The 57,671-nt window shown below is 65.3% G+C and carries 42 protein-coding genes and 7 pseudogenes (1 of these 49 running past the window's edge); 14 read left to right on the top strand and 35 right to left on the bottom strand.

Going from position 1 to position 57,671, the window contains the following annotated elements; all coding sequences use genetic code 11:
- The 6 genes from OR16_RS25140 to OR16_RS25115 all read right to left on the bottom strand — a co-directional run.
- Positions 1-105, bottom strand: partial view of a methionine ABC transporter permease gene (locus OR16_RS25140; protein WP_006161025.1) — the start only. The gene continues 552 nt to the left of window position 1, outside the view; only the first 105 of its 657 coding nucleotides appear in the window; it begins with the start codon at positions 103-105; the stop codon falls past the left edge of the window.
- Positions 86-979: a methionine ABC transporter ATP-binding protein gene (locus tag OR16_RS25135; RefSeq protein WP_006161023.1), complete on the bottom strand. Its 894-nt coding sequence runs from the start codon at positions 977-979 to the stop codon at positions 86-88. The genes OR16_RS25140 and OR16_RS25135 overlap by 20 nt, the downstream gene beginning before the upstream one ends.
- A 42-nt stretch (positions 980-1,021) precedes the next feature.
- A complete protein-coding gene (locus OR16_RS25130) occupies positions 1,022-1,819 on the bottom strand; it encodes a MetQ/NlpA family lipoprotein (RefSeq protein WP_043420996.1) in 798 nt (265 codons plus the stop codon).
- A 232-nt stretch (positions 1,820-2,051) separates the two neighbouring features.
- Positions 2,052-3,209 (bottom strand): ABC transporter substrate-binding protein, encoded by a 1,158-nt coding sequence (locus OR16_RS25125; protein ID WP_006161019.1) that lies wholly within the window; start codon positions 3,207-3,209, stop codon positions 2,052-2,054.
- Positions 3,210-3,295: 86 nt separating this feature from the next.
- A complete protein-coding gene (locus OR16_RS25120; RefSeq protein WP_006161018.1) occupies positions 3,296-4,261 on the bottom strand; it encodes a PDR/VanB family oxidoreductase in 966 nt (321 codons plus the stop codon).
- Between the two features lie 6 nt (positions 4,262-4,267).
- Positions 4,268-5,305 (bottom strand): aromatic ring-hydroxylating dioxygenase subunit alpha, encoded by a 1,038-nt coding sequence (locus OR16_RS25115; protein WP_006161016.1) that lies wholly within the window; start codon positions 5,303-5,305, stop codon positions 4,268-4,270.
- A 288-nt stretch (positions 5,306-5,593) separates the two neighbouring features.
- Here OR16_RS25115 and OR16_RS25110 point away from each other — a divergent pair, with 288 nt between their 5' ends.
- Complete coding sequence (locus OR16_RS25110) at positions 5,594-6,583, top strand: LysR family transcriptional regulator (RefSeq protein WP_006161015.1); 990 nt, start codon at positions 5,594-5,596, stop codon at positions 6,581-6,583.
- Positions 6,584-6,590: 7 nt separating this feature from the next.
- On the opposite strand, the pseudogene OR16_RS25105 reads toward OR16_RS25110, so the two are convergent.
- A pseudogene (locus OR16_RS25105) lies at positions 6,591-7,371 on the bottom strand (IclR family transcriptional regulator).
- Entirely contained in the window at positions 7,368-8,177 is an 810-nt protein-coding gene (locus tag OR16_RS25100; RefSeq protein WP_006161013.1) for an IclR family transcriptional regulator, read from the bottom strand. The pseudogene OR16_RS25105 and the gene OR16_RS25100 overlap by 4 nt, the downstream one beginning before the upstream one ends.
- Before the next feature lie 293 nt (positions 8,178-8,470).
- On the opposite strand from OR16_RS25100, the gene OR16_RS25095 reads away from it, so the two are divergent.
- The 5 genes from OR16_RS25095 (at position 8,471) to OR16_RS25075 (ending at position 15,170) form a co-directional block, all read left to right on the top strand.
- On the top strand, positions 8,471-9,430 hold the full coding sequence (locus tag OR16_RS25095; protein WP_006161011.1) for an MBL fold metallo-hydrolase: 960 nt from the start codon (positions 8,471-8,473) through the stop codon (positions 9,428-9,430).
- 55 nt (positions 9,431-9,485) lie between these two features.
- Complete coding sequence (locus OR16_RS25090; protein WP_006161009.1) at positions 9,486-11,219, top strand: FAD-dependent oxidoreductase; 1,734 nt, start codon at positions 9,486-9,488, stop codon at positions 11,217-11,219.
- Between the two features lie 35 nt (positions 11,220-11,254).
- Positions 11,255-11,470 (top strand): DUF2783 domain-containing protein, encoded by a 216-nt coding sequence (locus tag OR16_RS25085; RefSeq protein ID WP_006161008.1) that lies wholly within the window; start codon positions 11,255-11,257, stop codon positions 11,468-11,470.
- A gap of 101 nt (positions 11,471-11,571) precedes the next feature.
- Complete coding sequence (locus tag OR16_RS25080; protein WP_006161007.1) at positions 11,572-12,897, top strand: MFS transporter; 1,326 nt, start codon at positions 11,572-11,574, stop codon at positions 12,895-12,897.
- A gap of 188 nt (positions 12,898-13,085) precedes the next feature.
- Complete coding sequence (locus tag OR16_RS25075; RefSeq protein ID WP_006161006.1) at positions 13,086-15,170, top strand: putative bifunctional diguanylate cyclase/phosphodiesterase; 2,085 nt, start codon at positions 13,086-13,088, stop codon at positions 15,168-15,170.
- Positions 15,171-15,208: 38 nt separating this feature from the next.
- Here the strand turns inward: OR16_RS25075 and OR16_RS25070 are convergent, their stop codons facing one another.
- From OR16_RS25070 to OR16_RS25025, 10 genes and pseudogenes are all read right to left on the bottom strand, one after another.
- Positions 15,209-15,901 (bottom strand): MlaC/ttg2D family ABC transporter substrate-binding protein, encoded by a 693-nt coding sequence (locus tag OR16_RS25070; protein ID WP_081488881.1) that lies wholly within the window; start codon positions 15,899-15,901, stop codon positions 15,209-15,211.
- A 144-nt stretch (positions 15,902-16,045) separates the two neighbouring features.
- Positions 16,046-17,110, bottom strand: coding sequence for a 2-aminoethylphosphonate aminotransferase (locus tag OR16_RS25065; protein ID WP_006161004.1), 1,065 nt, complete (start codon positions 17,108-17,110; stop codon positions 16,046-16,048).
- A pseudogene (gene aepY / locus OR16_RS25060) lies at positions 17,111-18,212 on the bottom strand (phosphonopyruvate decarboxylase).
- Positions 18,209-19,783, bottom strand: a pseudogene (gene aepX, locus OR16_RS47410) (phosphoenolpyruvate mutase). Before aepX ends, aepY begins: the two co-directional pseudogenes overlap by 4 nt.
- Entirely contained in the window at positions 19,780-20,544 is a 765-nt protein-coding gene (locus OR16_RS25050; RefSeq protein WP_006160996.1) for an NTP transferase domain-containing protein, read from the bottom strand. Before OR16_RS25050 ends, aepX begins: the two are co-directional and overlap by 4 nt.
- A 32-nt stretch (positions 20,545-20,576) precedes the next feature.
- A complete protein-coding gene (locus OR16_RS25045) occupies positions 20,577-21,584 on the bottom strand; it encodes a flippase-like domain-containing protein (protein WP_006160995.1) in 1,008 nt (335 codons plus the stop codon).
- Complete coding sequence (locus OR16_RS25040) at positions 21,581-22,423, bottom strand: HalD/BesD family halogenase (RefSeq protein WP_006160993.1); 843 nt, start codon at positions 22,421-22,423, stop codon at positions 21,581-21,583. The genes OR16_RS25045 and OR16_RS25040 overlap by 4 nt, the downstream gene beginning before the upstream one ends.
- Positions 22,420-23,100 (bottom strand): CDP-alcohol phosphatidyltransferase family protein, encoded by a 681-nt coding sequence (locus tag OR16_RS25035; protein ID WP_006160991.1) that lies wholly within the window; start codon positions 23,098-23,100, stop codon positions 22,420-22,422. The genes OR16_RS25040 and OR16_RS25035 overlap by 4 nt, the downstream gene beginning before the upstream one ends.
- A 359-nt stretch (positions 23,101-23,459) precedes the next feature.
- A pseudogene (locus OR16_RS25030) lies at positions 23,460-24,873 on the bottom strand (amidase family protein).
- Between the two features lie 54 nt (positions 24,874-24,927).
- A complete protein-coding gene (locus OR16_RS25025; protein ID WP_237717214.1) occupies positions 24,928-25,797 on the bottom strand; it encodes a Bug family tripartite tricarboxylate transporter substrate binding protein in 870 nt (289 codons plus the stop codon).
- A 32-nt stretch (positions 25,798-25,829) separates the two neighbouring features.
- Here OR16_RS25025 and OR16_RS25020 point away from each other — a divergent pair, with 32 nt between their 5' ends.
- Positions 25,830-26,735 carry a LysR substrate-binding domain-containing protein gene (locus tag OR16_RS25020; protein WP_006160988.1) on the top strand — a complete coding sequence of 302 codons (906 nt, stop codon included), beginning with the start codon at positions 25,830-25,832 and terminating at the stop codon, positions 26,733-26,735.
- 54 nt (positions 26,736-26,789) lie between these two features.
- Here the strand turns inward: OR16_RS25020 and OR16_RS25015 are convergent, their stop codons facing one another.
- From OR16_RS25015 to OR16_RS24980, 9 genes and pseudogenes are all read right to left on the bottom strand, one after another.
- Positions 26,790-27,989 (bottom strand): ABC transporter permease, encoded by a 1,200-nt coding sequence (locus OR16_RS25015; RefSeq protein WP_006160987.1) that lies wholly within the window; start codon positions 27,987-27,989, stop codon positions 26,790-26,792.
- A 2-nt stretch (positions 27,990-27,991) separates the two neighbouring features.
- Positions 27,992-29,200 (bottom strand): ABC transporter permease, encoded by a 1,209-nt coding sequence (locus OR16_RS25010; protein ID WP_006160985.1) that lies wholly within the window; start codon positions 29,198-29,200, stop codon positions 27,992-27,994.
- 7 nt (positions 29,201-29,207) lie between these two features.
- Positions 29,208-29,429, bottom strand: coding sequence for a hypothetical protein (locus tag OR16_RS46330; protein ID WP_006160983.1), 222 nt, complete (start codon positions 29,427-29,429; stop codon positions 29,208-29,210).
- A complete protein-coding gene (locus OR16_RS25005) occupies positions 29,395-29,862 on the bottom strand; it encodes an ABC transporter ATP-binding protein (protein ID WP_006160982.1) in 468 nt (155 codons plus the stop codon). The genes OR16_RS46330 and OR16_RS25005 overlap by 35 nt, the downstream gene beginning before the upstream one ends.
- The gene (locus OR16_RS25000) at positions 29,859-30,992 is read right to left on the bottom strand and encodes an efflux RND transporter periplasmic adaptor subunit (RefSeq protein WP_006160980.1); all 1,134 of its coding nucleotides are present in this window, start codon (positions 30,990-30,992) and stop codon (positions 29,859-29,861) included. Before OR16_RS25000 ends, OR16_RS25005 begins: the two co-directional genes overlap by 4 nt.
- A 320-nt stretch (positions 30,993-31,312) precedes the next feature.
- Positions 31,313-32,512 (bottom strand): RNA-guided endonuclease InsQ/TnpB family protein, encoded by a 1,200-nt coding sequence (locus OR16_RS24995; protein ID WP_006160979.1) that lies wholly within the window; start codon positions 32,510-32,512, stop codon positions 31,313-31,315.
- A pseudogene (locus tag OR16_RS24990) lies at positions 32,506-33,136 on the bottom strand (IS607 family transposase). The gene OR16_RS24995 and the pseudogene OR16_RS24990 overlap by 7 nt, the downstream one beginning before the upstream one ends.
- 330 nt (positions 33,137-33,466) lie before the next feature.
- Positions 33,467-35,742 (bottom strand): annotated as a pseudogene (locus OR16_RS24985) (transglycosylase domain-containing protein).
- A gap of 125 nt (positions 35,743-35,867) precedes the next feature.
- Positions 35,868-37,121, bottom strand: coding sequence for a S1 family peptidase (locus OR16_RS24980; RefSeq protein WP_006160975.1), 1,254 nt, complete (start codon positions 37,119-37,121; stop codon positions 35,868-35,870).
- Positions 37,122-37,486: 365 nt separating this feature from the next.
- On the opposite strand from OR16_RS24980, the gene OR16_RS24975 reads away from it, so the two are divergent.
- Positions 37,487-38,020: an AAA family ATPase gene (locus OR16_RS24975; protein WP_006160973.1), complete on the top strand. Its 534-nt coding sequence runs from the start codon at positions 37,487-37,489 to the stop codon at positions 38,018-38,020.
- Between the two features lie 51 nt (positions 38,021-38,071).
- Positions 38,072-38,545 (top strand): hypothetical protein, encoded by a 474-nt coding sequence (locus OR16_RS24970; RefSeq protein ID WP_141639911.1) that lies wholly within the window; start codon positions 38,072-38,074, stop codon positions 38,543-38,545.
- A gap of 119 nt (positions 38,546-38,664) precedes the next feature.
- Here the strand turns inward: OR16_RS24970 and tssE are convergent, their stop codons facing one another.
- The 8 genes from tssE to tssB all read right to left on the bottom strand — a co-directional run bounded on the left by tssE (position 38,665) and on the right by tssB (position 48,306).
- Positions 38,665-39,099, bottom strand: a complete 435-nt coding sequence (gene tssE, locus OR16_RS24965; protein WP_043420989.1) for a type VI secretion system baseplate subunit TssE — start codon at positions 39,097-39,099, stop codon at positions 38,665-38,667.
- The gene (gene tssH / locus OR16_RS24960; protein ID WP_006160968.1) at positions 39,096-41,813 is read right to left on the bottom strand and encodes a type VI secretion system ATPase TssH; all 2,718 of its coding nucleotides are present in this window, start codon (positions 41,811-41,813) and stop codon (positions 39,096-39,098) included. Before tssH ends, tssE begins: the two co-directional genes overlap by 4 nt.
- A gap of 100 nt (positions 41,814-41,913) precedes the next feature.
- Positions 41,914-42,399 (bottom strand): Hcp family type VI secretion system effector, encoded by a 486-nt coding sequence (locus OR16_RS24955; protein ID WP_006160967.1) that lies wholly within the window; start codon positions 42,397-42,399, stop codon positions 41,914-41,916.
- 16 nt (positions 42,400-42,415) lie between these two features.
- The gene (locus OR16_RS24950) at positions 42,416-44,143 is read right to left on the bottom strand and encodes an OmpA family protein (protein WP_043421004.1); all 1,728 of its coding nucleotides are present in this window, start codon (positions 44,141-44,143) and stop codon (positions 42,416-42,418) included.
- A gap of 10 nt (positions 44,144-44,153) precedes the next feature.
- Positions 44,154-44,804, bottom strand: coding sequence for a DotU/TssL family secretion system protein (locus tag OR16_RS24945; RefSeq protein ID WP_006160961.1), 651 nt, complete (start codon positions 44,802-44,804; stop codon positions 44,154-44,156).
- The gene (tssK, locus tag OR16_RS24940; protein WP_081488880.1) at positions 44,801-46,147 is read right to left on the bottom strand and encodes a type VI secretion system baseplate subunit TssK; all 1,347 of its coding nucleotides are present in this window, start codon (positions 46,145-46,147) and stop codon (positions 44,801-44,803) included. Before tssK ends, OR16_RS24945 begins: the two co-directional genes overlap by 4 nt.
- Positions 46,148-46,216: 69 nt before the next feature.
- Positions 46,217-47,764 carry a type VI secretion system contractile sheath large subunit gene (gene tssC / locus OR16_RS24935; protein WP_006160958.1) on the bottom strand — a complete coding sequence of 516 codons (1,548 nt, stop codon included), beginning with the start codon at positions 47,762-47,764 and terminating at the stop codon, positions 46,217-46,219.
- 26 nt (positions 47,765-47,790) lie between these two features.
- Positions 47,791-48,306 carry a type VI secretion system contractile sheath small subunit gene (gene tssB, locus OR16_RS24930; RefSeq protein WP_006160956.1) on the bottom strand — a complete coding sequence of 172 codons (516 nt, stop codon included), beginning with the start codon at positions 48,304-48,306 and terminating at the stop codon, positions 47,791-47,793.
- Positions 48,307-48,543: 237 nt separating this feature from the next.
- Between tssB and OR16_RS24925 the strand changes: the two genes are divergently transcribed.
- From OR16_RS24925 to OR16_RS48400, 5 genes and pseudogenes are all read left to right on the top strand, one after another.
- Positions 48,544-50,883 carry a type VI secretion system Vgr family protein gene (locus OR16_RS24925; RefSeq protein WP_006160954.1) on the top strand — a complete coding sequence of 780 codons (2,340 nt, stop codon included), beginning with the start codon at positions 48,544-48,546 and terminating at the stop codon, positions 50,881-50,883.
- 7 nt (positions 50,884-50,890) lie between these two features.
- Positions 50,891-53,329 (top strand): glycoside hydrolase family 19 protein, encoded by a 2,439-nt coding sequence (locus OR16_RS24920; RefSeq protein ID WP_006160952.1) that lies wholly within the window; start codon positions 50,891-50,893, stop codon positions 53,327-53,329.
- Between the two features lie 657 nt (positions 53,330-53,986).
- A complete protein-coding gene (locus OR16_RS24915; protein ID WP_337459871.1) occupies positions 53,987-54,346 on the top strand; it encodes a PAAR domain-containing protein in 360 nt (119 codons plus the stop codon).
- Positions 54,347-55,276 (top strand): hypothetical protein, encoded by a 930-nt coding sequence (locus OR16_RS24910; RefSeq protein ID WP_006160950.1) that lies wholly within the window; start codon positions 54,347-54,349, stop codon positions 55,274-55,276.
- 853 nt (positions 55,277-56,129) lie between these two features.
- Positions 56,130-57,671, top strand: a pseudogene (locus OR16_RS48400) (ImcF-related family protein); the annotation flags it as partial.

The following is a 57,671-nucleotide window of genomic DNA, read 5'->3' as shown; positions in this document are numbered from 1 at the left end:
GGCCAGCGCCATGCCGCACACGAACACCACCAGGCAGGCGGCGCTCACCATCAGCAAGGTCTCGCCCAGCGCCTTCACGTACTTGTCAGCCATTGGCGGGAACATAAGCCTGTATCTCGATATTGGCGCGCGCACTCGCGTACGACGCATTGGCCGCATGGGCGCAATGAATGGCATTGGAAAACTCGCCGCCGGCCGGCACCGGCAGCTCCAGCCGCAGCGGGCGCAGCAGCGCCAGCGTGGCGGCGGCCTGCGGCTCGGCAAACACCTGCCACACCGTGCCCAGCTCCACCGCGCGGCCTTGGTCAAGCACCAGCACGCGGTCGCAAGCCTGGCGGATCACCGCCATGTCGTGCGTGATCAGCACCACGGTCAGTCCGAGCGTGCGGTTGATGTCGCGCAGCAGGGCCAGGATCGATTCGGTGGTCTCGGGGTCCAACGCCGAGGTGGCCTCGTCGCACAGCAGGATCTCCGGGCGGTGCACCAGCGCGCGCGCAATGCCCACACGCTGCTTCTGCCCGCCGGACAGCGTGGCCGGATAAACCTGCGCCTTGTCGGCCAGGCCCACCAGTTCCAGCAGCGCCATCACCCGCGGCACAATCTCCGCGCGCGGCACGCCCGCTACGCGCAGGGGCAAGGCCACGTTCTCGAACACGGTCTTGGCCGACAGCAAATTGAAATGCTGGAAGATCATGCCGATGCGCCGGCGCAGCGCCACCAGGCCATCTTCATCCAGCGTGCCCACGTCCACGCCATCCACGCGCACCTGCCCGGCGCTGGGACGCTCCAGCATGTTGATGGTGCGCAACAGCGTGGACTTGCCCGCGCCGCTACGCCCGATGATGCCGAAGAGCTCTGCGCGCGCCACCGTGAACGATACTTCCTGCAAGGCGGCCGCGGGCGCGCCCGGGTAGTGCTTGCCAAGGTGATCGAAGACGATATGCGGCGGACTTGATTGCAGCGGGTGCGCCTGTGACACGATGAAGATCCTCCGGGAACAACATGAACAACGACATCCGCATCAGAACGCCGGGATCACCGAGCCCTGGTACTTGGTCAGGATGAACTTGCGCACCTCGTCCGAGTGGTACGCCTTGATCAGCGGCGCCACCCACGGCGCGGCCTTGTCGCGCTCGCGCACGGCGATCACGTTCACGTACGGGTTGTGCTCCTTCTTCTCCACCGCGATGCCATCGCGCGTGGCGATCAGGCCGGCCTGGTAGGCGAAGGTGTTGACCACCGCAGCGGCGTCCACATCCGGCAGCGAGCGCGCCAGCACCACCGAGGCGCTTTCCACCAGGTCCAGCTTCTTCGGGTTGGCCGTGATATCGCCCAGCGTGGCCGTGCCGGTGTACGGGTCGAAACCCTCGCGCAGCTTGATCAGCCCATGATCGCGCAGGATCACCAGCGCCCGGGTCTGGTTGCTCGGATCATTGGGAATGCCCAGCCGCGCCCCCTGCGGCAGCGACTCCAGCGACTTGTATTTGCGCGAGTAGAAGGCGATCGGCGAGATCAGCGTGTCCGCCACCGCCACGATCTTGTAGCCGCGCTGGTTGATCTGGTCACGCAGGAAGGGCTTGTGCTGGAACGCGTTGGCGTCGAGATCGCCGTTGTTCAGCGCCTCGTTGGGGCTGGCGGTGCCGGTGATCACGATCGGCTCCACGTTGAGGCCTTGCTTCCTGGCCACCTTGGTCACCACTTCCCAGATCTCTTCGTCCACGCCGCCGCGCACGCCTACCTTGATGGGCTTGTCGGCGGCCAGGACCGGGGCCGCGCCGATGGCGAGCGCCGTCGTGGCAGCGAGGACCGTGGAAAAAATGCGCGCAGGTTCATATGCCGTTCACCTCGAAGATTTTGCTGGCCGTGTTTGAGCTGGCGAGATGCCAGGGGACCAGTCTAGGTAAGCAACGGCAGGCGGGTCCAAGAATAAAACCGCAGTAGCAAATCCGGAAAACCTGCCAGCGATCCGGCGAGCCGGCATCCCTCGATGGGAAGGCCGGCCGGTCGCGGGCAGGCCGGTGGCAAGCGGGAAGCGACGCCCTTGCGCTGCCCTACTTCAGGTACTTCCATCCGCCATTCTGGATCTGGACCAGCGCCGCCGCGCGCTCGTCGTACCCGACGTGGTCGGAGCGGGACATGGTGGTCACGCCTTGGGTAGTCACGACACCGCTGGTGCTCTCCAGTGCGTCGCGCAGCGCAATGCGGAATGCCTCGGTGCCGGGCCGGCCCTTGCCGAGCGCGGCGGGAATGGCCGCTCGCAGGACCAGGCCCGCATCCCAGACATTGGCCGCGAAGATCGAGGCTGAGTTCTGCCCGTACGCGGCCTCGTAGCGCTTGATGAAATCCTGCGCAACCGGCCGCATCGGGCTGCCCGGATCAAGCTGGTCTGCCACCAGCACCGGTCCGACCGCGAAGATCGCGCCCTCCGCATCCTTTCCGGCTACGCGCAGGAAGTCACGGTTGGCAATGCCGTAGGTCTGGTAGACGCGGCCCTTGTAGCCGCGTTCGGTGAGCGTTTTCTGCGGCAGCGCGCCCGGTGTGCCGGATGCCGCGACAAGGACGGCGTCCGGCTTAGCGGCAATGATCTTCAGGGTCTGCGCTACCACGCTGGTGTCGGTGCGCACGTAGCGCTCGGTTGCCACGAGCCGGATGCCAGCCTTGTCAGCCAGCGGCTGGAGCGCCGCCAGCCACGCATCCCCGTAGGCATCGGAGAAACCCATGAATGCCAGCGTCTTCGTCCCCGCCATTTGCATATGGCCGAGCGTGGCGCCGATCATCAGGTTCTCATTCTGGATCGCCTTGAATGCCCACCGTCGTTTCTCGTCCTGAGGCTCGACGATCCTGGCGCTGGCGGCCAGGCTCATCAACGGCACCTTGGTCTCGGCGGCAACATCGACCAGCGCAATGGTGGATGGCGTGACCGAGGAGCCCATCACCACATCCACATTGTGCTCATCCACCAGGCGGCGAAAATTGCGCACGCTGATGCTCGGATCCGAGGTGTCATCGAGGAGGATGTAGTTCAGCTTCTGCCCTGCGATCTCCTTTGGCAGGAGGTCAACCGCACGCTTTGCCGGAATGCCGAGTGACGCCGCCGGACCGGTCAGCGCCAAGGTGACGCCGACGTTGATATCGGCGTGCGCGGGAGTTGCGGCCAGGCCGGCCATGGCGAGCACGGCTGCCAGCATTGCGCAAGTGGGATGGAACATCGTCTTGTCTCCTTGGGTGAAACGCGGCCATCCGGGTGGCGCGTGTTGTGGTGCTTTTGCCGGGACGGTGGGGCCGCGCGGCGTGCTCAGATGTCCAGTTCCAGCTCGGGAGTCAGCGCCCGGGAAACGCAAATCATGATGGCGGCGTTGGCCTCGCGCTCCTCGTCGCTCAGCACGTAGTCCCTGTGGTCCGCCTTGCCGGACAGCAGGGGCACCTCGCAACTGCGGCACAGCCCCTCGCGGCAGGAAAACGGCAACGGCACGCCGTTGCGCTCAAGTGTTTCGAGAATGGTGGAACCGGCGGGCACGGTGAAACGGCCGCCGTGCCGGTGCAGGACAACCGTGAAGGCCTCGTCCGCATCGAAACCGGCATGGGCGCTGGCCTGCTGCGGATCCACACTGAACCGCTCGAAGTGCGTGGCTGCGCGTGGCACGCCCGCCGCCTCTGCCGTGGCAGCCACCGCATCCATCAGTGGCGAAGGCCCGCAGCAATACACGTGACCGCCCGCATGCAGCCCGCCAAGAAAAGAGGCAAGGTCCGCCAGCGCTCCCTGGCTCTCGTCATCGACATGCAGTTGCACCCTGTCCCCGTAGCGCGACAACATATCCAGGTAAGCCGCGCGACAGCGCGAGCGCATGCAGTAGAGCAGTTGCCACGGCCGGCCGTTGGCCTCGCACCAGCGGATCATGCTGAGAATCGGCGTGATGCCGATGCCGCCGGCGATAAACATATGCGCCGAGGCAGCCGCATCGATGCCGAACAGCGAACGCGGCGCGCTCACGGCGAGCGTGTCGCCCGCCTTCAGTCCTTCATGGACATACTGCGACCCACCGCGCGACAACGGCGCAAGCCCCACGCCAAGGCAGTAGCGGTCAGTCTCCTCGGAGTCGTTGCACAGCGAGTATTGCCTGACGATATTGCCGGGCAGGTGCACATCGACATGCGCGCCCGCGGTGAACGCCGGCAAGGCACCGCCGCAGGCGCGCCGCAGCTCTATGCCGAGAATGCCCTCGGCCTCCGCGGTCACCCTGGATACGATCAGTTCGAGCATGCTGTGCTACCTCCGCGCGGACGCCGCCGCTTCTTCTTCGAGCCTCTGGTTCACGGCCCAACGGAATTGCGAAAGCGCGGCGTCGATGGAGAACGGCATCATCTTGAAACCGGGCTCAAGCGCAAGGCTTCGCTGCTGCGCCGAGATGATCTCGCGGTCTTCGTCGAACGCGGTGACCACGCTTTGGTGAATCGACGCGGTGACTTCCGGCCGGTCGATGGCAAAGTTGTGCGGATGGGCGAAGAAGTAATGCGTGGAGTTTTCCGTCTCCGGGGTGATGGCCTGGCAGCCACGGAATTCGGCGGCATCGACGCGCACGCCTGCCGGCGCGCCCGTGCCGGTGGGAGACATGCCGGAATCCATTAACAGGATGGCGGGAATCGTGAAGTTGTAGATATTCCAGCGGTCGACCTTCCCGGGATACGCCTTGACGGCCTTGGCGAAGGCAGGCGCTTCGGTATTGATGGCCCAGCGCGTGATCCGCACGCCGCCATCGATACGCTCCACCTTGGGCCGCACCGCGGCATAGTCCTCGCTGCCACCCAGGGTGGTGGGGTGAACGAACGGCAGGTGCGAGAAGTCCAGCAGGTTGTCGCAGATCAGCAGGTAATTCACGTCGTAGTGGATGTAGCCGTCCAGGCTGCGCCATTCCGGATGGTCCAGCCACTGCGTATCCGGGATCAGCGACGGATCGGCCTTGTCCGGGTCGCCCATCCAGATCCACACCCAGCGGTGTTGCTCGACGGTGGGGAACTTGCGCACCTTGGCCTGCGGCGCAATGCGTTCCTGCGCGGGCGCCTCGATGCATTTACCTGCGCTGTCGAACTTCAGGCCGTGATACATGCAGCGGATGCAATCGCCCTCCCTGCGCCCGACCGACAGCGGCGCGCCACGATGGCAACAGCGATCCTCCAGCGCGACGATGCCGCCGTGTTCCTTGCGATACATCACGACAGGCACGCCGATGATGGTGCGGGAGAACATGCCTTCGGCAGGGATTTCCTTATCCCAGCCGGCGACATACCAGGTGTTTTTGATGAACATGCGGGGTTCCTTGGAACGGTCACTTTGCGCCCGGCGCGGAAATTCGGGGCGCACGTTGCCATGCACGCCTTGCCTGAAAACAATGCGTGTTGCGGGCGTTAAAAAAGGGAGGCGTCAGGGTGGCGGCAATGCGCCTTGCAGGCCGGGACGCGGGTGGCAGCGTATGCGTGCGCGGGGTGTCATGTCTTGTCTCCAGTGCGGCGACCCATCTCCGGGGTCCTTGACTGCAGAATAGATTTGGAGGAAACATGCGTCAACGTCATCCCCCTAATAGCGAGAATGTGCGCCATGCATGCAGATGAGCTGGACCTCAACCTCCTTGCGGTGTTCGACGCGATGCTGCGGGAGCGCAGCGTGACCAAGGCCGCCCAAGAGCTGGGCCTGACGCAAAGCGCGATGAGCCACGCGCTGAACCGGCTGCGCGCCTTCTTCGACGACCAGTTGTTCGTCAAGACGCCGGCAGGCATGATGCCCACGCACAAGGCGCAGGAGCTGACCGAGGCCATTGTGGGCGTGATGGCCACGGTGCGGCAGCAGGTTCTATCGCAGTCGCGCTTCGATCCACTGGCGGCGCGGCGCACGTTCAACCTGTGCATGACCGACATGGGCGAGCTGGTCTTCCTGCCGCCGCTGATCAGCAGGCTGCGCCGCGAGGCACCGCACTGCAAGCTGCGCACGTTGCAGGTTCCACTGCAGCAGATCGAAGGCATGCTCGGCACGGGCGAGGCCGATCTCGCGCTGGGATCGATTCGCGCCGCGCCGGAAGGCTTGTTCCAGCAGCGCTTGTTCATGCACTCGTTCGTGACGATCGTGAGTGCGCGCAACCAGGCGGTTGGCGACGCCCTGACGCTCGAGCAGTTCCAGCGCATGCCGCAGATCGTGGTCACGCTGTCCGGGCGCGCCAGCGCGGCGTACGACAGCGCGTTTGACGACCACGGCATCCAGCGCAATATCTACCTGTCGACGCCGCACTTCCTGGTGGTGCCGCTGCTGATGGAGCAGCAGCCGGACCTGATCGCCACGGTGCCGCTGGAGCTCGCCAACGTCTTTGCCCGGTACGGCACGGTACGCGTGATGCAGCCGCCGGTGGCGCTGCCGGAATTCGCCATCAAGCAGCATTGGCATCCACGTTTCCACCATGACCCGGCCATCATCTGGCTGCGCGAGCTGGTGAAACGGACCTTCGAACACTATCCACGCGTCGACGATGGCGAGGATGAGGCACCGCCACCGCCACCGCAACCCAAGCGAACCCGGCGCTTGGCAAAAGGAAGGTAGGCGGCGGCTATCCGTTCCCCGCGGCCGCCTCTATCGGCTCCATCGCGCCGAAGCGCCACGATAGCCGCCGCGCCGCCTGCAACAGCGTCCCGGCCGTCGCGCCGTCCGTACCGCTATCGAAGCTGCCCGACGTGCCGATCAGGGCAATCACGAGCGCGATGCTGCCGGTATGGTCGAACACCGCTGCGGCGAGCGTGTCGATGCCGGGCACCGGCTTGCTCAGTGCATTGTCGATGCGCCGCGCGCGGATTTGCGCCAGCCGCGTGGCATATGCCGGCACAAGCGCCTCGCCTGCGCCGCCGTGCGCCTCGACTCCGGCCGATCGCCGTATGGACCAGCGACAGCACAGTGCCGACCCGCAGGCTCACGTGCTGCGGCCGCGCGGCTTCTTCCAGCCGCACTACCGTCGGCCCGAGCGGGCCGAGGACCGCCATCGCCACGCTCAGGCTGGTGGTGCCGGCCAGCTCGATCACCTCGGGCTCGGCCTCGCGCGTTGGCGAAAGGCGCTGCAAAGCCACCAGCCCGAGTTCCAGGCCCAGCGCGCCGGACAGGAAATTGCCCGCCGCGTCGCGCGCCAGCAAGCCGATCTTCTGCAGGCTGACCAGATGCGGAAACGCCTTGGCGGGCGGCATGCCGGCCGCGCGCGCGAGGTCGCGCAAGGACAGCGGCCGCCCGGCCGCGACCAGCGCGGCGAGCAACTGGCCGGTGTTGTCCAGCGACTGGATGCCGCGCTGCGGCTTGGCGGCTTCGCCCTGGCTGTCGTCGATCGGCATGGGGGCTGGTGTCATTCGGTTTCGGTAGTGCCGGCGATGGCGGCCCGGATGGCCGCGGCGGTGTCTAGCATTGCGACCGCCACGGGGCCGCGCCAGTCCACATCGATGGTGCCGGTCGACCCCACCACGGTCAGCGCCAGGCGCAGCCGCCCGCTGGCGTCCAGCACCGGCACGCACAGACTGCTGACGGCGGGGCTCGGCGCGTCGATGCTGCGCTCGATGCCGCGCCCGCGGATGGCGGCAAGGTCCGCACCGAAGGCGGTGGCGTCCACGGCGGGCGTGTCGCCTGCGTGCTGCTGCTCCCAGATCGCCTGCCACTGGGCGGGCGGAAGAAACGCGCAGAACACGCGGCCTGTCGCCGTTGCCGACAGCGACATCACCGTGCCGACGTGCAGGTTCACATGCAAGGGCGAGCCCGCGTGCGCATAGCGGACGATGGTGGGGCCCTGAGGCCCCGCGGCGCAGATCGCCACGCTGAACCCGCACGAGCCGGCCAGCGCGGCCACCAGCGGCACCGCCGCCCGGTAGGCTGGATCGTGGTCCAGGTACAGCATGCCGAGCTGCAGCGCCAGCGGGCCCGGCTCGTAGCGCCCGGACAGGTGATCGCGCTTGATCAGGCCAAGCCGCACCAGGCTGACGAGGTAAGTGTGCGCTTGCGCGGGTGCGATCTGCACGGCAGCCGCGAGGTCGGCCAGGGTCATGGGGGCACGGACATCGGCCAGCGCCCGCAGGAAGCGGCCGCCGACTTCGACGCTCTGTATGCCGCGCTGCGCTTTATCCGCGCCGCCGGCATCCGACGTGTTGTCCGTTGATCGTGCCATTCGCCTCTCGCCTGAAAACCCAGATAGTAATCGACCAGACGCTCTGCCCCCGGCATCACCGAGGGTTTCCCCTTGGTTTTCTGTGCCGCATTCGGCCCCCACGTCTTATTAGTCAAAAACAATACGATTTGTTATTGACTAATTTTACTGCAATTCCTAAGATGGCCTTACCCCGATACCGGTGCAGCTATAGAGTGAATACGGGGCGAGACAGTCCCCGCCATGCAGTCATCCGCCCCCGGCGCCTGCTGTCTCGTCTTTTCCCCACCCGAAAGAAGAGAAGTGAGGCAAGCATGAGCAAGGCATTCGCATCCCAGGCCGACCTGGAAGCCAAGAAAGTCACCTTTACCCAGCTCTCCGAGAACGCCTACGCGTACACGGCCGAGGGCGACCCCAACTCCGGCGTGATCATTGGCGACGACGGTGTGCTGATCGTCGACACCACCGCCACGCCCGCCATGGCGCAGGACCTGATCGCCAGGATCCGCTCGGTCACCGACAAGCCCATCAAGTACGTCGTGCTCTCGCACTACCACGCGGTGCGCGTGCTGGGCGCATCGGCTTACTTCGCCGAGGGCGCGCAGCAGGTCATCGCCAGCCGCGGCACCTACGAGATGATCGTGGAGCGCGGCGAGGCCGACATGAAGTCGGAGATCGAACGCTTCCCGCGCCTGTTCGCCGGCGTGGAGACCGTGCCCGGCCTGACCTGGCCAACGCTGGTCTTCGAGAAGGAAATCACGCTGTACCTCGGCAAGCTCGAAGTGCGCATCGCGCACCTGGGTTCGGGCCACACCAAGGGCGATACGGTGGTCTGGCTGCCTTCGCAAAAGGTGCTGTTCTCCGGCGACCTGGTGGAATACGACGCGGCCTGCTACTGCGGCGACGCGCAACTCGAGCAGTGGCCCGCCACGCTGGACGCCTTGCAGGCACTGGGCGCCGAGAAACTGGTTCCCGGCCGCGGCCCGGCCCTCACCAACCCGGAAGAGGTCAAGAAGGGCATCGAGTACACCAAGGACTTCGTCACTACGCTGTTCCAGGCCGGCAAGGAGGCCGTCGTGGATAGCCTGGACCTGAAGAGCGCGATGGCCCATACGCGCAAGTCGATGGACCCGAAGTTCGGCCACGTCTTCATCTACGAGCACTGCCTGCCGTTCGATGTGTCGCGCGCCTTCGATGAGGCCAGCGGCATCAAGCATCCGCGCATCTGGACCGCGCAGCGCGACAAGGAAATGTGGGCCGCGCTGCAAAACTGAAGGCCAATCGCCGCATAGATGGAATGGCCGCAAGAATGTGGATGGAGACACAGGCATGAGCATCGACTACCAGAACCTGTCATTTGCGTACCAGCCTTGCCGCGAGCAGGGGCAGGAACACACTGGCACCCCGTATCCCGTCATCGTCGTAGGAGCCGGCCCGGTAGGCTTGGCCACCGCGATCGACCTGGCCCAACACGGCGTGCCGGTTGTGCTGGTGGACGATGACTGCACGCTGTCGAGCGGATCCCGCGCGATCTGCTTTGCCAAGCGCACGCTGGATGTCTTCGACCGGCTCGGCTGCGGCGAACCCATGGTGGACAAGGGCGTGCGCTGGCACGTCGGCAAGGTCTTCGTGCGCGACGAACAGGTCTACACCTTCGACCTGCTGCCGGAGGCCGGCCATCAACGGCCGGCCTTCATCAACCTGCAGCAGTATTACGTCGAGGGCTTCCTGCTCGACCGCGCGCGCCAGTTGCCGAACCTGGAGATCCGCTGGAAGCACAAGGTGACGGGCATCGAACAGCGTCACGCCGGCACGCCGGATGCGAACGTGGTGCTGACCATCGACACGCCGGACGGCCCCTACGCGCTCACCGGACGCTACGTGGTGGCGGCCGATGGCTCGCGCAGCCCGCTGCGCAACCTGCTGGGCCTGGACAGCAAGGGCCGCACGTTCAAGGACCGCTTCCTGATCGCCGACGTGAAGATGGAAGCCGATTTCCCCACGGAGCGCTGGTTCTGGTTCGACCCGCCGTTCCATCCGAACCAGTCGGTGCTGCTACACCGCCAGCCCGACAATGTCTGGCGCATCGACTTCCAGCTCGGCTGGGACGCCGATCCCGTGCTGGAGAAAACACCGGAGCGTGTCATTCCCCGTGTGCAGGCGCTGCTCGGGCCGGGCGCCAGGTTCGAGCTGGAATGGGTCAGCGTCTATACCTTTTCCTGCCTGCGCATGGACAGCTTCCGCCATGGCAATGTGCTGTTTGCCGGCGACTCCGCGCATGGCGTCTCGCCGTTCGGCGCGCGCGGGGCCAACAGCGGCGTGCAGGACGCTGAGAACCTGGCCTGGAAGCTGGCGTACGTGATCCGGGGCCACGCGCCGGACAGCCTGCTCGACACCTATGCAAGCGAGCGCGAATACGCCGCCGACGAGAACATCCGCCACTCGACGCGTTCGACGGATTTCATCACACCCAAGAGTGCCGTCAGCAAGGTGTTCCGCGATGCCGTGCTGGCCCTGTCGAAGAAGCATGCGTTTGCCCGGCAACTGGTCAACAGCGGACGGCTGTCATTGCCGTGCGTGCTGCGCGATTCGACGCTCAACACGCCTGACTCCGGCGACTTCGCCAGCACCATGGTGCCGGGCACCGCCTGCGTGGATGCGCCAGTCTCCGGCAAGCAAGGCCAAGGATGGCTGCTGGCGCAACTAGGCGGGCAATTCACCGCGCTGCTGTTCGGCACCCCCGACGCTGCCACCCTGGCTGCCTTGCAACGGCTGCTGCAAGGCACGCTGCCGCTCAGGCTGGTGGTGGTCAGCGCGGATGCCATGTCCGCGACATCGCCCGGCATACCGGTGTGGCACGACGCCGAGGGACTTGCTGCGCAGCGCTACGACGCGCGGCCCGGCACGCTGTACCTGATCCGCCCGGACCAGCATGTCTGCGCGCGCTGGCGGCAGGTCGACATCGCCGCCATCCAGCAGGCCATGTCGCGCGCGACCGGTAACGCGCAGGGCGCGCCAAGCGGAGCGGCGGCAGCGCAGGCGGCCGCCCCGGTGCCGGCATGAATCCCACCGGGACATTCTGAATCAGAGAGACAGCAATGGCACTCAACACCCACCCCAACCTGGCACGCGCCGACGACTTCTACGAAGCCCTGATCGACATGCATCGCGATCTCGACGGCGGCCAGAGCCAGGCAGCCAATGCGCAACTGATCCTGTTGCTCGCAAATCATATCGGCGACCACGACACGCTCGCCGCCGCCCTGCAGCTCGCCCGGCAGGGCGCAGCGCAGGAGATCGGCGCGCAAGCCTGATTGCGGCGGGCACGGCCCGCTGCCCGCTTCCACTCATTGCCAATACGCACCAGACGTCGGCATCCAGGGCCCGGCCGGGCCCGCGTTCCCGGAGACAATCCATGACCTATTCCTCTGCAGGGGCCATTGCGCCCCCGGCTTCTGCTGCCCGCGACGAAGACGCGCTCTATCGAAAGATCTGGCTGCGCATCATTCCATTCCTCTTTGTCTGCTACGTCATCTCCTTCCTGGACCGCATCAATATCGGCTTTGCCCAGTTGCAGATGAAGCAGGACCTGGGCTTCAGCGATGCGATGTACGGGCTGGGCGCCGCGGTGTTCTACGTGGGCTACGTGCTGTGCGAGGTGCCTAGCAACATGCTGCTGGCCCGCTTCGGCGCGCGCCGCACCTTCACCCGCATCATGTTGCTGTGGGGCCTGGCATCGGTCGGCATGATGTGGGTGTCCACGCCCACGCACTTCTATACGCTGCGCTTCCTGCTGGGCGTGTTCGAAGCCGGTTTCTTCCCCGGCATCGTGCTGTACCTGACCTATTGGTTCCCGGCGCGGCGCCGTGCTGCCGTGATGGCCATCTTCTTCGCGGGCGTTGCCGTGGCTGGCGTGCTGGGCGGGCTGGTGTCGGGCTGGATCATGCGCGACATGGCCGGCGTGCTCGGGCTCTACGGCTGGAAGTGGATGTTCGCCATCGAAGGCGCGCCCGCCATCGTGCTCGGGCTCATCGCCGCGGTATTCCTGGTCGATGGCCCGCGGCAGGCAAGCTGGCTCAGCGACGAGGAGAAGACATTGCTCGCCGCGCACAATGGGCCGGCCGGGCAGGCCACGCACGCGCACTCGCTGAGCGCGCTCATCGAGGCGCTGCGCAATCCTCGCATCTACCTCTTTGCCTTCATCTACTTCGCGCTGACCTGCGGCTCGCTGACCCTGAGCTTCTGGATGCCGCTGATGATCCGCGATTTCGGCATCACCGACGTGATGTCGATCAGCCTCTACTCCGTCATCCCGAACGCGATCGGCGCCGTGGGCCTGATCCTGATCGCCCGCCATTCGGACCGGCGCGGCGAGCGGCATCGCCACTTCGTAGCCTGCACGGCCGGCGGCGCGCTGGCGCTAGCGCTGCTGACCCTGCACCTGCCCAGCTTCGCGGCGATGCTCGCGCTGCTGTCCGCCGCGTGCGTGCTGATCTTTGCCGCACTGCCGATCTTCTGGTCCTTGCCGCCGAGCCACCTGCCGGCCCACACCGCCGCCGCCGGCATTGCCTTTATCAGCAGTATCGGCATTACCAGCGGCATCGTCAGCCCCTGGGTGATCGGGCAGATCAAGACGCACACCGGCAGCATGGACAATGCGCTGTATCTGCTCGCGGCGTTGCTGCTGGCCAGCGGCATCGCCATGTGGGCAGGCGTGCCGAAGGCCGAGCCGCGGCACTGATCGCTGGCCAGCGATCAGCCCGGGGGCCGGATGGCCCGCGGGCGTCGCGCTTTTTGGGGTTCTGACTAAATTTGCCCGCCAACCTGTCGATATGAGTGGCGTACTGGCGCTTTCTTTGGCACGCTCTCTTGCGTGTCACATGGAGTGGCACCCAGGCAGTTCAAAGTCAACGTCCAGAAAGGTTTTCCATGCTCGCCGGTAGCTACAACAGTTTGCTTGTGCTGTTCTCACTGCTTGTCGCGATACTGGCCTCCTATACTGCCCTGGACATGGCGGGGCGCATTGCCAGCGCGCAAGGGCGCGCGGCCCATTGGTGGCTGGCCGGCGGCGCCTGCGCCATGGGCATCGGCATCTGGTCGATGCACTTCATCGCCATGCTGGCGTTCCACCTGCCAATACCGCTTGGCTACGACCTGCCCATCACCCTGGCCTCGCTAGTGATCGCCATCGCGTCATCCGCGCTCGCGCTCTGGCTGGTCGGCCGTGAAACGCTGCCGTGGCGGCGCCTGGCCTGCGGCGCCCTGCTGATCGGCGGCGGCGTCGCCGGCATGCACTACACCGGCATGGCTGCGCTGCGCATGGTGCCGGGCATCCGCTACATCCCATCGTTGTTCGTCTTGTCCGTGGTGATTGCGGTGCTGGCGTCCGGCACGGCGCTGTGGATCGCGTTCAACCTGCGCCGCCAGTCGGTCTGGGTGCGGCCCTTGCGGGCGGGTGCGTCGGTGGTGATGGGCTCTGCCATCGCCGGGATGCACTACACCGGCATGGCGGCCGCGGAATTCCCGATCGGCGCCGTCTGCGGCGCGGCGCGCAACGGCATGGACACCGGATGGCTGGCGGTGGTGATCATCGTCGTGACGCTGGCCGTGCTGGCCATTGCCCTGATCACCTCCGTGCTGGACATGCGCCTGGAAGCCCGCACCGCCATGCTGGCCATCTCGCTCGCCGAGGCCAACCAGGAACTGACCTACCTGGCGCTGCACGACAACCTCACCAAGCTCCCCAACCGCGTGCTGCTGGAAGACCGGCTCGAGCAAGCCATCCAGAGCGCCACACGGGAGAAGAGCCGCTTCGCCCTGATGTTCATGGACCTGGACGGCTTCAAGGCGGTCAACGACGCCTACGGCCACCCCATTGGCGACCAGTTGCTGGTGGAAGTCGCGCGGCGCGTCGGCGCCACGGTCCGCTCGCAAGACACCATCGCAAGGCTGGGCGGCGACGAGTTCGTGCTGCTGGCCAGCGTCAGCGAGCCGGCGGATGCCGCCACCCTTGCCGAGAACGTGCTGAGCGCCATCCGCGAGCCCTTCCAGGTAGCCGGCCGCGAGTTGCGCGTCTCCACCAGCATCGGCATCGCCATGTACCCTGGCGATGGCGAGTTCCAGCACGACTTGCTGACCAACGCCGACGCGGCGATGTATCACGCCAAAGCGCTGGGCCGCAACACCATCTGCTTCTTCGAAGCATCGATGAACGCCAACGTGCACGAGCAGCTTCAGCTGGTGCAGGACATGCGCATGGCGCTGGAACGCCGTGAACTGATCCTGCAGTACCAGCCCAAGCTCACCGCCCCCAGCGGTCCGATCGTCGGCGTGGAAGCCCTGGTGCGCTGGATGCATCCCACGCGTGGCCTGATCGCCCCGGACCAGTTCATCCCCCTCGCGGAAAAAACCGGGCTGATCGTACCGATCGGGGACTGGATCCTGGACGAAGCCTGCCGGCAAATACGGGCATGGCGCAACGCAGGCCGCCCGGAATGGACCATGGCGGTCAACCTGTCGGCGCTGCAGTTCCGGCACGCCAGCCTGATCACGACCGTGCGCGACACCCTGGCCCGGCATGCGCTGGAGCCACGCTGCCTGACGCTGGAGGTCACCGAATCCACGGCGATGCGCGACGCCGACGCCAGCCTGCAGATCCTGCAGCAACTCCACGACATGGGCGTGCGCATCTCGATCGACGACTTCGGCACCGGCTACTCGAGCCTGCTGTATCTCAAGCGGCTGCCAGCCAGCGAGCTGAAGATCGACCGCGGGTTTATCCGGGATCTTTCACGCGATACCGAGGATGCGGCGATTGTCTCGGCCATTGTGGCGCTGGGTCGGACGCTGAATTTGAATATTGTTGCGGAAGGGGTCGAGACAGCAAAGCAGCAGGAGTTCCTGACGCGGCTTGGATGCGATTCGTTGCAAGGATTCCTGCTGGGACGGCCGATGTCCGCGGAGAACCTGATTGAATCGCTGTCCGAGGACAATCTGCTATCGGATGCTGGATGAAGAAGGCCCCATACGGCCATTAAACGACGCGGGGTACCTCACGCCGCATTATGACGAGCCAGATACTTAACCAGCCCCTCAATCCCGCCCTTAGCCACAATATCGGCAAACTGCCGGCGATAAACCTCAATCAACCAAGCCCCACTCATATTAATATCGTAAATCGACCACCCAGCCGCCCCCCGCTGCAGCCGATAATCAATCTTCACCTCATCCCCCTTATTCAGCACGCTGGTTTCCACCACCACATCATTCCCACTGGTGCGCGGTGCCTTGTAGCGAAACTTCAGCGCCTGCTCGCGCACTTGCGAGAGAGATAAGGCGTAGCTGCGCACCAGCAGCGTCTGGAACTGTTCGTAAAGCTGCTTCTGCTGTTCAGGCGTAGCACTGCGCCACGCGCTGCCGACCGCAAGCCGGGTGGTGCGTTGAAAATCGGTATAAGGCAGGAACTGCTGGCGCACCACGGCCGTGATCTTGTCGAGATCGCCGTTACGGGTGTCGGGGTTGGCCTGGATGGTGGCGAGGACGCCTTCGACGGCGGCGCGGACCATGCGGTCCGGCGAGGAGCGGTCCACGCCTGCGGCCGCGGGGCTCTCGCCAGGCGTCGCGGCCGGCGCGGAGATAGGGAAGGATGCACCCGCGATAAAGACAAGACCAGCGCAAACCGCAAGCGCCACGGCCTTGCCTCCCGCAATGGCAAGGCGAAGGCGAAGACGGAGATGGCGAGGCATCGCGATGTCCTCCACTAGCGGTATGCGGTTGCCCGGGGAGCCCGGTTACCGGCATCTCTTGCCTAATGCTAGTGCTTTGCCGCCAAAAATAAAATGACGAAAACGACAGTGGCCGGTACGCGTTGCGTGCCGGCCAACCGGCAATTACTGCGTCAGCGCCTTGAAGCCCTGCAGCAGGCGCTCGATGTCATCCATCTTGATATTGCCCATCGTGGAAATGCGGAACAACTCGGCCGACAGCCCGCCCTGCCCCGCATAGATGACAAAACCGCGCGCCTTCAGCCCGTCGTGCAGCTGGGGATACGACAAGCCGGCCGGCAAGCGGTAGGCCCGCAGCACCACCGAGGACTGGTCCGACGGCCACAGGGCCGGCATGCCCAGGGCCTCAAGCCCGGCGCGGGCGCGTTCCGCAAGGGCCGCATAGCGCGCATGGCGGGCGCGCCAGCCGCCCTCTTCCTCCAGCTCGCGCAGCGCCTCCACCAGTGCGTAATAGGCATGCACCGACGGCGTAAACGGCGTGTTGCGCTGGTCCTGCAGGCGCGCAAGCCGGCCCAGATCCAGGTAGTACGTGCGGCTGGCGGCTTGCTCCAGCGCGCTGCGGCGCACCATGACGAACGATGCGCCCGGCACGCCGTGCAGGCACTTGTTGGCCGTGGCCGCCACCGCGGCAATGCTGCCGCCGAAGTCGATCGCCTCGGCGCCGAAGCTGCTGACGCCATCCACCAGCAGGCGCACATCCCGCGCGCGGCACAGTGCGTCGAGTGCCTGGAGGTCGTTCAGGCGGCCGGTGGTGGTTTCATGATGGATCACCGCCACATGCGTGATCGCGCGGTCCGCGTCGAGCGCGGCGGCAATGCGGGCAAGATCAGGCGCCTGCATCCAGTCGTGCGCGACCACCTCATGGGCGATGCGGTACTGCGTGGCGATCTGCGTAATGCGCTCGCCGTACACGCCGTTCTGGACGATCAGCAGCTTGCCTTGCTCGGGCACCAGCGCGGCGATCATGCTCTCTACCGCCGCCGTGCCGGAGCCGGTCATCAGGACCGCGGCCCACTCGGCGGGATCCAGTCCGTAGATGTCCAGCAGGCGCGCGCGCGCTTCGTCCTGCAGGTCGAAGAACTCGCTTTCGCGATGGCACAGGTCGGGCTGCAGCAGGCTTTGGCGGACACGTTCCGACAGGGTAACGGGTCCCGGATTGAGTAGCAGCATTTACTTCCCTCCTTGGTCGGCACCGATGTGTCGCGCCAGGCGCGTCTTCACATCGACCGGGGTGATGGTTGGGCGCGGCAGGCCGTCCGGCGTGCCGGCACTGATCGTCAGCGCGACAAAACGCGGGCCGGCGGCACGCGCGGGCGCGGCGCCGGACAGTGCCTGGTCAAGCAGGTCGAGATGGTCGCCCTCGGCCGCCGACGCGTAACCGCAGGCGGACGCCACGCCGGCAAACGAGACGTGGTGCGACACGGTCGCCTGGCCGCCGGTGGAGTCGTGGGCGCCGTTGTCGAGCAGCACATGCGTGAGGTTGCCCGGGCCATAGGCGCCGAGCGTGGCGAACACGCCCATGCGCATGAGCGCTGCGCCATCACCGTCCACCGCGACCACCTTGAGGTCCGGACGTGCGAGCGCGAGGCCTAGCGCGAAGGGCGTGAGGCAGCCCATCGAACCCACCATATAGAGCTGGTTGGCACGGTCATCGAGTGCGTAGAGCTCACGCCCGCAGAAGCCGGTCGATGCCAGCACCACGGTGTTGTCCATCGGCGTATGCGCGATCACGCGCTGCAGCGCGTCGCGGCGCGTAGGCAGGCCATCGGGCGAAGCACCCTGCGGCTCCGACTGCGGTGTGCACTTCGGGCGCGGCGTGGGCCGCTCCCGCGCGATCCAGCGCCGGGCCAACCTCGGCCGGGTCGGTCGGGAAGGTCTCCCACGGGATTTCCATGGTGTCGAGCATCGTCGGCGTGACCGGACCCATCAGCGCGTGCTGGGGTTCGTCAGCCACGCCCTGCTGCCCGCGCCAGGTCACGATCAGCAACTGCGGCAGGCGGAACGTCCACGTGAGCGACGTCAATGGGCTGACCGCATTGCCCAGGCCGGAGTTCTGCATCATGGTGACGCCACGGCGGCCGCCCTGCGCGCCCAGCGTCACGCCGGCGATCAGCGCCACCGCATCGCCTTCGTTCGCCGCCGACACGTAGTGCAGCGACGGGTCCTGCATCACGTAGTTGATGAACGGCGTGAGATACGAACAGGGCACCCCGGCATACCAGTCGAAGCCCCGCGCGCGCGCGGCCTCGACAAATTGTGCCGCTTCGATCATCGGGCTTCCTCGTCATCCGTGGGGCCAACCGCGAACGGCGTCTGCGTATGCGCGAAATCTCCCGCGCGGCGGAAGTCGTCCAGGTCGTTCACGCCGCGCCAGTGGCCGTGCACATATTTCACCTCGATCTCTTCGCCGGCTTCGACCAGCGCGTTGAGCAGCGCGGGCATGTCCAGCGTATTGAAGTCGTCGCGCTTGCGCAGTTCGGCAACCAGCTTCTGCAGGCGCACGCGCCCTTCGCCGCGCACGTTCAGCAGGCCGATCCAGCGGCCATGCGGCGCCTGCGCTTGACCAGCACCCGGCTCCTGGCCCTCGCTGGACACACGGCGCAGCAGGATCTTCTGGCCGAACAGGTCGCGGTCGTCGGGCGCGGAGCAATGGGCGAAATCGCGCACGCTCTGGTTCGACTCCGTGGTCAGCGACGAGTCCACCACCACGCTGAACGGCGCGTCGCTCTCCAGCAGATCCCGCAGGATATAGCTGCGGAACAGCAGGTCGCCGTAGGCAATGGTGATGTCGTTGATCGACTGCTTCTTGAATGCATCCACCAGCCAGCGCAGCAGCGGCTTGCCGGCCACGGGCAGCATGACCTTGGGACGGTCCTCGGTGAGGGGCTCGAGCCCGGTGCCGCGGCCGGCCGCCAGCACTACCGCCGCGCCCGGTGCTTGCGAGCCGGACAGGTAGATCTTTTCGGCGCTCGAGTATTCGTCGGCGTCCTGCAGGCGGAAGATCTCGTTGACCGAGGCGATGCGGTCTTCCACGTTGACCAGCGTTTCGCTGTCGTGGATTTCCTTGGCCACGGCCTGCATCGACGATGCCGCCACGCGGATCAGGTGGTTGGCCCAGATCACCACGCTGATGCCCGCCTTGCGGAAGGCTTCGGTCGGCGTGCTGTAGTACTTCGTCGGCACGATGACCAGCGGGCCGCGGCCGGCCCACTAGCGCGCGAACTGCAGGATCTCGTCCGGGCGCGACAGCTTGCTGTGGATCAGGATGGCGTCCGCGCCGGCCTGGCGATAGGCCTCCGCGCGGCGCAGGGCTTCGTCCATGCCCCAGCCAGCGATCAGGGCTTCCACGCGGGCGACGATGGAGAAGTTGTCGTCCGACTGCGAATCCTTGCCGGCCTTGATCTTGCCGCAGAACTCATCGATCTCGGCCAGCGGCTGGCGCTCGCCGTCAATAAAGCTGTTGGTCTTGGGAAACTGCTTGTCCTCGATGCAGACGCCGGCAATGCCGCGCTGCTCGAGCTTGCGCACCAGGCGGCGCACGTTGTTGAAGTTGCCGTAGCCGGTGTCGCCGTCCAGCAGGATCGGCAGGTCGCTGGCGTCGGCCATGAACTCGAGCGTGTCGACCACCTGGGTCCAGCTGGCTTCGTTGTTGTCGCGCACGCCGTACTGGGCGGAGATTGCCAGGCCCGAACCCCAGATGGCCTTGAAACCAGCCTCGCGCACGATGCGCGCGGACAGCCCGTTGTGGGCTTCCATCATGAATTCCAGCTCGTTGCCGACAATCATCTGGCGCAGGCGGGCGCTGCGCGAGGCAGTCGAGAAAATCGGGTCAATCGCGTTCACTGTGCTACTCCCACAATCGGCTGAAGTTCGGGCAGGACTTCGTCGCGCGCGCGCGCCACGTCGTTCGGGAAATCGATCTCGATCCACGGTGCGCCGCTCACGTCGGCGACATCGAATACGTGGCCGCCTTCGAGCAGCAGGTCGCGAACCGCTTCTTCGTGCGGCATGTTCGAGCGGCCGCTGTCGACATAGCCCTGGACGATCTGCGCCAGGCGGCGCGCGGTTTGCTCCTGGAAGCGGAAGAAACCGACCGACTCGCCAATGGTGTCGTACGCCAGGCCAACCGCGAGCTGTTTGCGCAACTCCACCGGCACGCCATCCTTCAGGCACAGCTTGACGGGTTCGTCGCCGGCTTCGAAATCGCGGTCGATCAAGAGGCGATTGGTCGTGCCGCCCGCCACCAGCGCGCTGAGGATGCGCTCGTCGTAGAGCACGTCCGCATCCATCAGCAGGACATCGCCGCCGCGCGTGAGCGCATCGGCCACCGTGTGCACGGTCAGGACGCTGCCCAGGTCGTAACGCGGGTTCAGCACGATTTCCGGATAGGGGTCGCGCCCCAGCCGCACCAGCTCGGCCTCGACGTGTTCCGGCTGGAAGCCAAGCGCCAGCACGATCTCGTCCACCCCAGCCGCGTCGAGCATGCGCAGATGCCGCTCCAGCAAGGTGATGCCCTCAAAACGCAACAGGCACTTGGGGAATTGCTCCCCGGGTTGTTGCTGAAGTCGCAGGCCTAGGCCTGCGGCAAGGATGATTGCTCGCATTCGTTCTCCGCACCCACGCAAATTGCCATCGATCAATCGGCGACCTGCTGCACACCTGCTGCACGCCGCCGTTGGAATTTTCGTTCACTCAAATGTAAATACAGCAGCCCGGGCGCGCCGAGCCCGATCTCGCGGGCACGCTTGGCCAAGGACAGCGCCAGCGCCGCATCGGGCGGAAGGCCGACGATGGGAGCCAGCAACAGGTAGCCGCCTTCCTGCGCGCCCAGCGAGCCGGGAATGGCAAACGCCGCGCCACGAATCGCCTGGCCGACGCTCTCCAGCAGCAAGGCGTCGAGCCAGCTGACGGGATGCCCGAGGAAATGCAGGGCCAGCCAGACCTCGCCGGTGCCGACCAGCCAGCCGACCAGGCTCAGCGCGAAGGTGGACGCCACCTTGCGGCGGTCGCGGTACATCCCTTGCACGGCCGCGTCCACGGCATCAGCGCGCATGGTCAACCCCGACCAGTCGCGCTTGCCGAATACCTTCGACAGCAAGCGCAGCACCCGGCCAAACAGGCCGCGCTTCTGCACCACGTAGAAACCCGCGATGCATAGCGCAAGCACAGCGGTGACAACCAGGGTCGGCGTGCGCAGGTCCGACAGCGCGCCGTGCCCGCCGTACAGGCCAAACAGCGCCAGGCCGATAAAGGCAAACACCATCTGTGCCAGCGCCTGCATGGTGGTGCTCACCGTGATGGCCGCGGCGGCGTCGCGCATGCGCGTGCCGCGCTGCGCCAGGTAGCGCACCATCAGCACCGGGCCGCCGATCTGCCCCGCCGGCAGCAGGCTGTTGACGGACTCGCCGGCCCAGCGCGCCAGCAGCGCGTCGCGCATGGTGGCATGGCCGGCCCGGCGCTCGAACAAAACGAAGATGGCGCCGGCGTCCAGCACCAGCGGCAGCAGGTGGAACGCGGCGACCAGCACCAGGCCCCAGCCGGCCGACATGAACGTCGACGCGACGGAGCCGAATCCCTGCCAGGCGAGCAGCGCGACAAAGAGCGCCGCGCCGATCGACAGGAAAAGCATTGCGGCACGGGTCATGGGCGGGGCTTCTGGCCCGACACCAGTCTCTTGAATACCTGCCTGAAGCCAAAATACGCGACCGCGTCCTTCATGTTGGAGATGAAGCGCAGCCACGGGCGCATGCCCGGATCGGTGACGTACTCGAAGGTCAGCGACACCCGCATCTCGTTGGCGCCGGACGGCGTGATGCGGTGGCGCAGCTTGTCGCCATCGAAGAACACCAGCCCGCCGGGGGTGGTCTGCACCGAACCGGGCGCATCGGGCACTTCCGCGTCGCGGGTGTGCAGTTCGTAGTCGAGGCGGCAGGAGGATTCCTCGATCACGCCCAGCAGCAGCGTGTAGCGGCGGCCGTCGTAGTAGGAGGTGTCGTAGTGCCAGCCGATGTGGTCACCCTGGCGCGTGTAGTAATACAGCGCGTAGGCGTGGGGATCGGAGTCGGGGGAGACCTGCAGCTTCTCGCCGCACATCTGCTCGAGCCAGCCGATCAGCGCCTTCGACCGGTACAGCTCGGCGATGAACGGCGCGAGCTCGTCGATGGTATGCCGGCTGACGCTGCCACCCTGCTTGTGGCCGGGCAGGTAGTTGCGGTTGATCTGCGGCACCAGCGCGCGGGCGCTGGCCACCAGTTGCGCAGTGACCTCCGGCGCCAGGAACGCCTCCAGGTGAAGGAAGGCGCCCTGGCGCACGAAATCGGCACGCAGCTGGTTGCTGTCGAGCCGGGCCGTGCGCTCGGCCACCGAGGCGTCGGCATCGGGCAGCCTGGTGCCGGCGGCAGGTTCCGGGGCGGGCGTCTGGCGGGGATTCGCTGAAACGGGGCGCGGGTCGTCCAGCGTGATGTCGTTGGATTGCTCGCTCATCGGGTTCCTCGGATCTCCGTCGAAGCCGTGGCCGGCAGGGGACGCCGCATCACACGCCAGTAATCGATGATGACCCAGGCTGCGAACAGGGGAGCACCGATCGACGCCGCCATCAGGAACGGTGCGATGCCGCTGGTCAGCGTGACGAGCGGAAGCAGGTAAAGCACGTCTTCCGTCTCGAAACCACCTGCAGATGCCTGCTTCGTCCCGCTTTTCCCCACGCGCGACTCGATCCGCATGCGCAGGAAGAAAATCAGCGCCACCGCCACACCCGCGAGCGTGCCTTGCAAGACGGGCGGCATGGTGTCTGCCGCGGCCTGCCCCGAGATGGCTACGCCCATGCCCACAAACAACAGGACGGTAATCAACGCATCGCTCGCCAGGTCATAAAAATGACCTATCTTGCTGGATTTTCCGCTAATTCTCGCCAATTCACCATCAGTGTGGTCCACGAAGTTGGACACCACAATGAGGAGCGCACCGTAATTGGTCCACGCGAAACCGCCCTGCATCAGGCAGGCTACCCCGGCAAGGCCGATCACGAGCCGCAGGGTGGTCAGGTGGTTCGGGGTGACCCAGGAGTCCTTGAGCGGGCGCACCAGCGCGCGCGCCAGACGGGCGTCCCAGGTACGCGGGGCGGGAGGCTCGCCGTGTGAGTTCTTTGGATTTTTGTTCATCTGGGAAAAGGTCCACCGGCAGGGAAACTGCCGCACGGCTCGCATACTAGCGCCGGTTCACGCACATTGCATTGCGGGAACGCAACGGCCGAGCCGGCCGGGTCGCCATACAGGGATACCGCTAGTCAAACCGCTATGGTAAGCGAAGTGAACCGCAACAGCACGCGCGCGGTGCCGGGCGGCTGGCAAACAAGGGGGGTCCTGCCTGCTTTGCGGCGCTGACGGTGGGTGCGGGATGCCATGCAATGGCTCGCTCCCGCTTGCGCATGCGCAGACGAGCGCCGGGGGGACTGACGGGCGCTCGTTATGGCGTCGTGCTGCCGGCTCATGCCGGTAGCCCTTGCCCGGTCACGACCCGGTCATTGTCCCGCCCGGCGCGGATCCACCGGCACCCCGCAGCTGGCGCGCGCCTCGATCGCCTCGCCGCCGGCCAGGCACAATTCCTCCTGAAAGCGGCCCGCGACCAGTTGCACGCCCATCGGCACGCCTTCCACCAGCCCGGTCGGCACCGACAGCCCGGGCAGGCCCAGGATGGCGGTGGCCAGCAACGGGCTTTGCGCGTCGAGGATCCAGCGCATCGCGTCGTCGCCCTTCTGGTCCGCATCGATGGGGAATGGCAGCTGCCACGAGACCGGCAAGAGCAGCAGCGGATAGCGCGCAAGGAACGCCTGCCATTCGCGCAGCAAGGTGGAGCGCTGCGACAGCGCGGCCATGTATTGCGTCAAGCCTAGCTGTGGCGCGTGGCAGTTCATGCTTGCGAACGCTTTGCGCATGGGGTCGTCGCCATCCTGCTCGACGGCCTGGCGCACCCCGGCCCCCGCCTCGTTCAGGGTCAGCGCAAGCCATAAGTCCGCCGCCTCGCGCAGCCGCGGCGGGGCCACCTCCTCGATCGTGCAGCCCGCCTGCTCCAGCCAATGCGCCGCCTGCCTGACCGCGCCGGCCACCGCTGGCGAGACCGCGTAACCCGGCAGTTCAGCGCAAACGGCCACGCGCACGGGAAACCGCACCGGGCCATCGAGCGGCGCCGGTACCCACCAGGGATCCCTTGGATCCGGCCGCCATGGCGGCAAGACCCAGCCTCAGGTCCGCGACCTGTCGCGCCAGTGGTCCCTGCACCGAGCTGATCTGCATGCCGAGAGTGCGCTCCTTCGCTTGCGACGGATTGAACGCCGGTACCCGGCCCAGGCTTGGCCGCAGTCCGGGCACGCCACAGGCATAGGCGGGATAGCGGATCGATCCGCCCTGATCATTGCCGTGGGCAAGCGGCCCGATGCCCGCCGCCACCGCGGCCGCGGCGCCGCCGCTGGAGCCGCCAGGCGTGCGCTCCGGGTCCCACGGGTTCACCGTGCGGCCATGCAGATCGTTATCGGTGAACCAGCGCATCGAAAACGCCGGCGTATTGGTGCGGCCGATGACGATGGCACCCGCCTTGCGCAGGTTCGCCACCACCGGGCTGTCGGCGCGGGCCAGCACATCGCGGTAGGCGCCCACCCCGTTAGTGGTGGCGCAGCCTTCCAGGTCCACGTTGACCTTCACCGTGACCGGGACACCATGCAAGGGGCCGGCCGGCTCGCCCCTTGCCAGCGCGGCGTCGGCCAGTGCCGCCGCCTCCATCGCCTGCGCGGCCAGCACTTCCACCACGGCGTTGATCTGCGGATTCACCTGGTCAAGCCGATCCAGGCAACTGGCAACGGCCTCCTCGCACGACACCTCGCGAAGCCGGATACGGCTGGCCAGGTCAACAGCGCTCCAGCGCCAGATTTCATTGCTCATCGGACTTCCTCCCTTTGGTCCCTGCATTTGCCCGCGACGGCGGGCATGTGCGCTTCAATCTGCCCTGACCCCGGCGCGCTTGACGCTCTCAGCCCACTTCGGCACCTCGCTATGGATCAATGTCGAGAATTCGGCGGGCGTAGAGGGCATCGCGTCCACCGACAGCAAAGCGTTGGCCCGTATCACCGCGGGATCCCGGAGGGCGCTGTTCAGCGCCGCATTGAGCTTGCGAATCACCGCCTTGGGCGTGCCCGCCGGAGCGACCACGCCACCCCAGGCGACCACATTGAATCCCTTGATGCCGCTCTCGTCGATGGTCGGCACATTGGGCAATACCGAGGCGCGTTGCAAGCTGGTGACCGCGAGCGGCTTGACGCGGCCGGACTGCACGAACTGCAGTACGCCGGAAATGTTGTCGATCATGATGTCGACCTGCCCGTTGACCATGTCGCCGAGCGCCTGGGCACCGCTTTTGTACGGCGCGTGCAGCATGACGGTGCCGGTGCTGCTCTTGATCAGCTCGCCTGCCAGATGGCCCGCGGAGCCAACCCCAGGCGAGCCCATGACCACCTTGCCGGGATGCTTGCGGGCATAGGCAATCAGTTCCTCCAGGTTGCTGGCCGGGAAGTCCTTGCGCGCGATCAGCACGTAGGCGTTGCTCACGGCCAGCCCGACCGGCTCGATGTCCTTCTCCGGGTCGTAGGGCAGCTTGGTGTAGAAGGCGCGGTTGATGGCCAGCGTGACCAGGTTGCCATAGCCGATGGTGTAGCCGTCCGGCGCCGCAGCGGCCAGCACCTGCGTGCCGACGATGCCGCCCGCGCTGCCGCGGTTGTCCAGCACCACCGGCTGGCCCAGCTCCCGTCCCATGACTTCGGCGATGGGGCGCATGGTGACGTCGACCCCCGAGCCTGCCGCATAGGGCACGATCAGCTTGATCGGGCGGAACCGGAAACGCCATGAAAGACCATCACCTGAAAGCCTGGCTGCGGCTCGTCGAAACCGGCAGCATTCGCGCCGCCGCGCGTAGCCTGCACCTGAGCCAGGCGGCCATCACGAAGGCGGTAAAAGAACTGGAAGAGGACCTCGATGCGCCGCTGGTCGTGCGCAGTTCACGCGGCGTGACCCTCACCGAGTGCGGGCATCAGCTCACCTCGCGAGCCCGCATGGCACAGGCGCAGCTTGCGCTGGCGCGCCAGGATATCCGTGAGCTGCAGGGGGGCAACTCCGCACGCGTCGCGGTGGCGGTCACGCCGATGGCGTTCCTCAGTGTCCTGCCGGAGGTGATGCGATCCTTCCGGCTCAGCATGCCCCTGGCCGACGTCACGATCGATGAAGGACTGATGCCCATGGTGCTGCCGGCCCTGCGCGAAGGCGCGGTGGACTTTGCCGTGGCTGCGCCAGTGCGCGAATCGATCGGGAGCGACTTCAGTTTCGAGCCGCTGCTCGACCTCGATACGATGCTGGCCTGCCGGCGCGGGCATCCGCTGGAAAACGCCACGCAATGGAGCGAATTGCTGGAATGCGAGTGGCTGATGTACCTGTCGCCAGGCAGTCAGCACACGCACTTCCTGGAGAACATCCGCGAAGCGGGACTCGCCCGGCCCCGCCGCATCATCAAGGTCAATACCTTTGGCGTGGGCTGGAACCTGCTGACGCGCAGCGATGCCCTGCTGACCTGCCCTGCCGGCATGCTGAAGACAGCGCCGTATGGCGACCAGGTCAGCCGCATCCCGCTGGCCATGTCCCTGCCGCCAATCACGCTCGGCATCCTTACCTTGCGCGACAATCCGCTCTCGCTAGCCGCAACACGGTTTGCCGAGCTCTTCCGCCGCGCGATCAGGAGTGACGCCCGGCTCGCCTGAGCGCCGGGCGCCGCCCGGACACGATACTCGGCGGGCAGGATCGACCCGCGCGGCCTACTCGGAACGCAGCGCCTCCTGCGGATCAAGCCGCGCTGCCTTGCGCGCCGGCAGGACGCCCGCAGCCAGGCCGACCACGACCGCCACCAGCTCGGCAAGCACGGCATATGACCATGGGGTATGGACCGGCAGGGCCGGCAACGCGGCTTCAAGCAATAGGGCGAGGCTCCACCCCAGCAACAGTCCCGCCATGCCGCCGGCGGCTGCCAGCACCGCCGCCTCGCCAAGAAAGAGCAACATGACCCGGCGCCGGGTTGCGCCAACGGCGCGCAGCAGACCGATCTCCGACGTGCGCTCGGCCACCGCGATGGTCATCATGGTGAGAATCCCCACCCCGCCGACCACCAGCGAGATGGCACCGATCGCCGCGACCGCGAAGGTGATGGCGTCGAGCACTGCGCCAAACACATCAAGCATCTTTTGCTGCGGCGTGACGGTGAAGTCCTCACCGCCATGGCGCGCGCTCAACACACGTTTGATGCCTGCCTCGACCTCGGCGAGCGGGGCCGTCGGATCATAGGTGACCTCGATTTCCACGAGGCTTTCCCGGTTGAACAGGTCCAGCGCGCGGCCCGCCGGAATATAGACGGTATCGTCCAGGTCGAAGCCTAGCATCTGGCCTTTGGCTTGCATGACGCCAATGACGCGATAGCGCTCCCCGCCGACACGCACGCGTGCGCCCAGCGGGTTGTTGCTGCCGAAGAGTTCGCGCGCCACGGTTGCGCCGAGCACGGCCAGGGTACGTGCGGCGCGCGGATCGTCGTCGGGCAGGAATTGGCCCGCGGCCACGCGCATGCTCAGCGCCTCGGTAAAGCGGTGCCCGACGCCATACAAGGTAACGCGCCGGCTCTTGCCGAGGTAGTCGATTTCGGCATTGCCCTGGACCAGGGGATTGGCCACGCGCACGTGGGGGACGTGGCCCAGGGCGGAGGCGTCTTCGATGGAAAGCGGGCGCACCGTGTTGATCGACCCGAGCGAGGCGCCGTGGGTCTGGGTGCGCCCCGGTGTCACGCCGATCAGATTGGTGCCGAACTGGGTGAACTCCTTGATCACGTAGCGATGTAGTCCTTCGCCGATGGAGGTCAGCAGGATGACCGCGGCAATGCCAACGGCAATGCCCAGCGCGGTGAGGAAGGTGCGCAGCCGGTGGGCGGCCAGCGAGGCGAGCGTAAAACGGATGAAGTCGGCGTAGCGCATGCTCATCTCCGCGACAAGGCCTGCACCGGGTCCAGGCTGGCCGCGCGCCGTGCCGGCGCCACCGTGAACACCACCGCCGCCACCACCGCGGTGGCCGGTGCGGCCAGCAAGGCCCACCAGGGCGCGGTGAACGGAATCGCCGGATAAAGCCGGGTGGCCAGGCGGCAGCCCGCCTCGCCCACCGCCAGGCCCGTCGCCGCGCCGCCGAGCGCCAGCAGCACCGCCTCGGTGAGGAAGAGCAGCCGGATATGGCCGGCGGTGGCGCCGAGTGCCTTGAGCAGCCCGATCTCCTGTCTGCGCTGGGTCACGGCAATCAGCATCACGTTCATGATGAGAATGCCGGCCACGGCCAGGCTGATGGCGGCAATGCCGCCCACTGCCAGGGTGAGTGCCCGCAGGATGCGGTCGAACGTGGCCAGCACCGCGTCCTGGGTGATGACGGTCACGTCGCGCTTGCCTTCGTGGCGCTGCCGGATGATCTCCTCGGCGTCGGCCCTCGCGTGCTGGATCTGCTCGCGGCTCCTGGCTTCGATCAGCACACGGAACAGCGAGTCGGTATTGAACAGGGCCTGGGCCGCGGCCAGCGGCACGATCACCATCTCATCGGTATTGAAGCCCAGCGACTCGCCCTGCCCCGCCAGCAGCCCGATCACGCGGAAGCGCCGGTCGCCGATGCGCAGCCACTCACCCAGGGCCGGGCGCGCGCCGAACAGCTCCGCCGCCACCCTGGTGCCGATCACGCAGACGGGCTGGCCATGGTGGGGATCCCCTTCGGGCAGGAAGCTGCCCTGGGCCAATGCCATATGACGCACCGCAAGCAGTTCCGCGGTGGAACCCAGCACCGGCGCTTCGCGCCGGCGAGCGCCCACGCGCAAGTCGGCGTCGCCGACAATCAGCGGCGCGATGCGTGCCACCGCGGGACTGCGCTTGAGCGCGAGCGCATCGTCCAGCGTCAGGTCGCGCGTGGTAGCGCCCAGCACGATCCCGGGTGCCGCGCCGGCCGTTTCGCTGCGCCCGGGCAACACGATGACCAGGTTGGTGCCCAGCGCGCCGAACTGGTTCACCACGTACAGCCTGGCACCCTCGCCGAGCGCGCTCACCGTCACCACGGCCGCCACGCCGATGCTCATCGCCAGCAGCATCAGCAGGCTGCGTGCGCGGTTGCCGCGCAGTACCTGCCAGGTGAAGTCGAACACGTCGGCGATGCGCATGGCGGACCTATCGCGGCGGGGATTGGGGCTGGTCGCCGACGATGGCGCCGTCCACCATGCGCAGCTGGCGCGCGGCGCGGGCGCCGAGCTCCGGGTCATGCGTGATCAGGATCAGCGTCCCCCCCTGAGCGTGCAAGCGTTCCAGCACCGTCAGCACATCCTGGCCCGTCTGCCGGTCCAGGTTGCCCGTTGGCTCATCGGCGAGGATCACCGGCGGATGCATGGCCATTGCACGGGCAATGGCCACCGTGGTCCGGCCGGTGGCCGGCGCGGTCCTGCTCGCCGAGCAGCACGGCCAGGCGGCGGTGGCGCTCTGCCGGATCCATGCCCGCCAGTACCATCGGCAGCTCGATGTTGCCCGCGGCGGACAACCGTGGCACCAGGTGGAAGAACTGGAACACGAAGCCCATCTTCTGCCGTCGCAGGCGGGCCAGTTCGTCATCCGGCAGGACAGTCACGTCGCGGCCGTCAAGCTCGTAGGTGCCGGCATCGGCACGATCGAGCAGGCCCAGGATATTGAGCAGCGTGGACTTGCCCGAGCCCGATGGCCCCATGATGGACAGGTATTCCCCCTGCGCCACCGCAAGGTCGATGCCGCGCAGCGCATGCACCGTCTCGCCCCCGAGCGCGAAGGCACGCCGGATGCCGTGGAGCCGGATCATTTCGCCGTGCCTCCCGTGCCAGCCTGCGGCTCTTCGACGGCGGCCGCGCCTGCGCGCACGCCGCCGCGATCCAGCGAAGTGACCACCCGTTCGCCGCGCGCCAGGCCCGCCTTTACCTCGGTGAACTCCCAGTTGGATAGCCCGGTATCGAGCTTGCGCGCCGCCAGCTTGCCCTCGGCGGTCAGCACTAGCGCCATGTTGCCTGATCTCAGGGCCGTGGTGGGAAGGCGCAAGACCGGGTCGTGCGCGTCGGTCACGATCTCCACATCCGCGCTGTAGCCGACGAGCAGGTAGTGCGCCGGGTCCGGGCTATCGAGCTGCACCTCGACCTCGACGGTGCGGGCCTGCTTCTCCTGCGCCAGCACGTAGGGCGCGACGCGCCGCACCTTGCCCGCGAAATGCCTGCCGCGATAGGCGTCCAGGGTGACGCGCGCCGGCATGCCCACCCGCAGGCGCGCCGCGTCGATCTCGTCGATCGGGGCCGACACGTAGAGGCAGGAGTCGTCGATCAGGTCCACCGCCGGCAGTGTCGGGATGCCTGGCGGCGACGGCGTCAGGTATTCGCCTATTTCTCCATTCACTTCGGCCACCACGCCGTCGAACGGCGCCTTGAGGACCGTACGTGCGATATCGGCGCGGGATCCCGCGATACGCGCGCTGGCCTCTTTCACCTGGGCCCTGGCGGATTCGCACGCCGCGGACCTGGAACTGGCGTCGGCGTCGGCCCGCTCCAAGGCCTGCGAGGAAACAAAGCCCCTGGCCACCAGCCCGAGCGCGCGCCTGGCGTCGCTGGCCGCCACCTTGGCCAGCTCGCACACTTCGCGCGCATGCGCCGTGGCTGTCAGCAACTGCTCTTGCGCAAGCCGATCACGCGCGAGCAGGTCCTCGTTCCAGAGTGCCAACAGGACCTGCCCGGTCTTCACGCGATCGCCCTTGCGGATATTCAGCAACTCGATGCGACCCGCCGCCGGAGGCGCCAGCTTTGCCCGCCGGCAGGCGGACACCGAACCGGCGCGGGTATTGGCGACAGTGGCCTCGACCCGCCCCATGTCGGCCCTGGCTGTCAGCACCGCCACAGGCTCGACCCGGGTCGCATACCAGGTGGCACAGGCCAATAGCGCCAACACCATGGCGGCGCCCGCTACGCGGATAGTGACCAGGCGGCGGATTGCCCGCCCCGGCGGGAAAGGGGAACGGTCTGTCATAGGGCAAGGAGGAGCAAGCCTAGTCCAACAGCCTGTTCATAGCCCTCCTGTTTGATGACCGGAAGCGGAGCGCTCGCATCAAGATTCGCCTCAAACGCAAGGTTGGACCCCTGGGCGTTTGCCAGCTCGCCAGACCATCTTCGTGGGCATACGTACACCCTTGGCCGCGACAATGCCCTCTGATCTCTAGCATAGGCATACATGTGACGAACTGGAACCGTTCCGTCAGACTTGCTCATTCCTGCTCAATCAGGAACAAAGCTGACTTCCTGCTTCGTCGAGGCTGGTTTCGTCCCGGCGTTACCGCCAGGACCAGAGCCTTCCTCTCCACAGGCTGGTACCGTGGAACTCACGGCATAACTTCTCAAGTTGATCGCGGCGTTCACGTCGCGATCATGGCGCGCGCCGCAGGCCGGACACGCCCACTCCCGTACCGACAGCGGCAGCACGGCCAACTTGTGTCCACAGCATGAGCACGTCTTGCTGCTGGCGAACCAACGGTCCGCCACCACCACCACACCACCCCGCGTCGCCGCCTTATACTCCAACTGCCGCCGGAACGCGAAGAAGCCCATGTCGGCCACCGAGCGCGCCAGATGCCGGTTCTTCGTCATCCCGCGCACATTCAGGTCCTCGATGCCGATGGTATGGAACCGGCGCGTCAGGTCGCTCGTGAGCTTGTGCAGGGCATCGGAACGAAGACAGGAGATCCGGGCATGCAGCCGGGCAAGCTTGCCTTTGGCCTTCTTGCGGTTGGTCGAGCCTTTCTGCTTGCGGCTCAAGCTACGCGATAAGCGCCTGAGGCGGCCGAGCAGCGCCTTGTGAGGCTTCGGGCCCGGTATTGGAGGTTCTCCCGTCGAGAGCGTTGCCAGGGCCGAGACACCCAGATCCACACCGACCGCGCCTTGGTTTTCGGCTTTGGGCAGATGAGAATCGTCCTGGGTATCGACGGTGAGACTGACAAACCAGCGGTCGGCCACACGGGAGACCGTGGCCGATAGGATCTTGCCAGCGAAGCGCAACGTCTCGCGCATCCGCACCCAGCCAAGATTAGGGATGCGGATGCGCGAACCGTCGACACTGAACTGGTTGTTGGTGAGCGTGAAGCGGTCATGCACGCCCTTCCTGCGGAACTGCGGATAGCGGGCTCGGCCGGCGAAGAAATTCTTGAAGGCGTCACCTAACTGAATGATCGCCATCTGCGGCGCGTTCTTGGTGACTTCCAGCATCCAGGGGAACTGCTCGCGCTTCACCGCGTTCAACTGGCGGCGCAACGCGGCTTGCGATGGTTTCGGCTGAGTGGAACCGGCCTTGTGCGCGTCGTATTGGCGCTTCCACTCGGCTAGCGCCCAGTTGTAGGCGAAACGCGCCACACCAGCCGCCCGGGCGAAGTAGGTCGCCTGGATGTCGTTCGGCTCGAGGGCGATCTTGTGAGCGATCAGCATCGCGCAGCCTCGACGGTGCGGCGCACGTCATCCAGAATCTTTTGATTCTTGCGCGACCAGCTGCCATGCAAGCGAGCGCTGAACACCGCGATGATCTCCGGGACGGCCTTGGCTAAGTCTTCCTTGAAGGTCGTGTCCTCGCCTTGATTCAGAATGATGACATCCACTTGTTTCGCCTCGCATATGGCAAACACCAATTCGGCACCGAACCGCAACAGCCGGTCCTTATGCGTGACGACAAGCCGGCCGACCTGGCCTCCGATCACCGCGCTGAGCAAGCGCTTGAGTCCCGTCTTCTGATAGTTCATGCCGGAGCCCAGGTCCGCGACAACCTCGAACGTCCAGCCCTGCTGGGCGCAATACAACTCGAGCACCTGCTTCTGGCGTTCCAGATCCGCCTTCTGGTCATGCGACGACACGCGAGCGTAAGCCACTGTTCGACGCTCCACGGCCGGCGCGCGTGGCCGCTGCGGGCATAGTCGCGCCAAGTCGTAGCGCCTGCGCCCCCCCAGGCGTGCGCTGGTCGGGCAAAAACTTGCCTTCTCGTTCCCAGCGACGCTGCGTTTGCTGGGCGACCCCAAAGAACGCTGCAGCTTCTTGAATGCCGACCATCTCGCGTGACATGAACAAATTATTCAGGAATGCGCAGAAACGAGCAACTCTTATGCACACAGTTCAAGCCCTGCAGGCAAGCTTGCCCTTGAAAATACGCCCAGACGCCACTTTCCGCCCCACTCGCTCTTGCCCGGCCTAGCCCCTTGAAGCATGCGTTGCGCGTCTGCTTGCGAGCTTGGCGCGCATCAGCAAGAGGATTGCGAAGCACCCACGGCAGCGATGTGGCGAACGCAACTGGTCGCTCCAGGCAGGCGCCAAGGCAAGAAGGCGTGGACGATCAAAGGCGGACAGCGAACACAGCGGCAAGTCGCGTTGCGCGCCATGCGTGGGACTGCCTTATCATTCCTGCGGTCGCGCCGGGCCTGGGCCCGCTTCAGGGCTGGCTGCTTTCGCTGGCCCGTACCCTGGGACATCTTGCGTGGAGGATGGCGTGGCGATGGCCGGGGGCACGCTTGCCGGCGCCACCGCCGGCGGACTCGCCGACGCCGGCCCCGCATCCAAGACACCTTGGTCGACGGCCGGGTTGCGTTCGCCCGTCAACGCGGGCAACACCGCCGATGCCGCCACGCCGGTGTCCGGCTCGGCAGCCGCCGCCGGCTCCGGCTCCGGCGCGGGACGCGCGGCCCGCTTGGGTGTGGGCGGCGCTTCCGGCTTGGGCGCCGGCCCGAACCACCGCTGGTACCAGCCCCGTATCGTCCAGCCCAGCGCTTCGAAGAGCCCGACTTCCTTGTGCTCCACGAAGCGGACGTTCGCATCGATCATGCGGGACCGGAGCGAGCGCTGGAAGAAGTCGCCCACCATGGGCAGCGCACTGTGCGCGCCCTGGCCCCAGTAGTCGCTGCGCAGCGTCACCCGGCTGTCGTTGAACCCGACCCACGCGCCGGCCACCAGTTGCGGATGCATCAGGATGAACCAGCCATCGGCATTGTCCTGCGTAGTGCCGGTCTTGCCGGCGACATCCGCGCGAATGCCAAAGCGCGTGCGAATGCTCGCGCCGGTGCCGCGGTCGATCACGCCGCGCATGACGTCGAGCAGCGTCTGCACGGTGGCGACAGGCAGCGCCTGCTCGGGCGACGCGGGCGGAACGTCTCCAGCACCTCGCCCTTGCGGTCTTCGATGCGGGTGACCATCACCGGCTCCAGGTAGGCGCCCTGGTTGGCGATGGTGCCGTAGGCGCCGCTCGGGGGGCCATCGTCGGAGGGCCGCCAGACCTCGCCGCCGGCGAGCGGGATTTCCACGGCCTGGTCAACGAACGTGTCGTCGGGCTTGGCACCTTGCTCGAACGCTGCGCCGTATACGAACGGCTTGAACGTGGAACCCGGCTGGCGCTGTGCCTGCTGCACATGGTCGAAGGCATCCAGCGTGAAATCGCGGCTGCCTACCCACGCCTTGATCTCGCCGGTGCGCGGGTCCAGCGCGAGGAAGCCGGCCTGGATGCGGGTCTTGGACTGGCGCAGCGCCTGCATGAAGGCGTTATCCGCCAGCAGTTGCTTCATGGCCGCCTCGGGCGTCTGCCCCGCTTCCCTGGCCGCGCGGTACGCCGGCGTCTCGCGCACGAAGGCCTGCACCAGGTCCTGGTTGGCCGCCCAGCCGGAGCGCGGTGCCCAGGCGGCATCGGCGATGGCTTGCAGCTGGTTGCCCTGGCGCGCCACCGCCTGGTTGGCCAGCGCCTGCAGGCGCGAATCGATGGTGGTGCGCACGACCAGCCCATCGGTATAGATGTTGTAGTCGTTGCGGTCCGCCCAGGTGATCAGCCATTTGCGCAGCTGCTGGGCAAAGTGCGGCGCCGGGCCGGGCGGCTCGGTCTGCCGCTCGAAGTCGATGCGTAGCGGGCGTTTTTTCAGCAGCTCGTACTTCGCCGGCTCCAGCTTCTGGTACTTGACCATCTGCGCCAGCACGATATTGCGCCGCTGCACGGCACGCTCGGGGTTGATGACCGGGTTGTAGTAGCTGTTGCCCTTGAGCATGCCGATCAGGGTGGCGCTTTCCAGCACGTCCAGCCGGCCGGCGGACTTATCGAAGTAGGTGCGGGCCGCCATCTCGATGCCGTACGCGTTGTACAGGAACGGCACGGTATTGAGATAGGTCTCGAGGATCTCGTCCTTGGTGTAAAGCGCCTCGATCTTCAGCGCCGTGATGGCCTCCTTGAGCTTGCGCGTAAGCGTGGGCGCGCGGCCGATCTCGTCGGGATAGAGATTGCGGGCCAGCTGCTGCGTGATGGTGGAACCACCTTGGCGGTCGCCGGAGAAGGTATGCAGCGCGGCCGAGCCCATGCGGCGCCAGTCCAGGCCGAAATGCTGGTAGAAGCGGTGATCCTCGGTGGCGATCAGCGCCGTTGTCACATTCGGCGAGATATCGGCCAGGCGGACCCATTCGCGGTTGGCCCACTTGAACATGGCCAGCGGCTTGCCGTCGGCCGACAGTACCTGCGCGGGCTGGTCGGACTTGGCCTTGCGGATATCGCTGATGCCCGGGGTAAAGGGAATCAGCACCAGTACATAGAGCAGGAACAGCACCGGCACGGCGGCCACTGCCTTGGCCACGCCGCGGCGCGTGGGGCGCCGCAGGCGGGCAAGCCGTTCGGCGGCGAGGGATTTGATCTGGGCCAGATTCATGAAGCAAGCAACATTGGTCGGAGTCACATTCCGGCGCGAGGAAAGGCCTGCATCCTACCAAAATCGCTTGCTGCGCCCTGGCATCTTGTCCAACACCAGCAAATCAAGGCCGCATTGGGGCCATTTCAGTCGAAGCGGTGCTCCTTGAGCACCAGGCTCTCGTCCAGGCGCTCGTACTTGGACGCGAAGCTTGCGTCGAATCGCACCACGCGCTTGAGCTCCGGTGCATACCACGCCACCGCGGTATAAGGCACCGCGGAAATTGCGCCGGTGGCGCCATAGAACGGGCGCATCACGTAGCCCTTGTAAGCCAGCCGCAAGACCTGGAAGCTGCCGGCGGGCACCGTGATGGTGGACTCCCCGGTCACCTCGCCGGTGAGGTCCGTGCGCAAGCCGGTACCGGCCTGCTTGTAGCTGTATTTCCATCGGGCGCCCGGCTTGATGTCTTCCGGCACCCAGCCGCGCGGCGGCGACGCGCCATCGAAATCGCCGCCGCTGGGCGTGGCGATCCGGTTGACGCGGCCGTCGAGGGTCTCCACGCGGGCGCCTTGGTTGAACGTGACCCGGTCACCCTCGATGCGGTCGACACGGTAGACCACATCGCGCCGCGTGCGCGTCATCTTGTCGACCAGCTCATAGCGCCAGGTCTCGCCAACGCGGGGCGACGCGCCGCCAGCCGGGGCAGCGCCGGCCTCGTCCACCACAGGCTCCGCGGGCGCCGCCGGCGCGGATGATCGATAGCTGGCCATGGCCGCCACGCCGCGCTCCTTGATCGACGCGATCCAGCCGGCGGGCAACGCCTTGAGCCTTTCGCCGGGCGCGCGCCGTGCCGACAGGATGCCCACGAGCCGGCCCGCCTCATCGAACAGGCCGCCACCGCTGGCCGTCACCGGGAGATCAAGCGTGACCTCGATGCGGTCCAGCTTGCCGTCCGGGCCCGCGCGCAATCCGGCCACGCTGCCATCCACCACAACCACGCCCGTGGCCTCCGGGCTGGCTGCCGCAAGCACCCTCTGCCCAAACGACGGCGCCGCCGCCGCCGACACACTGACGGCCGGCGCGTTGAAGTTCGCGACGCGCAGCAAACACAGGTCGCGATCCACGTCAGGCGCTTCCAGCGTGGCGTCATAGCTCACGTTGTCGCGCCGCACGGCAATCTCGCGCGCGCCAGCCAGCACGTGGCAAGCGGTGACCAGCTGCCCAGGGCCGATCACCACGGCGGAGCCCGACGCGAGGGGCGCGTTGTTGAGGCCCGTTGCCCGCACGGCATAAATGCTTGGCGTGAGCTTGGCGAGCAGCTGCGGGGCATCGAGCGCGCTGGCATTAGCGGCGGCAAGCGCCAGGAAGACGGGAACGGCGATCAGGAAGGAGCGGCGCATAGCTGGCGGTGACGTTGTCATGTGCGGGAAGAAAGCTGGGGAGGAGTGGCCGATCCGCGTGGCGAGGTAAGGCGAGGCAAACGCGCGATGGCGGTGCAGTGCGGTAGTTCGTCTCGGGGTCCACCCATATTGCCCGGTCGAGATTATCGCCGGTTTCCGTGCCGGTCCGCGAATGCGATTGCGGGCAAGCATGTAATCCGTTAATCTCATGCCTCATGACCCGCGTACAAACCCCGTCGATTATTCGCACCATCCCTGGGATGGTGGGTTAGCGCACGTGGCCTGAACACGCAAAGCAACCCGCCCAACGAGGCGGGTTTTTTGTGCCCGTCTCCTTGAGGCCTTCAACGCCAAGGAGATTAAAGATGCAGCCAGCCAGCTCCGCCGTACACCCCACAGCCATCCTCCACATGGTCTGCGGCAAGATCGGCTCCGGCAAATCGACGCTGGCCAGGCAGCTAGCTGCCCAGCCGGCCACGGTGCTGATCAGCGAGGATAACTGGCTGTCCCGCCTGTATCCCGGCGAGATCCGGGAGGTGGCCGACTATGCCCGCTGCGCCGGAAGACTGCGCGACGCCATGGCCAGCCACATCGAAGCGCTGCTGCTGGCGGGCATGTCGGTCGTGCTGGATTTCCCCGCCAACACGCCGGCCACCCGAAGCTGGGCCCGGGCCATGTTCACGCACGCGGGCGCAGCGCATCAACTCCACTACCTCGATGCGCCGGACGCCCTGTGCAAGGCCCGCCTGCGCGCGCGCAATGCCAGCGGCACGCACCCGTTCGAGACCACCGATGCGCAGTTCGATGCCATCACGCTTTACTTTGTGGCACCGTCAGCGGACGAGGGCTTCAACGTGATTCGGCATGTGCCATCCGCTGCGGGTGCGGCGACAACCTGACAGGCAAGGCTGGGGAAGGCATCGGACCGCATGCGGCGTTGGCTCGCTATCATGGCGAACACATTCACCATCCAGCCGAAAACCGCCATGCCGTTGATGTTCGAGCTTGCCTCCTCCCTGCCGATCCCCGCCAGCCAGGCATGGCAGCGCGCGACCACGTCGGGGGGCATCAACGACGAATTGTTTCCCTGGCTGCGCATGACCGCGCCACCCGCCATGCGCGGCAAGGCGATCGACGAGCTGCCGCTTGGCGAGCGGCTCGGCCGCAGCTGGCTGCTGGCGTTCGGCATGTTACCCGTGGAGGTCGACGACATCATGCTGGCGGAGGTGGGACCGGGCTACCGCTTCAAGGAAACGTCGCGGATGCTGAGCATGCGCAGCTGGGTGCACGAACGAACGATTCAAGACACCCCAGGTGGTTGCGAGGTGCACGACCGGCTAACGTTCGAATTGCGGGGGCCCGCAGCCTGGCTGCCCGGCGGCGGCGGCGCGGTGGTCCCCGCCTCGGCCGATAGTCAAGAGTGACTCCATGATTGACGAGATTCCGATCACCTCGTCGACCAGCCGACATCTGGATTTTCTTCACCGCCCGGCAATCAAGCAGATCGAGCGATCCAGGCACATGACAGGCCGTCGTTGCCCGGTCACTCACGGTCACGTTCGGCTTTCAGCAGCTTGAGGCGCGTCTGTCCATCGGGCATGAAGTGGGTGCCGAATCGCACCAGGCCGGCCCGATGCAGTTGACAACTCATGGTAAAGCTGAGCAACATGCCCGGCTCGGTCTCTTCGATCGCAATGCCGATGGATTTCAGCCTCGGCTCGTAGCGCAGCAGCGTCGATTCGATTTCGCGCTTGAGCGTGTGCGTTGAAGCGGGTAGATGCCGGTAGATCCTGGACAGATCGCCAAGCCCATAATCCGGCAGATGCGCCAGGCTGCCGCGCCGACTATTGAGGATGCGCTGGATGTTGTCCCGCACGGACAGGAACGTCTGCGTCGCCGCATCGAAATCGTCGACGGCCACGCCGTTCGCGAAGTAGCCCGTCACCGCTTCAAAGAGGCCCGGCCCGCTCCGTGTCACGCGCGGGCCCCGGTTGTCATTGCTAACTCCTCGAAGTCCAGGCCGATGCCGTCGTCCTCGGAGAACGACAGGCGAATCGATGACAGCGTCTGCTGGCCTGCCATGCGCGCCAGCAGCTCGCGCGACAGTACCGGCAGGATCTGCTGATCGAGCAGGCTGTCGATATTGCGGGCGCCCGAATCGGGCAGCAGGCAGGCCCGCACCAGTTCGGCCACCAGCGTGTCGTCGCACCGCAGTGGCACGCCAAAGCGGCGCGCGATGCGGTCAGCCACCTTGCCGAGCTTCATCCGCACGATCAATGCCATGGCGTCGGCCGACAACGGTCGATAGACAATGGTCTGGAAGCGTGCCAGCAGGGCCGGCTGGAAGTGGTCGACCAGCGTCGGGCGGATCGCCTCCATCAGCATGCCGTTGGCGAGTTCGGCGCCGGCCGCGACGGCGGCGTCGGTTGCCGCCAGAATCTGCTCGCTGCCCAGATTCGAGGTCATCAGGATAACGGTATTGCGAAAGTCGATCACCCGGCCTTCGCCGTCGCGCATGAAGCCGCGATCAAAGACCTGGTAGAACAAATTCAGTACATCACGATGCGCCTTCTCGACCTCGTCGAGCAGGATGACGCTGTAGGGCCGCTGACGGACCGCCTCGGTCAAGACGCCGCCTGCCCCGTAGCCGACATACCCCGGCGGCGAACCCTTCAGCTGCGAGACGGTGTGGGCTTCCTGGTATTCGGACAGGTTGATGGTGACCAGTGAACGCTCACCGCCAAACATCAGGTCGGCCAACGCGCGTGCCGATTCAGTCTTGCCAACGCCCGAAGGCCCCACCAGCAGGAACACGCCCAGCGGCGCTTCCTCGAATTTGAGTCCTGCCTTGGCCGCCCGCAAGCTCTTGCTGAGCGCGGCGAGCGCCTCGTCCTGGCCGACCACGACGTGCCCCAAACGCCTTTCCAGTTCCAGCAGCGTGGCCAGCTCGCTGGACAGCAGGTTGTTGACCGGAACCCCCGTCCAGTCGGCAATCACCTGCGCAATGGCGGTTTCATCCACTTCCGCGTGGATCAGCGCGGCCTGACCACCGTGCCTGGCCAGCATCTCGCGGGCGGCCCGGATCGATGGCGCCAGATCCCGCCGCGCCGACTCGTCGGCGGCGGCTTGCCATTGGGCACGCAACGCAATCAGTGTCTCGGCGGCCCCCTTCTGTTCAGCGAAGGCGCGCGCAAACTGTTCGAGCTCAATGGCGAGCGCATCCAGCCGGGCACCGATGGCCGCCAGTCGTTTGCCGACATCCGCGCCGGTGGTCCCCTGGTCCTGCAGCAGGGCGGTCCGTTCGACCTCCAGCGCCGCGCGTTCCGCCTCGCCGGCAGAGATGGCGACCGGCGTGGCCTCCAGGCTCATGCGCACGCGGGCCGCGGCGGTATCGAGCAGGTCGACGGCCTTGTCCGGCAACTGGCGGCCGGTCAGGTAGCGCCGCGAAAGCCGCACGGCGGCGGCGATGGCGGCATCGGTGATGTGTACGCCATGGTGCCGCGCATACCGCCCCTTCAGGCCGCGCAGCATCAGGCAGGCGCTGTCGTCGTCGGGCTCTTCGACCTTGACCATCTGGAAGCGCCGCTCCAGCGCGGCGTCGCGCTCGAAGTACTGCTTGTATTCGGACCACGTGGTCGCCGCGATCGTGCGCAGCTCGCCGCGCGCCAGGGCGGGCTTGAGCAGGTTGGCGGCATCGGCACCGCCTGCGGTGTTGCCCGCACCGATCAACGTGTGGGCCTCGTCGATGAAAAGCAGCACGGGTGTCGGCGATTGCTGCACGGCCTCGATCACGTTCTTGAGGCGTTGCTCGAACTCCCCCTTGACGCCGGCCCCGGCCTGCAGAAGGCCCAGGTCCAGTGTCAGCACGCTGACGTTCTGTATGACCACAGGGACATCCCCTTCCGCGATTTTGAGCGCAAGGCCTTCGACCAGCGCCGTTTTGCCCACGCCAGGTTCGCCAACCAGGATCGGGTTGTTCTTGCGGCGCCGCGCCAGGATGTCGACCATCTGGCGAATCTCGACGTCGCGGCCGAATACCGGATCGATCTTGCCGTCCCGGGCCTTCCGGGTGATGTCGGTCGTGAAGCGGGCCAACGCCGATGTATCGGCCTGACCGGGCATCGGCCTGGCCGGGGTGGAAGTGACCGGCGCCGGCGACAGCGGGCCGGGAGCCGGTCTGGCCGGCTCGCCAGCGTCGGGAGCGGCTGCCTCGGTCGAGATGTTGTCGAGTTCATGCATCAGCCGCTCTATCTGGATGGCCGATACGCTCAACAGCGGCCAGGCGCCGGGCGCCCGCAGCAGGTGTGGCGTTTCGGCCAGCGCGGCCAGCAGGTGCGCGGAGCGGATTGACGTGGATCCTCCGGGCGCCGCGGCTTCGAGCGATGCGCGCATCCATGCGGCCTCCAGCCACTGGCCGAGGCGTTGTGACAGGCCAGGCTTGCCCCGCAGGTCATGCGGCAGCCGGTCGATGGCGGCGAGCAGCCCGTTCCAGATGCCGTCCACATCGAGTTCATAGCGCCGCAAGATCGCCAGCAGATCGCCGTCGCCCAGCTCCAGCAGCTTGATCAGCCAGTGCTCGACCTCGATGTCCCGGTGGGCACGTGTTTCGCACAGGCTGGCGGCGCCGGTCAGGGCACGGGCGCAATGGTCGTTGAGACGACGCAGAAACGGGGAGAGGTCGCGGGCGGTCATGGGAACGAAGTGGGACGCGGGGTGAAGAAGGGAGCGCGCGGCCCCTGTACCGGGTCCGCGCGAGATGGCAGGCCGGCGGTGGACGCCGGCCACGCGCGTATTACGAGCGCTCGTTCCAGCTGTCGGCGTGGATGATGTTGCCGTCCTTGTACGACCAGGTGATTTTTTCGTAACGCAGTTCGATGTCTTCGAGGTGGTTGTGCTTCTCGAAGGCCGGGTTCTTGATGTCCAGCATCTTCGGCGTGACGCCGACCACCTTCACGTTTTCGAGCTTGGTGTTGAAGTACTCCTTCTCCTTGCCGGCGTCGTCGATCTTGTACCACTTGATCTCCACCGACTTGAGCGTCTGGCCGCTGGTAACGGCCTTGTACAGGTACGGCGTCGAGGCATCGGTTTCCTTGGTAAAGACGACCGGCTTGTGCACGCGCGTGCCAGTCAGCTTGCCGGTGTTGGAATCCGTCGGAATACTGACGGCGTGATCGAAGGCGACCACCTCGACGCTGCCCTCGCGGCCACTGACCGTGACCGAGCCCTTGATATCTGCGCCGCCATCGTCCTTGATCCACATGTATGCGGGAATTGCCATTTTCTTCTTTCTCCTTCTACTGGAATGAACAGGCCGGATGGCCCGAAGTTGCCCGATGGTCACGATCGCCGTCGCGGCAATCGGGGACGAGCGTGATCTCCACGCGTCGGTTGGCGGCACGCCCCGCTTCGGTGTCGTTGGCGGCTTTGGGACGGGTATCGCCATAGCCTTGAATCGCAAATTGGGTCGGCGGCAAGCCGGCCGCATCGGCCAGCCAGTCACGCACTGACGCCGCGCGGGCCTCGGAGAGCTTGAGGTTGCGGCCGGGGCTGCCTGCGGTGTCGGTGTGTCCGGCCACCAGCACGCGCTTGTCCGGGTACGTCTTGATCATCTCCAGCGCGCCGATCAGCACGCGATTCGAACCGGGGTTGAGCGCCGCGCTGCCGCTCCTGAAGAGCGACAGGCTGTCCAGCTCGATGGTAGATGGCGGCGGTGCCGGCGGTCGATACGCGGCGATCAGGGCATTGAGCGGCGCCAGCAGTCCGGCGCCACGATAGAAACCCAGGCCAAGGCGCGGCGGTATGCCACCGCGTTCGTATTGATCAAGTTCGTCGCGATCGCGCTTGATGGCCTGCAGTGCATCGACACGGGCCGCGTCGTGCTCCGGTCCGATGGCGCGATAGCGCGCCATATCGCCCACCACGCGCGCCACCAAGGCACGGTTCTGCCAGGCGGAGGCCGCGGCTGCGGCGCAGAAGGCCAGCGCGAGCCAGGCAAAGGCGTGGGCAATGGCGCTCGGCAGCGCCCGCCGCACGGGCTGCCGGGCGATGCCCCGGATCAGGGCATCCGGCAGCGGGTAGCGTGCACGGCGGCCGTCCCTGGCGATGCGGGTAAGCCCGGTCGCTTGCTCAATGAAGCGGGCATGCAACGAATCCGCGGCGGGGATGCCCTCGGTAGCGGTCACGCCGAACGCTACAACACGCACCTGATGGCTGCCGCGCTGGCTATCGAGCAGCGCCGGGAGCAAGGCGCCGCAGGCCCAGCGCGCCAGGGCATCGAGCCGTGCCGCGCGATGCATGCGGGCCTCGCGATCTGCCGGCAGCGCGGCCTGTGCGTGCTGCAGGACGCGTGCGGCAATCAGGGCGGCAATCAGGGCGGGCAGTCTATCGCCTTGCAGCACTCCGGTACCGGAGATGCCGAACCAGGGACAATCGTCCGGGGCACCGTTGCTTCGGGCGACTTCTTCCGCATACACCGCGATGCAGACCGGCAGGCCGTAGCCAACCCCACGGCCGGCCTCGCCGATCGCTGAGCGCCAGCGCCGAAGCCCGGCATTCAGCGCGGCCGCGTCGCGAGCCTGGTCGGCGCCGATCAGGTAGGCGACAGCATCCGGACCCTGCCCTTCGCGCCAGCGCTTGAGGGCGTCAGCCACATGTGCCAGCCGGGACGGGTCATCGACGCGCACCCAGATCGCTGCGTCCGTGGTTCGGACCAGATCCTCGCCAAATGCTAGCGGCAGAGCACCCGACGTGTCCCCAATGGCCATCACCAGCGGTGTATTGCGCCGGATATCACAGGGCAGCCCATCCAGCGACGCATCGATGGCTTGCAGCACCGGCTGCGAAGCGCGCTGCCGCGCGCGCACCCGGCGCGTGGCAGCAATGATCGCCAGAAGCGCCAGCCCGATCGTGAAGGCAGCGAGCAGGAGGCTCCATGCCGCCGGCCATGGCGAACTGAACGCCAGCCAGGCCAGCGCGAGCGCCGCGATCCAGCCGACGAGTGTGCGGTAGGGGTAGCCGGTCACGAACACCCTTTCAGCCGACGAGCCGGGCGATCGCGGTGACCAGCCACCGGTCCAGCGCGAGGTAGACGAGGCCAGTGACGGCACAGGCGCTCACCACCCAGGCGAGCGGCGTCAAATGACCGCGCCATCGGCGCGCGTTGCCGTCTGTCACCAGCACCGGGCCGTCCGACTTAAGCCCTCCGGCCCGATCCAGGCGTTCATCGATAGCGTGCATCAGCGCGATACGTGCGGCGGCGCCGTCCAGCGCGAACCTGCCCTGGAAACCCAGCCCCAATACCACGTGGAAAACAGCGAGCAGCGGCAGCACTGGCCGCGCCTCACCCAGGCGCCGCTCGATGCGAGCGATAAGCGCTTCCCCGGCATCGTGACTCTGGAACTCCCGAACCTGCAGGGGCTCGCGTTCCCACGCGCCGCGATCTTCGCCGGGCAGCCTGCCCAGTGCGACTTCGTCCAGCAAAGCGCATTGGGCATAGATGGCGTCCTCGACGACATCGGCCGGCTGGCCGGCCTCCAGGAATTCCTCGCGCAAGCGGGAAACCTGCTCGACGCATTTCGCGCGGAATGCTTCGAAGCGCGTAGGCTGATCGTCATCGGCGAGCGTGGTGACGGTCAAGGCCGTGTCGCGCAAGGCGAGCGGCAGAATCAAGATGGAGTTCGTCATGCCGGCAAAACTGCGTAGAGTTCAAGTGATACGTCCGGCAGCGACGCAGGAACGTAGAACTGGCAGGCGCGCGCGGCCAGCATGCGCCTGAACGCCGGGTGCGCGCCATCCAGCGCAAAATACTGGTTCTCGATGCGCACGGGGATGGCTGCAGGCACGCGCGACATGGCGCGCAGCGGGATGCCGGTCAGCGCGGAGTTGACGATCTGCTCCACCTCGTCCGGCGCGCCCGCCTTGCACAGGCGTGGCAACTGTTCGAGCAGCGCGTGGGCGGGGAGTCCCGCCTGGACGGACAGGTAGTATTCGGCGCCTTCGACCAGGCGCTCGTCGAGGATCTTGCCGACCCAGACGGTGGGCCGCAGGCGCTCCAGCGCAACAGGTACCACCCGTGACGGGATCACCGTGTCGAGCAAGGTACGAATCAGCGATTCCAGTTCCTCGAACACGGGCTCCGGCGCGAGGTGGTCGTAAGGCGGGATGGCCTGCAGGGTCTCCGTGGTGGAAAACGTCAGCAGTGATCCGGCCAGACGGGCAAGGACGCCGTAGAGCCGCTCGGGATGCTGCTGCGGCACGGCGCACAGGCGAGCCAGTTCCGGCCACGTACTGTTGACGCTGTGCAGCAGCCAGAACAACGCCACATCGGCAACCGCGTAATCGGCGATCTGGTCGGATCGTTCGCGGCGGCGCACCGACAGGCTCGCGCTCTTGGCGCTGAGTATTTCGGAGAGCCGCATCATGCGGCCGGTGAGCCGCTCACTTGCCGACAGGAAAAGGCAAGGCGGCACAAAGGCCGGATCGGCCTCGAAGCGCCCCTGGGGCGTCCGCACTAGCCGAGCGACCGCGCAGCTCACATAGTCATCGTGCGATTCGTAATCGAACAGCAGCGCCAGCGCATGCCGCTCAACGCTGATCTCTTCCTTGCCTTCCCCATGCAGGTCGGCGACTTCCAGATATTCGCGCACGAAGCGGCGCGGCCGGGCGGGCCGTTCCCCGGCTTCGATGCAGTTGCCGCCTTGCGCATCGATCAGCGGCAGACCGATCCCCACGACCACCGCGTCGATGTGCGCCGGCACGTCGGCCAGATTGCGTGCGGCTGGCGTGCGGTCCGCCGTCTCGGTATCGATCACCGTTCCGTCCGGCAGCCTGAGCGCCAGCGTACTGACCACCAGACGGTGAATGGACAGGGCCTGCTGGTCAAGGGCAACCCGCACTGTGCCCCACGGATCGGGACTGGCAAGGCGCGCGACGTGCTCGTCGGCATATCGGTCCCATTGCGCCTGTTGCTGGAAATGCTGCGGGGTCATGAAAATTCCCTGCGCCCACAGCGGTCTTGTTATCTTCATCGTGATCGGCTGGTACGTGGAAAGGCCCTATCCGCATGGGAGCGCCACGTCGAGACTGACGGTTGCTGGTCAGTTCTTCGCTTTCGGCATCTGCGAAACAAGCGACAAATTGATGTCCATGCCTTCAATCTGGAAGTGGGGCACGATGAAAAGCTTGATGCGGAAGAAACCCGGGTTGTCCTCGATATCCTCGACGACCACCTTGGCCTCCCGCAGCGGATGGGAGGCCTGCAGCTCATCGCCCGGATCGGTCATCTCGGTCACGAGCGTCTTGACCCAGGTGTTCAGCTCCAGTTCCAGCAGGCGGCGGTCCTTGGTGGTACCGATGTTCTCGCGCTGAATCAGCTTCAGGTAGTGGGCAATACGCGAGAGCAGGAAGATATACGGCAGGCGCGCATTGATGCGGCTGTTGGCGGTGGCTTCCTTGGTGTCGTAGAGCGTCGGCTTCTGGGCGGAGTGGGCGGAGAAGAAGCATGCGAAGTCATGGTTCTTGTAATAGGACAGCGGGATGAAGCCCAGATTGGCGAACTCGAACTCGCGCGTTTCCGGAATCAGCACCTCGGTCGGGATCTTGGCCTGGTTGCCCGTGCCCAGGTCATACAGGTGGATCGGCAGGTCCTCGACCAGGCCGCCGGCCTGCGGGCCACGAATCTGCACGCACCAGCCGTTCTTGATGAAGCTCTGCACCATGTTCGTGGCGAACGCGAACGAGGCGTTGGCCCACAGGTAGCGGGTGTGATCCGGGCCCTTGACCGCCTCGGTGTAGTTGAAGGCGCGCACCGGCACGGTTTCGGGCCCATAAGGCAGCCGCGCCAGGAAGTTCGGCAGCGTCAGGCCGATATAGCGCGCATCGTCCGACTCGCGGAAGCTCTTCCACTTCAAGTACTCGGCGCGATCGAAGTAGTTGCCGATATCGCGGATGCTGGCTACCTCCTCCATGGATTCCTTGCCGAAGAAAGCCGGCGAGACGGAACCGATGAATGGCATGTGCGCCGCGGCGGATACCTTGGAGATATTGCGCAGTAGCGCGATATCCTGCGGGCCGCGGTCGAACGCGTAGTTCGAGATGATCGAGCCAATCGGCTCGCCACCCGGCGTGTCGTACTCCTGGATGTAGGTGTGCAGGTACAGGCCGCTCTGGATGACCTCGGGGGTGTCCTCGAAATCCTGGCGCAACGCATCTTTCGAGACGTCCAGCACTTCGATCTTGACGTTCTTGCGGAAGTCGGTCCGATCGACGAGGAACTTGAGGCCGCGCCAGGCCGATTCGATCTGCTGGAACGTCTCGTTGTGCATGATCGCGTCCAGCTGGCGGCTGATTTGCTGATCGAGGTGCTCGATATGGAAATCGAGCAGGCTCTTGTCAAGGCGGTCCACCTGCTGCGACGAGTCCTGGATCATCTTCAGGAACACGCTCATCGCCTGGGCGACGCGTTCATCCAGCGACGATTCGGAGAGCGCATCGGCGCTCTGGAAGGACTCCACCGGGCGCGTGGTCCTGACCGGCGTCAGGTTGATCTTCTCGCACAGGGATTCGTAGACGCTCTTGCCCGGCGAGTCCAGGACAACGGTATCTGCTTCGCTATTGCCGCGTGCGGCGATCTCATGCTTCGTCATGGGGTTCACTCCTCGTGGAACGGCGCTTATTGGACGGACGGGGAAGCCGGCGCGGCCTCCCCGATCTTCTGCAGATCGGCACGCAGGCGCTCGGACAAGGCCGGGTCCTTGAGGATTTTTTCCAGTTCGCGGCGGAACATCGCGTTGTCGAGCAGGTTCGACTTCAAGTCGCGCAGCAGATTGCGGGCCGCCATCAGCGCGCGCAATTCAGGCACCTTCCCGGCGACGACTTCCGGCTTGAAGTCGTCCATCGAGCGGAAGTCCAGATCCACCGGCAGCTCGGTGCCGTCGCCGATCAGGGTGTTCTCGACGGCGATCCTTGCCTTCGGGTTGAAGTCGGCGAGAACAGAATTGAAGTTGTTCTTGTTGATGGACACCTTCTCACGCTCGGCAAGTGCCCGCGTGTCCTGACCGCTGCTGTAGTCCCCCATCACCAGCAGCTTGAGCGGCAATTCGACCTTCTTCTGCGCGCCACCGGTATGCAAATCGAGCTTGATATTGACCCGTGCCTTGGGCACTTCGTTCTGGAAACTCTCAGCCATCGCTTGTTCCTTTTCTTATCTCTGATTTAAACGTTTTCCAATTCTTGCGACAACGATCAGTAAGGCAATCCGCCGTAATTAGTAGCATGGAGGTCTACGCGAGATATATAGGACCAGTACGAATTTGCCAAAAAAGTGCGAAATATTTTTAAAGTGTCAAAAAGGTATTTCTGTCACCTGAAAAGCCGTTTAGAGTTCTGCGTCAAGGTCGATCACGCTGACAACGGAGCGAAAACCATGACGGATCCGGTTGCACAACTGCGGGCATACGGCACTGCGCTGCTCAAGGAATTGACCGGGCGCCAGGCGTACTTCCTCGAGGTGCCTGCCGCGGCCAGCGCCGCCGCCCTGTCGGTGGTGTCATTCGAAGCGGTGGAGCGGATGGGCGAGCCGTACACCGTCACCATCCAGCTGACGCACCCCTTGCCGCTTGAGCGCGCCGACTATCTCGGCAAGGATGCGACGTTCCTGATCGATCCTGCCGATGGCACGGAGCCGCGCAAGTTTGCAGGCTGCATCACGCGCTTTAGCCAGACCAAGCAGACCCACGACTTCAGCAGCTACGAGATCGTGGTCGAGCCGCTCGTCGCGCGGCTGCAACTCACGCGCGCGAGCCGCGTCTACCAGAACAAGACTGGCCCGCAGATCATCGAGGCGATCCTGCGCCGGCATGACCTGAAAGGCCACCAGTTTGTCTTCAAGACGCGCCGCGAGTATCCGCAGCACAAGTTCCGCCTCCAGTACCAGATGTCCGACTGGGCCTACATCCGGCTGCTGATGGAGCAGGAAGGGCTCTACAGCTACTTCATCCCGGGCAAGTTCGGCGAGATGGTGGTGTTTGGCGACGACATTGACCACTACATTTACCTGCCGGAATTGCGGGTGCTTTACCGCGAAACGGCAGGGCTGGAGTCCGGCGCCGAGGCCGTGACCGATATCAAGACCCATGCGCAGACGGTGCCGGAATCGGTCCGCGTCGCGGACTACAACCCCGACCAGTCCTGGGAGCGTATCCAGGCCGAGGCGAACATCGCCCGCAAGGACAAGACGACCTACGGCCAGTCCTACGTCTTTGGGAGCCATCACCTGGACAAGGACGGCGCCAAATGGGAGGCCCAGTTGCGCCACGAGGCAGCAATCGCCTGGCAGGTGGTCTACGAGGGTGAGAGCAATGTGCTGGACGCACGCCCGGCGCGCATCCTGCGCATGGACCGCGTCCTGCCGGATGCGCCCAACGGGCAGGTGATCATCGAGGTACGCCACAGCGGCGCGCGCGACCAGGCCTACCGCAACACCTACAAGGCGATCCCGTCCGACCGGCGCTTCCGGCTGCCGCTCGCCGAAGACAAATGGCCCAAGATACACGGCACGCTGAGCGCCCGCGTGACCTCGCCGGGCCAGTACAAGTACGCCTACCTGACCCAGGTGGGCCACTACACGGTCCGCTTCGATCTAGACTTCGATGCATGGCCAAAGGGCAGCGAGAGCGTGCCGTTGCGCCTCGCCAAGGCGTTCGCCGGCGCGCTGCAGACGGGCTTCCACTTCCCCGTGCTCGACGGCACCGAGGCCGCCATCGCATTCCGCGACGGCAACCCGAACAAGCCCTATATCGCGCACTTGCACCACAACAGCCAGCACGTCGACCTGATTACCAGCCAGGACCGGTTGCTGTCGCGCAATGTCATCCACACGCAGAGCGGCAACACGCTCGAGCTGGAAGACTGGGAGGACGAGGAGCACGTACAGCTTTCCACCGAGCATTCGGGCAAAAGCCAGTTGACGCTGGGGCATATGGTCAACGGCGAACGCAAGAAGCGCGGCGAGGGATTTGAGCTGCGCACCTCTAGTTGGGGAGCGATCCGCGGCGGCAAGGGGCTGTTCATTTCGGCGGATGACCAGCCGAAGGCAAGCGGAGAGCAGCTTGCCATGTCAGATGCCGAAGATACGCTGCGGCAAGCCATGGACATGATGCGCAGCCTCAACGATTCCGCAAATGCCGCTAAAGCGTGGCTTGCGGAGATCGACCAGCAGCGCGCCTTGATCGAGCAGACCCTTACGCAGCTCAAGGCGCCTGCGATTCTCGCCAGCGCCCCGAAAGGCATCGGCATTGCCAGTGGTCGAGACATGCAGATCGCCGCAGGCAAGCAAATCTTCATGACAGCTGGCGGCGGCCTGGACATCGGGGTAATGAAGCGCATCACCGCCGCAGCCGGCGAGGCCATCTCCTTGTTTGCGGCGAAGCTGGGTATCCGGATCTTCGCGGCAAAGGGCAAGGTGCAAATACAAGCCCAAGGCGATGCACTGGAGCTGATGGCCTTCAAGAATGTTGTTGTCAGCTCCTCGACTGGCGAGGTCATGATCACCGCCACGAAGGGCATCACGCTCGGCGATGGCGCGGGCGCATACATCCGGATTGCAAACGGGAAGATCGAACTCGCCAGCCCCATCGGGGACGTCAACGTCAGGGGCAACTTGCGTACCGATGACCCTGCTGGCGGCAGCTTTGTCTTTCCCGCTTGGGAGACCGCCCCGCTGCAAGACGTGAAGCACAACATGAAGTTCGGGTTCTCTGAATAAGTAGGCCATGGCAACGACGACACCGCAGCAGCCGGCCAAGACGCCGGTGAAGAAGCTGAACTTTGCATACCCGTTCCGCAAGGCTTCCGAAGTCCCCGGCAAACCGTCGGCCGACTTTGCGGACCAGCACGAATTTCACCGGCTGCTGCGCAAAGAGCCTGGTGGCGCATACGCCGTCAGCCGGAAAGGACTGTGGCACGGCGGCATCCACATCACTGACGCAGGCGCCGGTCAGTCACTCGACCTCAAGCATGGCGTGCGCTGCATGGCCGACGGAGAGGTGGTTGCCTGGCGCGTCAACCGGACCTACCTGTTCAGCGAAATCCCGGCGCAGGGTGACAAGCCAGCATTCAGCGCCTACTCCAGCACGGGCTTCGCGCTGGTGCGCCACGTGATGGAGTTTCCGAAGGACAACACGCTGCCCTTCTTCAGCTTGTACATGCACCTGCAGGACTTCGCCAGTTACGAAGCGGACAAGGCATTGCCACGGCCTTCGTACTGGACAACGTGGCTCCGGGTCACGGAAGCCGCCAGCGACAAGCCCGATGCCAGTGCGAGTGGGGTGGGCGCTCCTGCCGAGCAAACCGGATTGCGCGTCCGCACCTCCAAGCCAGGCGGAACGATCCTCGGCATTCTGCCTCGTGGGGCGCAGTTCAGTCTTCTGAAGCGGGAGGGCAACTGGGGCCAGATCGAAGCCGTGCATGTGTCGGCGCTGGTCCCGCCGAAAGTAGGCGGGTATGTCGCGCCGGAGGCTGCAGAGAAGCGGTGGATCTATCTCGGCAAGGAGAACGGGGCTTACGTCGTCGAGACTGTCATGCCTGATACCTCGCTGGATCGCGTGGTCGCACCACTCAAGCCGGTGCCAATCAACGCGGGCGATCTCATCGGCCACATCGGACGGTTCGATTCGCTCAGCGAACGTGTCTCCGCCCGCATGGTCCACCTCGAGATGTTCTGCGACGACAGCATCCAGTCGTTCATCGAGACGAGCCGCGCATGGGTGACCGAGAACGGCGCCAAGCCGAAAGCGTGGGAGCAATTGGCGCTGCCAGCCGACCCCACGATTCTACGGATCGACCGGCGGACGACGCTCTACGAGAACCCGAACCAGCAAGGCCAGGACGCTCCTCTGACCGATGTTGTCCAGGCGTACACCCTGGCGGAACTCGGCCAGCATACCGAGAAGCCTTACACCGAGACCAGTGAGGGCAGTGACGGCGAGAAGATGCGCTGGTGGAAAGTTGACAGCGCGGACGTACGTCGCCAAGCCATCACCGGCTGGGTGCGCGAGCAAAATTTCGCGGGTGGACGGATCTCGCGCGAGTTCGCGCAGAGGTGGGTGGACTTCGAGGTCCTGCATGACCCGCACGATTCCACCCACACCATCTTTGCTTCGACGCAGGCGTACATCGACTACTCGACCGGCGCAGACGTTCCGAACACCGGCGCCATCGACAAAATCAGTCCGTTGATGCAAGCCGTTTGTCGGCAGCTATATGCGACCGGCGACGGCAGCCAGGCGGCGAATGACCTTTGCGTCGCCTCCCAGGACGCGTGGGCAGCAATGCGGGCATCGCGGCTCATTGTCAAGCATGAGAGCGAGTGGGCGAATCCGGACAAGTGGACGCAACTCATTACGGAGATCGAGAAAAAGGCCGGGCCGGATGAGGCTCGTGAGGCTGAGCGCAAGCGTATCCAGGCGTTGGCCTGGTGGGATGCTGTGAAGGAAGATTTCCCCGCCCTTCCGGCTCCGCAGGTCTTTCATATTCATCCGATTGGATTGGTAGGCAATTTCGGTAAAGGAAGATTTCAGTTTACCCTGCCCATGATGCAGAGGCTGTTTCCCCACGCAAACCGCGACGCACTCCAAGAGGTAGCGGATGAACTCAATGCTCATCTTCAAGCCTACAAACTCGACACACCACTTAGACGAACACATTTTTTTGCTCAAGTGATGCAGGAAACAGGCTCCTCGCTTACCCGCGAAGAGGGCTTTATCTGGAAAGCCAGTTCGTTAATAGCAACGTTTTCATATTTCCATCATCATCCCGATCAGGCGAACGCGCACGGCTACCATCACGTAAGGCCAATCAAGGCGGATGGCACAAGTATGAATCAAGCTGACTTTGAAGCCATCGCTAACGGCGCATATGGCGGACGTGCTGAATTGGGTAACGGAACCTACGTTAGCGGGGATGGTTGGCGATACCGAGGGCGAGGCCTCAAGCAGCTTACCGGGCGGGCCAACTACAGAGCTTTCGCCAGATGGCATGCGGCTCTACAAAATGAATGGCCTCATGAGATTATTGACTTTGAAACAAATCCAGATCTACTCGTTCAACCTAAGTACGCTGCAAGATCCGCTGCTTATTTCTGGGTCGACAGAAATCTACCGGAAAAGGCAGATCAAGGAGAAGCTGCTGCACAGAAACTGATGGAAAAGTGATCTCCATCTGCGCGTCGGGAAACACATCTCCAGATAATGGATACGTTCAATATAGATTTGGCAGAATTGGTGAAATTGAGCTTGAATTTCCAAAAAAACCGTATCCGCCTCGGAGATGGTTTTCCATAAGCGATATATCGGAAGGGAATGTTGTGTATACGCATTTGAAATTTAGTTCAGGACGGTATCATTATGTATTGTATCAAGGTTCTCCAAGTGGGCTTTATATAAAGCGGGATCGGAAGTTGATTTCGAACCGAACCTGCGATCCTGTAACTTATCAGCCGATTAGCCCTCGAGCACTTAGGGGTATCAAAACAGTTGCGCCGATAGACGGCATAGATAACTGAGTTGCGATATCAAACATGCGAAGACGACGGAGAAAGATGCGGTGGACAGATTCTTATGGATCTCAGTCTCCATGGATAAAGTTCAATATAACATTGAAATATATTGCGATTATGAAAGTTTCTCTATTTTTATCTATTTCTAATGCGAAAGATAGTACGAGAGGGGCTCAAACGGTTATTTTGCGGAGAATAAAAATATCATTGAAAATAGCGAGATGACAGGGATCGATGGCTATGTTGAGCACCGGCCATCTACTTTTCGCCTGAAAACTGCCCGCGACGTCAAGAATTTCCTTCGGCAGATGAGGTGAATGGTGCGCAATGCGTCGATTTAGGCGAAAAGGAGCGTTTGACTTCGGTGGTTCTTAATAAGAATAAATTAATTAATTTTTTGGAATTTTTTAAACTTATGAAAGAATTAGCTTACGAAGACGACGATACGAGTCACGGCGGCAAGATCCTGTCGGGATCGGATCGCATTCGGGTCCGGGGGAAACGTGCCGCGCGGATCGGCGATATCGTGTCGTGTCCGATTCACGGCGACAACAAGATCGTGGAAGGCGGGCATGGCATGACGGACGCAGGCGTGCCGCTTGCGCGCGACGGGGACCGCACCCAGTGCGGCAGTCTTCTCATTGCTCGCTGGCGCGGCGCGACGGTCCGATAAATGGCCATCGATTTTCAGCGGGTACCGCCCAGAGCCACGGTGCCAGACCTGCCGCGCCCGTCGGTCGCTTGGTGGACGTTCCTGTTCGTCGCCATCGTGGGTGGGGGCGCCGGGTTGGTCCTCTACCTCTGGCCAGCGACAAAGCCGACAAACACCTTCTGGTTCTGGCTCTGCGTCATCGGCTATCCCGTCGCTGCCTGGGCCTTTCTGTGGAGCGTCACCATGGCCAGCGCGTATGCGCGGCGCAGCGACGCCATGGCTGTCAACCGGGCGAGCGACGCCGAGGAACGGGACTGCCATGTGCACGCCAGCAAGCCACTTGCGATTCTGGCCCATGCGTGGTGCTTTTCCGCCGACGATGCGGAGAACGGAGTTGACGGCGTTGCAAGCGGGCGCGTGCAAGTGACTGCCCGGCCAAGTGCGGCATACCCGGAAACGGACGTGATAGCCCGCTGGATCGCGATACCCGAAAAGCCGTTCTACCCTGGCAATGAACTCTCGGAACACTCCAGGCATAGAGTCGTCACTGACTGGCTGCTTGACCGCCTGCTCCGCCCCGTCATTGCGAGTCTGGCGTCCTTGCCGGTGCAGACCCGGCTACGTGTACGTCTCGTTTCTGCGTCATCCGTGGAAGCGGATGAGATCAGCGCACGACTTGAAGCCAAGATTCTGGCGCACCTCCCGAATCTGTCCGTCGCCGCTACAGCCGATATGGATCATCTGTCGCTGTTTGATGTCGATGCCTGGGCAGATCGCATGCCCGCGAACGAGGTCTTGGTGCCGCGCTGCACTTGCACCGTCCTGCCAAGGACAGCGCACCGTTCACCTCGGACGCCGTGGCATGGGCAATGCGTTGGGGGCGAACCAGCGCCGAGAGCATTGGTGCAGTTTGGGAACACGCCCTTTCCGATGAAGTGGTCACGCAGCTGAAGTCATCATCGCCCTTGGGCAATGCCGTCAGATGGGTGAATCTAGCGAAGACCATCGGTAACTGTGGCAGTGCAGGCGCATGGCTCGCGACTGTCCTCGCTGCCGAGAATGCCGCGCTGTCCGCCCAATCGCAACTCGTCCTCACCCAGGAAGGCGATCAGTGCATCGCCCTCGTGTGCCGCAAATCATCATGAATGAATATCAGCCACAGCCGGTGGCACGCTATCTCTGTATCGCGATACTGATCCTCTTTGTCGCAGTCGGCCTCGCGGTTTGGTTCGAGGGGCCGGGCCAGGGGCTGTCGCTCCAGCAGGTCAAGCTCTTCGAAATCGCCTTGTCGATCGGGTGCATTGTGTCGCTGCTGCTGGCCCGGTACTACGAATGGTTGGCGCTGAAGATTCAGTTGCTGCGCGCCAGGCTGTGGGTGGCCAACTACGATGCCAGCAAGCCGGGCGGGGCTGCGACGGCGGGCGGCGCCGAGTTGGCGGTGCGTCCCGAGCAACTGGCCACAATACGCGATGCGCTGCACGCACATCATGGTTGGGGCTGGCGCTACCGCCAGCCCTGGCTGCTGCTCACCGGCGACGATGCTGCCATCGCTCGACTGTTACCCGAACTGGTCGAACAAGGTTGGCTGATCACCCCCGATACGGTGCTGCTGTGGAACAAGTCCGGGCAGAATGGCCAGCCGGATACGGACTGGCTGAGGCAACTCTACAAGCTGCGCCGCCGCCGTCCGGTGGACGCTGTGGTCCTGACCACCGACGGCACGGCAGACCTGTCGTCACAGCGCCGTGTCACTCACCCCTACAGCATTGTCCTGGCGCGCCTCGCCGAGGTGCTGCGCTGGTCCCGCAACGCCGAGGACACCGTCTACCGGGGCGTGATCCAAGCCTTTGGGGAGAACGGGGGCAGCAAGTATCCGGACCAGACCCTGGCGGCGCTGACCGCCGGCACCGATACCCGGGGGCTGTTCCGCTCCGCCGCCGTCGTGCCCGGTATCTTTACCCGCCAGGCCTATGAGGGCTATGTGGCTCCCGCGATCGAGCAGGCGGCCAAGCGCACGGAAATCGCCAATGACTGGGTGCTGACCGACGGCAAGCCGCAACAAGCGCAACAAGCACAGCAAACGGCAGGCCGCTCGGCCGAAGCCCTGCAGGCGGCTCTCACCGAGCAGTACTTCGCCGACTATGCGGAGCGCTGGCAGGGCTTCATGAACAGCCTGCAATGGGAACCGGCGCCGACCTTGCCGGCGGCGATCGATCAACTCAAGCTGATGGCGCGACGCGCGCCAGTCGCCGGTGATCGCGCTGATGAAGTCGCTCGAATACCAGGGCGGCGCCGGCGCGCGCAAGGACACGCTGTCCGATACGCTGGTGGCCAAGGCGCAGGACCTGCTGGGCAAGAAGGAGACCGCACCCGAGGTGGCGAAGCCGGACGCCGCGGGGCCGCTCGGTGCGGCCTTTGGCCCGGTGCTGCGGCTGGTGGCGCAGGGCCAGGCCGCCGGTGCCAACCCGGGCGCCAATGGTGATCTGAGCCTGCAGCGGTTCCTTGACCGCGCCACGGCACTGCGCTTGCGCCTGCAGCAGGTCAGCAACAGCGCCGATGCCGATGCGCAGGCCCGGCAAATGGCGCAGGCGCTGTTCCAGGGCAAGGGCTCGGAACTCGCCGACACCCAGGCCTATGCCCAGCTGATGGCGGCCAGCCTCGGCAGCCAGTGGGCGGGCATGGGCGAGGCGCTGTTCGTGCGGCCCATCGTGCAGGCGACGCAGACGGTGCTGCAACCGGCGCAGGCGAGCCTCAACGAGGCCTGGCGGCAAAGCATCGCGATGACGTGGGGCCGCTCGTTCGCCGGACGCTATCCGTTTGCCGACAGCGCCAACGATGCGTCGTTGCCCGAACTGGCGCGCTTCCTGCGCCCGCAAAGCGGCCTGATCGGCGCGTTCCTCGGCACGCAGCTGGCGGGCGTGCTTGAACTGCAGGGCGATCAGTGGCTGCCGGCAGCCAGCGGCGGGCAGGCACAGGCCTTCGATCCCGCCTTCCTCAATGCGATCAACGCCTTGCAGCGCATTGCCGCGCACCTGCTGGCGCAGGGCGAGCCCCGGTACCGCTTCGAGTTCAAGCCGATCCCGACCCCGGGCCTGACCGACACGGTGCTAACGCTGGACGGGCAAAAGCTGCATTACTACAACCAGCGCGAGACCTGGCAGGCGATGACCTGGCCGGCCAGCAACCTGCAGGACCCGGGTACCCGGCTGCAGTGGCAGACCGAGACGGCGGGCACCAGCAAGCACTACGAGTTCGGCGGCCGCTGGGGACTGGTGCGGATGCTGGAGCGGGCGCATGTCGAGCCGGTCGACAGCGCGAACTACCAGTTGACGTGGCAAGCGAGGCC

Source organism: Cupriavidus basilensis OR16, assembly GCF_000243095.1.
GTDB lineage: Bacteria > Pseudomonadota > Gammaproteobacteria > Burkholderiales > Burkholderiaceae > Cupriavidus > Cupriavidus basilensis_D.
The sequence above is the reverse complement of the archived record's forward strand: the minus strand, read 5'-3'. Positions and strand labels throughout refer to the sequence as shown.

Bases quoted from the DNA above. Each gene is read 5' to 3' on its own strand.
- OR16_RS46330 (WP_006160983.1), bottom strand. From the start codon at position 29,429: ATGGCCATGCATCCGCCGGTGATCCTCGCCGATGAGCCAACGGGCAAC.
- OR16_RS24995 (WP_006160979.1), bottom strand. From the start codon at position 32,512: ATGCTGATCGCTCACAAGATCGCCCTCGAGCCGAACGACATCCAGGCG.
- OR16_RS25120 (WP_006161018.1), bottom strand. From the start codon at position 4,261: ATGCTCGAACTGATCGTATCCAGGGTGACCGCGGAGGCCGAGGGCATT.
- OR16_RS25020 (WP_006160988.1), top strand. From the start codon at position 25,830: ATGAAAGACCATCACCTGAAAGCCTGGCTGCGGCTCGTCGAAACCGGC.
- OR16_RS25115 (WP_006161016.1), bottom strand. From the start codon at position 5,305: ATGTTCATCAAAAACACCTGGTATGTCGCCGGCTGGGATAAGGAAATC.
- OR16_RS25085 (WP_006161008.1), top strand. From the start codon at position 11,255: ATGGCACTCAACACCCACCCCAACCTGGCACGCGCCGACGACTTCTAC.
- OR16_RS25010 (WP_006160985.1), bottom strand. From the start codon at position 29,200: ATGCGCATCGCCGACGTGTTCGACTTCACCTGGCAGGTACTGCGCGGC.
- OR16_RS24980 (WP_006160975.1), bottom strand. From the start codon at position 37,121: ATGCGCCGCTCCTTCCTGATCGCCGTTCCCGTCTTCCTGGCGCTTGCC.
- tssK (WP_081488880.1), bottom strand. From the start codon at position 46,147: ATGAAGATAACAAGACCGCTGTGGGCGCAGGGAATTTTCATGACCCCG.
- OR16_RS24925 (WP_006160954.1), top strand. From the start codon at position 48,544: ATGACGGATCCGGTTGCACAACTGCGGGCATACGGCACTGCGCTGCTC.
- OR16_RS24975 (WP_006160973.1), top strand. From the start codon at position 37,487: ATGCAGCCAGCCAGCTCCGCCGTACACCCCACAGCCATCCTCCACATG.
- tssB (WP_006160956.1), bottom strand. From the start codon at position 48,306: ATGGCTGAGAGTTTCCAGAACGAAGTGCCCAAGGCACGGGTCAATATC.
- OR16_RS25075 (WP_006161006.1), top strand. From the start codon at position 13,086: ATGCTCGCCGGTAGCTACAACAGTTTGCTTGTGCTGTTCTCACTGCTT.
- OR16_RS25040 (WP_006160993.1), bottom strand. From the start codon at position 22,423: ATGAGCGAGCAATCCAACGACATCACGCTGGACGACCCGCGCCCCGTT.
- OR16_RS25050 (WP_006160996.1), bottom strand. From the start codon at position 20,544: ATGCGAGCAATCATCCTTGCCGCAGGCCTAGGCCTGCGACTTCAGCAA.
- tssC (WP_006160958.1), bottom strand. From the start codon at position 47,764: ATGACGAAGCATGAGATCGCCGCACGCGGCAATAGCGAAGCAGATACC.
- OR16_RS24945 (WP_006160961.1), bottom strand. From the start codon at position 44,804: ATGACGAACTCCATCTTGATTCTGCCGCTCGCCTTGCGCGACACGGCC.
- OR16_RS25090 (WP_006161009.1), top strand. From the start codon at position 9,486: ATGAGCATCGACTACCAGAACCTGTCATTTGCGTACCAGCCTTGCCGC.
- OR16_RS25070 (WP_081488881.1), bottom strand. From the start codon at position 15,901: ATGCCTCGCCATCTCCGTCTTCGCCTTCGCCTTGCCATTGCGGGAGGC.
- OR16_RS25095 (WP_006161011.1), top strand. From the start codon at position 8,471: ATGAGCAAGGCATTCGCATCCCAGGCCGACCTGGAAGCCAAGAAAGTC.
- OR16_RS25110 (WP_006161015.1), top strand. From the start codon at position 5,594: ATGCATGCAGATGAGCTGGACCTCAACCTCCTTGCGGTGTTCGACGCG.
- OR16_RS25065 (WP_006161004.1), bottom strand. From the start codon at position 17,110: ATGCTGCTACTCAATCCGGGACCCGTTACCCTGTCGGAACGTGTCCGC.
- OR16_RS25015 (WP_006160987.1), bottom strand. From the start codon at position 27,989: ATGCGCTACGCCGACTTCATCCGTTTTACGCTCGCCTCGCTGGCCGCC.
- OR16_RS25045 (WP_006160995.1), bottom strand. From the start codon at position 21,584: ATGACCCGTGCCGCAATGCTTTTCCTGTCGATCGGCGCGGCGCTCTTT.
- OR16_RS25035 (WP_006160991.1), bottom strand. From the start codon at position 23,100: ATGAACAAAAATCCAAAGAACTCACACGGCGAGCCTCCCGCCCCGCGT.
- OR16_RS25005 (WP_006160982.1), bottom strand. From the start codon at position 29,862: ATGATCCGGCTCCACGGCATCCGGCGTGCCTTCGCGCTCGGGGGCGAG.
- OR16_RS25080 (WP_006161007.1), top strand. From the start codon at position 11,572: ATGACCTATTCCTCTGCAGGGGCCATTGCGCCCCCGGCTTCTGCTGCC.
- OR16_RS25000 (WP_006160980.1), bottom strand. From the start codon at position 30,992: ATGGTGTTGGCGCTATTGGCCTGTGCCACCTGGTATGCGACCCGGGTC.
- OR16_RS24970 (WP_141639911.1), top strand. From the start codon at position 38,072: ATGGCGAACACATTCACCATCCAGCCGAAAACCGCCATGCCGTTGATG.
- OR16_RS24920 (WP_006160952.1), top strand. From the start codon at position 50,891: ATGGCAACGACGACACCGCAGCAGCCGGCCAAGACGCCGGTGAAGAAG.
- OR16_RS24955 (WP_006160967.1), bottom strand. From the start codon at position 42,399: ATGGCAATTCCCGCATACATGTGGATCAAGGACGATGGCGGCGCAGAT.
- OR16_RS25100 (WP_006161013.1), bottom strand. From the start codon at position 8,177: ATGGCACGATCAACGGACAACACGTCGGATGCCGGCGGCGCGGATAAA.
- OR16_RS25125 (WP_006161019.1), bottom strand. From the start codon at position 3,209: ATGTTCCATCCCACTTGCGCAATGCTGGCAGCCGTGCTCGCCATGGCC.
- OR16_RS24910 (WP_006160950.1), top strand. From the start codon at position 54,347: ATGGCCATCGATTTTCAGCGGGTACCGCCCAGAGCCACGGTGCCAGAC.
- tssH (WP_006160968.1), bottom strand. From the start codon at position 41,813: ATGACCGCCCGCGACCTCTCCCCGTTTCTGCGTCGTCTCAACGACCAT.